This is a genomic window from Actinomycetospora lutea, assembly GCF_028737205.1.
Lineage (GTDB): Bacteria > Actinomycetota > Actinomycetes > Mycobacteriales > Pseudonocardiaceae > Actinomycetospora > Actinomycetospora lutea.
This window is the reverse complement of sequence record NZ_JAQZAL010000018.1, coordinates 1-56,824: the sequence shown is the minus strand read 5'-3', so window position 1 is coordinate 56,824 and position 56,824 is coordinate 1. Positions and strand designations below refer to the sequence as shown.

Genomic DNA, 56,824 nt, shown 5'->3' with positions numbered 1-56,824 from the left:
GTGCGTGTTCTCCAGGCACAGCAGCGAGGTGCGCAGCCCGAAGTACGGGCCCGCCGTCCCCGCGGCCGCCAGCACCGCCGCCGGCGTCGGCCGCCCCGGGCCGGCGTCGTGGGTCAGCGGCGCGGGCAGCCCGCCCGCGAGCCACGCGGCCGTGCCCAGCTCCGCCTCGAGCACGTGCGCGCCCACGGGCGCGAGGAACCGGTCACCGCGTGTCAGGTGGTGCATCAGGGCGATGGTGTTGGCCATGCACCCCGTCGGCGTCCAGAGCGCGGCCTCGACGCCGAGGATGTCGGCGACGCGGTCCTGCAGTGCCGCGAGGGTGGGGTCGCCGTCGAGGACGTCGTCGCCGACGTCGGCGCTCGCCATGGCCTCGCGCATCGCCGGCGAGGGCCGGGTGACGGTGTCGGAGCGCAGGTCGATGGACTCGCTCACCGCGGCAGCTTCACCACCGAGACGAAGAAGTCGTCGATCTGGCGGATGACCTCGATGAACCGCTCGAAGTCGACCGGCTTGGCGACGTAGGCGTTGGCGTGGAGGTTGTAGCTGCGCAGGATGTCCTCCTCGGCCTGCGAGGTGGTCAGCACGACCACCGGGATGCTGCGCAGCGACTCGTCGTTCTTGACCTCCTCGAGCACCTCGCGGCCGTCCTTCCGCGGCAGGTTGAGGTCGAGCAGGATCAGCCCGGGGCGTGGGGCGTCGGCGTACTCGCCCTCGCCGCGCAGGAACGCCAGCGCCTCGACGCCGTCGGCGGCGACGTGCAGCTGGTTGCGCAGCTTGTGGTGCTCGAACGCCTCCTGGGTCATGAGCACGTCGCCGGGGTCGTCCTCGACGAGCAGGACGTGGATCTCGGAGATCGGGTCGGTCACGGTGCGGCCTCCGGTTCGGCGGTGCTGCTCGGGGTGCTGCTCGGGGTGCTGCTCGGGGTGCTGCTCGGGGTGCTGCTCGGGGTCGTGCTGACGGGGCTGGACGTGATGGACAGGACCGGCAGGGCCACGACGAACGTGGTCCCGGGGCCGCGGTCGCCGTCGGCGGGGGGTTCGAGCCAGATCGTGCCCTCGTGGTGCTCGACGATCTTGCGGCACATCGCCAGTCCGATCCCGGTGCCGGGGTAGGCGTCCTTGGCGTGCAGCCGCTGGAAGATCACGAAGATCCTCTCGGCGTACTCGGCGTCGATCCCGATGCCGTTGTCGCGGAAGCGGATCAGCCAGCGCCCGGGGTCGTCGGGATCGAGCTCGGCGTCCACCCGCAGCCGCGGCGGGTCCTCGCCGCGGAACTTCAGGGAGTTGCCCAGCAGGTTCTGGAACACGGTGGTGAGCAGGGCGGGCTCGCCGAGGACGGTCGGCAGCTCCCCGTGCTCGACGCGGCCGTCGGCGTCCTCGAGGGCGCGCGCCACGTTCTCGGTGGCCCGGTCGACCAGCTCGCCGAGGTCCACCGGCCGCATCGGCTCGCCCTGGCGCCCGACGCGCGAGAACGCGAGCAGGTCGTTGATCAGCACCTGCATGCGCTTGGCGCCGTCGGCGGCGAACTCGATGTACTGGTCGGCGCGCTCGTCGAGCTGGCCCTGGTACCGCCGCTGGAGGAGCTGACAGAAGCTGGCCACCTTGCGCAGCGGTTCCTGCAGGTCGTGCGACGCGACGTAGGCGAACTGCTCGAGGTCGGAGTTGGACCGCGCCAGCTCGCGGCTGCGCGCGTCGAGCTCCTGGCGCGCCTGCTCGGTGTCGGCCAGCTCGCGCACGATCAGCACGCGCATGGCCTCGACGTCCTCGCCGAGCTCGGCGATCTCGCGGGGGCCGGCGGCACCGACCGAGTGGTCGAGGTCGCCGTTGACCACCTCGCGGACCTCCCGGGCGAGCCGGTGCGTCGGCGCCACGACCACGCGGCGCAGCCACAGCAGCAGCCCGGCGATGCCGAGCGCGAGCCCGAGCAGGGTGACCGCGCCGACGACCCTGAGCGTGCGCGCGGCGCCGTCGAGGTTGTCGCGGGCGTCGTCGCGCTGCTCGAGCAGGCGGGCGCGCTCGACGGCGAGCGCCGCGCGGACGTCGTCGAACGCGGCGCGCCCGACCTCCGGCGAGGGGGCGGGCGTGCCGGCCGCGACGGCGGCGAGCGTGGGGTCGGCGTAGACGGCGCGCCACCGGGCGGTCGCGGCCTCGACCGCCGCGAGGTCGCCGAGGACGGCGGGCTGCTCGGCCGCCAGCCGGCGCAGCTCGCCGATCAGCCGGGCCTCGTCCGCGCGCCCCCGCTCGTAGGGGACGAGGAACTCCGGGCTGGGCGCCAGCACGTAGCCGCGGACGCCGGTCTCCTGGTCGACGGTGGCGGCGTCGAGCTGCTGGGCGGTGGTGAGCGCGGGGTCGAGCCGGTCGACGAGCTCGATCCGCCGGTCGCTGAGCACGGCGAGACCGGTGGCGCCGATGATCCCGGCGACCACGAGCAGCACCGCCACGACCGCCCCGGTGACGCCGAGGATGCGGCCCAGCGACCAGCGGCTCAGGCCCGCGCGCACGGCGCGGCTCGGGCGCGGCAGGGTGCGCCGTCCCCGGCGCGGGGGCGCGGCTCCGGCGGCGGCCGCGGACTCGGGGGCGGTGTCGGTCGAGGTCGCCGTCACCGGTCGGACACCAGCAGGACCGCCGCGACGTCGTCGGTCCGCGCCATCGACAGGGTCCGCACGCGCTCCATCACGGCGTCCAGCATCGCCCCCGGGTCGTCGCGCCACGGCGCCGGTCCCGTGGTGACCTCCCGCAGCAGCGCCTGCAGGCCGTCGGTCCAGAGCACCTCGCCCGACTCCTGGCGGCCCTCGATGAGCCCGTCGGTGTAGAGCAGCAGGGCCCACTTGGGCGGGAGCTCGACCTCGAGCGGCGGCCACGTCCGGCCGGCGCCGATGCCGAGGGGCACGCCGAGGCGCTCGGTGGACAGCAGGTGGGTGTCGTCGCCCTCGCCGACGAGCGCGGGCGGCGGGTGCCCGGCGAGCCGCAGCGTGAGGCGCTCGCGGGTCTCGTCGACGGTCGCGGTGGCGAGCGTGGTGAACAGGGTCGGGTGACTGCGCTCGCTGACGAGCAGCTCGTGCATCGTCGGCAGGACGCGGTCGGGGTCGATGCCCGAGAGCACCAGGGTGCGCCAGGCGATGCGCAGGCTCACCCCGAGCGCCGCCTCGTCCGGGCCGTGGCCGCAGACGTCGCCGATCACCACGTGCAGGCGGCCGTCGGGGCCTTCCACGACGTCGTAGAAGTCGCCGCCCAACAGCGTCTGCTCGGTGCCGGGCTCGTAGCGGGCGAGGATGTGCACGGCCGGGTCGTCGAGCAGCGGCGTCGGGAGCAGGCCGCGCTCGAGGCGGGCGTTCTCGTCGGCGCGCAGCTGGGCGTCGCGCAGGGCCCGGCGCACCCGGTCGCTGCGCCGGCGCTCGACGGCGTAGCGCACGGCGCGCGCCAGCGTCGGGCCGTCGACGGCGTCCTTGACCAGGTAGTCCTGCGCACCGACACCCACCGCGTCGGCCCCGAGCGACTCGTCGCGGCGGCCGGTGAGCACGAGGACCGCCGGGCCGTCGACGTGCAGCAGGCGGCGCAGACCCTCGAAGCCGTGCGCGTCGGGCAGGGCGAGGTCGAGCAGGATGCAGTCCGGGGTGCCCTCGGCCTCGCCGTCGAGCAGCGTCTCGGCCTGCGCCAGTGAGGTGGCGCGCGCGAGGTCCACGGTGAGGTCGGCGTCGGCGAAGTGCTCGGTGACGAGGACGGCGTCGGCGTCGTCGTCCTCGACGAGCAGCACCCGCAGCGGCGCGGACGCGTCCGGTTCGACCGGCTCCATGCGTCCTCCTCCCTGCTCCGGGACTGCTCCGGGTCCGCTCCGGGCCTGCTCGGTGACCTGCTCGGCGACCTGTTCGGGACCTGCTCGCGGGCCCCGACCGTAGTAGGCCCGGGTGCCCGGTCCGGGCGCGGCCGCGGTCACGTGCGCCGACCGGCCCGTAGGCTCGGCCGAGTGAGTGGTCCGACGATCCCGAACGTGCTCGCCGCGCGCTACGCGTCCCCGGAGCTCACCGGGCTGTGGTCGCCCGAGCGCAAGATCGTCCTCGAGCGCGAGCTGTGGATCGCGGTGCTCACCGCCCAGCGCGAGCTCGGCGTGGACGTGCCCGACGGTGTGCTCGAGGACTACCGCGCCGTGACCGACCGCGTGGACCTGGCGTCGATCGCGGCCCGCGAGCGGGTGACCCGCCACGACGTCAAGGCGCGCATCGAGGAGTTCGACGAGCTCGCCGGCCACCAGCACGCCCACAAGGGCATGACCAGCCGCGACCTCACCGAGAACGTCGAGCAGCTGCAGATCCGCGACTCCCTGCGCCTCGTCGCCGACAAGACCGTCGCGGTGCTCGCCCGCCTGGCCCGCCGCGCGTCCGAGCACGCCGAGCTCGTCATGGCCGGGCGCAGCCACAACGTCGCCGCGCAGGCCACGACGCTGGGCAAGCGCTTCGCGAGCGCCGCCGACGAGACGCTCGTGGCGTACCGGCGCGTCACCGAGCTGATCGAGCGCTACCCGCTGCGCGGGATCAAGGGCCCCGTGGGCACGGCGCAGGACATGCTGGGGCTGCTCGGCGGCGGTGCTGACGGGGCGGACAAGCTCGCCGAGCTCGAGCGCCGCGTCGCCGCGCACCTCGGGTTCGGCGAGGTCCTCACCAGCGTCGGCCAGGTCTACCCGCGCTCGCTCGACCAGGACGTGGTCTCCGCGCTGGTCCAGCTGGCCGCCGGCCCGTCCTCGCTGGCGACCACCATCCGGCTCATGGCCGGCCAGGAGCTGGTCACCGAGGGCTTCCGCGCCGGCCAGGTCGGCTCGTCGGCGATGCCGCACAAGATGAACACCCGCTCGTGCGAGCGCGTCAACGGGCTCGCGGTGGTGCTGCGCGGCAACGCCGCGATGGTCGGCGAGCTCGCCGGCGCGCAGTGGAACGAGGGCGACGTGTCCGACTCGGTCGTGCGCCGCGTCGCGCTGCCCGACGCGTTCTTCGCCGTCGACGGGCTGCTCGAGACCATCCTCACGGTGCTCGACGAGTTCGGCGCCTACCCGGCGGTGATCGCCCGCGAGCTGGACCGCTACCTGCCGTTCCTCGCGACCACGGCGGTGCTCATGGGCGCCGTGCGCGCCGGGGTCGGCCGCGAGACCGGGCACGAGATCATCTCCGAGCACGCCCGCGCGGTGGCCCTCGACATGCGCGAGAAGGGCGCCGAGGGCAACGACCTCCTCGCCCGCCTCGGTGCCGACGCGCGGCTCGGGCTCTCGTCGGCCGACCTCGACGCCGCCGTCGGCGATCCGCGCGCCTTCGTCGGCGCCGCCGAGGCCCAGATCGCCGAGGTCGTCCGCCGGGTCGACGCGATCGTCGCCGAGCACCCCGACGCGGCGGCGTACACACCCGCCCCGATCCTCTAGCCTCCGCGCCCGTGCCCCGCCTCGCCGACTACCACCACCTGGCCTCCGGCAAGGTCCGGGACCTCTACGAGGTCGACGACGAGACCCTGCTGCTCGTCGCGTCCGACCGGATCTCGGCGTTCGACCACGTGCTCTCGACGCCCATCCCGGACAAGGGCCGGGTGCTGACGGCGATGAGCGTGTTCTGGTTCGAGCTGCTCGGCGGGGCGGACGTCGCCGCGCCGCCGGTGGCGCACCACCTGCTCGCGGCGCGCGACGAGCGCATCCCCGAGGAGGTCCGCGGGCGCGCGCTGCTCGTGCGCCGCCTCGAGATGATCCCGGTGGAGTGCGTGGCGCGGGGCTACCTCGCGGGCTCGGGCACGACCGACTACCGCCGCGACGGCGCCGTCTGCGGCGTCCCGCTCCCCGACGGGCTCACCGAGGCGAGCATGCTCCCCTCGCCGATCTTCACGCCGGCGACGAAGGCCGCCCGGGGCGAGCACGACGAGAACGTCGACTTCGAGACCGTCGCGGCCACGATCGGGCGCGAGCTCGCCGGGACGTTGCGCGACCAGACCCTGGCGATCTACGCCCGGGGCGCCGCCTACGCCGCCTCGCGGGGCCTGATCCTCGCCGACACCAAGCTCGAGTTCGGGCTCTCGCCCGACGGGACGCTGGTGCTCGGCGACGAGGTGCTCACCCCGGACTCGTCGCGGTTCTGGCCCGCCGAGGGGTACGCGCCGGGCGCCGTGCAGCCGAGCTTCGACAAGCAGTACGTCCGGGAGTGGCTCACCTCGCCCGCGTCCGGGTGGGACCGCCACTCCGGCGAGGCGCCGCCCCCGCTGCCCGACGACGTGATCATGGCCACGCGCGAGCGCTACATCGAGGCCTACACGCGCCTGACCGGCCGGGAGTGGCCCCCCGCTGTGTGATCCGTGCGCTGCGCGTTCGGCCGTCGCCGACCCGAGCGGCGGCGTTCACCCCCCGGACGCATCGACGGCACCTCCGGCTGGCCTCATGGGGGCATGACCCGGCGCCCGGCGGCAGCTCCCCCTCTCGGCGTGCTCCCCCGAACGCTCCGTGCCGCACGCCTGCTCGTGTCGGTGTCGGGCCTGGCGCCCGGCGCGCCGCTGGACGGCGCCGTCGCGCTCGCCGACGCCCTCGACGCCCGCCGCGTGCCGGCGACCTGGCTGGTCGGGCCGCGCCCGCACCCCGAGGTCGCCGCCTGGGCGACCGCCCGCCGCCGGGTCGGTGACGTGGTCCTGCTGCACGGCACCCGCCCGGAGACGGGGGGCGGCGCGAAGCGATCAGGGGAGCACACCGATCGGGGAGCTGCCGCGCCGGAGGCGCGTGACCGGAGGCCCTACCGGCGCCTCCCGGCCCACGAGGCGGGCCTGCGCCTCACCGCCGCACTGCGCTCCCGCGACGCCCTGGGCCTCGCCGTCGACGGGTTCGCCGCCCCGGGCTGGGCGGTCTCGGCCGGCACGCGGGCCGCGCTCGCCGCCGCCGACCTGGGCCTGCTCGTCGACGACGCCGGCGTGCACCGTCTCGGTGCCGACGGCGCGCCGGTGCGGTCGTGGCGGGGGCCGGTTTGCGGGGCGGAGCCGCGGCGCCGGCGCGGGGACCCGCAGCTCGTGCACCTCGCCCTGCCCGTGGGTGCCCCGCTCGCCGCCGCCGGCGCGCTGGTCGACGCGGCCCTCGCCGACGGCGCCACCCCGCTCGGGGCGGGCGAGCTCGTGCCCCGCCGCGGCCCCCGCCGCCCCCGCGTCGCCGGCGACCCCGAGCACTGGTCCATCACCGCCTAGCCATGTCCGTGCTCACAGGGGAAGGGCCTCCCCGCGCGGGGGGACGCGGAGGTCGGTGCCCTGCGGGGCGAGGGTGCGGAACATGCCGTAGTGCAGCTCGGGGTTCGCCAGCACGGCCTCGTGGATCGGCACCGCGAGCGGCGGGGCGACGGCGCGCAGGTAGTCCACGGCCTCGGAGACCTTGAGCCACGGCGCCGCGGTCGGCAGCAGCAGCACGTCGGGCGTGCGCTCGGGGACGGTGAAGGCGTCGCCCGGGTGCAGCACCGAGCCGTCGACCAGGTAGCCGTTGTTGCGGATGCGCGGGATGTCGGGGTGGATCACGGCGTGGTCGTGGCCGACGACCTCGACGCCCGCGCCGCCGACGGTGAACGTCTCGCCGGGCTCGCGGACGGTGTGGGCGATGCCGTGCTCGCGGAGCTGCTCGGCGGTGCCGGGGTCGACGACGAGCTCCGCGCCCGGGTTGCGCTCGAGCAGCGCCGGCAGCTTCTCCGTGTCGAGGTGGTCGAAGTGCTGGTGGGTGATCAGCACCGCGTCGAGGCCCTCGAGGGTCTCGTAGCCCTCCGAGAAGGCGCCGGGATCGACCAGGAGACGGGCCGAGCCGGTGTCGAGGACGACGCACGCGTGACCCAGGTGTACGAGTTCCACGCCACCGGAGTTCCCCCGCCGCGCCCCGGTAACCTGAACGGCGTGGCACGCGTGATCGTCGACGTCCTCCCGAAGGCCGAGATCCTCGACCCGCAGGGCCAGGCCGTGGCCCGTGCGATGGGTCGCCTGGGGGTCGACGGCGTGGCCGACGTGCGCCAGGGCAAGCACTTCGAGCTCGAGGTCGACGACACCGTCGGCGACGCCGAGCTCGAGCACATCGCCGGCACGCTGCTCGCCAACCCGGTGATCGAGGAGTGGGTCGTGCGGAGGGTGTCGTCGTGACGAGCCGGATCGGGGTCATCACGTTTCCCGGGACGCTCGACGACGTCGACGCCGCCCGCGCCGTGCGCTACGCCGGCGCCGAGGCCGTGAGCCTGTGGCACGACGACGCCGACCTGCGCGGGGTCGACGCGGTGGTCGTGCCCGGCGGGTTCTCGTACGGCGACTACCTGCGCGCCGGCGCGATCGCCGCCCGCTCGCCGGTGATGGGCCCGGTCGTGGAGGCCGGGCGCGCCGGGATGCCGGTGCTCGGCATCTGCAACGGGTTCCAGATCCTCTGCGAGGCGGGCCTGCTGCCCGGAGCGCTGGTGCGCAACCACGGCCTGCGGTTCGTCTGCCGCGAGGTGGGGCTGCGCGTGGAGGCCGACACCGCCTGGACCTCGGCGTTCAGGGTGGGCCAGGAGATCACCGTGCCGCTGAAGTCGGGCGAGGGGCGCTACGTCGCCGACGCCGCCACCCTCGACGCGCTCGAGGCCGAGGGCCGCGTGGTGTTCCGCTACACCCGGCCCGCGCCCAATGGCGCGCTGCGCGACATCGCCGGGATCAGCTCCGCCGACGGCCGCGTGGTCGGGCTCATGCCGCACCCCGAGCACGCGATCGACGCGCTGACCGGCCCGGGCACCGACGGTCTGGGGCTGTTCACCTCCGTGCTCCAGCAGCTCACGGCAGCAGCGTGACGCGCAGCTCCCACAGGTCGGCGTAGACCAGCAGCATCCGCCCGCCGAGGTGCAGCACGAGCCCGCGCATCTCATCGGGGTGCTCGACGTGGGTGAGCAGGCGCGACACGTCCTCGATCGCCTCGCCGACGATCTCGTCGAACGGCCCGTCCGTCGAGACGTCGCGGCCGCCCGGCTCGGTCGGCTGGGCGGCGGGGAGCAGGGGCACCACCGTGTCGCCGCGCGCGCCGGGCGCGAGCGCGAGGACGACCACGCCGCCGGAGCCGTCGTCGACGAGGAACTCGAGCATCCCGGCGGCCGCGTCGACGTGCGGGCGCACGCTCTCGGGGACACGTCCGGCGAGCTCGAGGTCGTGACGCCGGACGCCGAGGAGCTCGCGGTCGAGGACGAGGTGGAGCCGGGCGAGGGCGTCGCCGGCTCCCGGCGTGCCGGCCGCGTCACCGGAGGCCGATCCGGTCGCCGAGGAGACGGAGGCGGTGGTCATGGCTCCATGATGTATCGAGGGTCCGACACCCCCGGGATTTGGCCGACACGCCCCGCCGTGTCGCGGTGAAACGTCGGCGGCGGACAGCGAGCGGCCATCCGATCGAGCGAAGGGGTGCGAAAGTTGGGCTGAGTGGCGGTGCACACGGTGGGCGTGTGGTGGATGTCGGTCGATGGTGCCGGTGAGATGAGCCCGGCGGCGTTTACCGACCGCACATCGTGGGTAACGGCGCGTTCGGCGTACACGGGTCGAGTGACACAGCTCTCACCCTGCCGTGACCGCCGGTCCGCGGTGGCCGTCACGGCCCCGCCGGCCCCGGGAGGCCGGACGCCTACCCTCGACGGTGTGACCGTCCCCCAGGGTCCGGCCGCTGCCGCCGCCCCCCTGCAGTCCTCCCCGCCCGCCCCGTCGTCGGTCGCGCCCGTCGACACGGTGGAGCACGCCGCCGCCACCCCCGGCGAGCCCCAGCCGCACGCCGCGCTCGGCCTGCGCGACGAGGAGTACGCCCGCATCCGGGACATCCTCGGCCGGCGGCCCACCGAGGCCGAGCTGGCCATGTACTCGGTGATGTGGTCGGAGCACTGCTCCTACAAGTCCTCGAAGGTCCACCTGCGCCGCTTCGGCGACACCACCACCGAGGCCATGCGGGCGCGCCTGCTCGCCGGGATCGGCGAGAACGCGGGCGTGGTGGACGTCGGTGACGGGTGGGCGGTCACCTTCAAGATCGAATCGCACAACCACCCGTCGTACGTCGAGCCGCACCAGGGTGCCGCGACGGGCGTCGGCGGGATCGTCCGCGACATCATGGCGATGGGCGCCCGCCCGGTGGCGGTGATGGACGGGCTGCGGGTCGGCCCGCTCGACGCCCCCGACACCGCGCGCGTGCTGCCCGGCGTCGTCTCCGGCGTCGGCTTCTACGGCAACTGCCTCGGCCTGCCCAACATCGGCGGCGAGGTCGTGTTCGACCCGAGCTACTCCGGCAACCCCCTGGTCAACGCCCTCTGCGTCGGCGTGCTGCGCCACGAGGGCCTGCACCTGGCCTTCGCCTCGGGCGCCGGCAACAAGATCGTGCTGTTCGGCGCCCGCACGGGGCTCGACGGCATCGGCGGGGTGTCCGTGCTCGCGAGCGAGACGTTCGAGGACGGGACCGGCCGCAAGAAGCTGCCCAGCGTCCAGGTCGGCGACCCGTTCGCCGAGAAGGTGCTCATCGAGTGCTGCCTGGACCTGTTCCGCGACGGCCTCGTGGTCGGCATCCAGGACCTCGGCGGCGCCGGGCTGTCCTGCGCGACCAGCGAGCTCGCCAGCGCCGGCGACGGCGGCATGCACGTCGACCTCGACGCCGTCCCGCTGCGCGCCGCCGACATGACCGCGGCCGAGATCCTCTCCAGCGAGTCGCAGGAGCGGATGTGCGCGGTGGTCACGCCCGAGAACGTCGACGCGTTCATGGCGGTCTGCCGGCGCTGGGACGTCACGGCCACCGTCATCGGCGAGGTCACCGACGGCGAGCGCCTGCGCATCACCCACCACGGCCGGACCGTGGTCGACGTGCCGCCGCGCACCGTCGCCCACGACGGCCCGGTCTACGACCGTCCCTACGCCCGCCCGGAGTGGCAGGACGCGCTGCAGGCCGACTCGGTCGCCGGGCGCCCGCGGCCGTCGGCCCCCGGCGAGATCGCGGCGCAGATCCGCGCCCTCGTCGCCTCGCCGGCCCTCGCGCCGCGGACCTGGGTGACCGAGCAGTACGACCGCTACGTCCGCGGCAACACCACGGCGGCGACCCCGGCCGACGCCGGCGTCGTGCGCGTCGACGAGGCGAGCGGGCGCGGCGTGGCGGTGTCGATCGACGCCAACGCCCGCTTCTGCCAGCTCGACCCCCGGGTCGGCGCGCAGCTGGCGCTGGCCGAGTCGGTGCGCAACGTCGCGTCGTCGGGGGCGGTGCCGGTGGCGGTCACCGACTGCCTGAACTTCGGCTCGCCCGAGGACCCGGCCGTGATGTGGCAGTTCGCCGAGGCCGTCGCGGGTCTCGCCGACGCCTGCGCGGCGCTGGGCCTGCCCGTCACCGGTGGCAACGTGAGCTTCTACAACCAGACGGGCAGCGCGGCGATCCTGCCGACGCCCGTGGTCGGCGTGCTCGGGATCCTCGAGGACGTGGCCCGCGCCGTCCCGCACGGCCTCGGTGAGGCCGGCGACGCGGTGTGGCTGCTCGGCGAGACCCGCGACGAGCTCGACGGCTCCACGTGGGCGGGCGTCGTGCACGAGCACCTCGGCGGGCGGCCACCGCGGGCCGACCTGGCGGCGGAGGCGGAGCTCGCCGCGCTCGTCGCCGGTGCCGCGGCCGACGGCCTGCTCTCGGGTTCCCACGACCTCTCCGACGGCGGCCTGGCCCAGGCGCTCGTCGAGGCGGCGCTCGCCGCCGGCCGGGGGGCGACGGTGACCCTGCCGCCGGCGCCGGGCCTCGACCCCGCCACCGTGCTCTTCTCCGAGACCGGGGCGCGCATGCTCGTCACCGTGGCCCCGGGCGACGAGGCGGAGCTCGCCCGCCGCTGCGCCGAGGCGGGTCAGGCCGCGGCGCGTCTCGGCGAGGTCGGCGGGGACGCCCTGCGCATCGAGGGTGTCGACGACCTCCCGCTCGCCGACCTCCGCGCGCTCGGCGAGGCCACCCTGCCCGCCGTCCTGGGCTGAGCGCTCACTGCTTCAGCGGACGGGGCGCTGCCTCCGGGCGCGCGACCTCCCCGTCCGCGCGGGGAGCGCGCCGTCCAGGGCCTCGACGAACGCGCGCCCGTAGCGCCGGTAGCCCCGGCCGTTCGGGTGCGCGAGGTCGGGCCCGACCTCCCAGAGCCGCATCCGGTGCGTCGCGGCCTCGAGCGCGACGGGCCGCAGGGCCGGGTGGGCGGCGATCACCTCGCGCGCGACGGCCGCCAGCCGCGCCGCGTGCCGCTGCGGGGCCCCGCGCTGCAGGTCGGGGACGTCGGCGACGAGCGCGCCGGCGGGCAGGGCCGCGCACACGGCGTCGAGGTCGCGCCGGAACTCCTCGGGCGCGACGTCCTGCGCGGCGTCGTTGGTGCCGACGGCGAGCGCGACGACGGTCGCCGGGCCGTCGAGCGGCGCGGCCGGCACCTGCGCGGCGAGGACGTCGGCGACGGTCGCGCCGACGACGCCCAGGTTCACGATGCGCACGCGGACGCCGGCGCGGGCCTCCAGCGCGTCGGCGAGCCGCCCCGCCCAGGACCGCTCCGGGTGCACGGCGCCCAGGCCCTGGGCGAGCGAGTCGCCGAGCGCGACGAGCAGCACGTCGCCGGGGCTGCGCCGGCGCCGCCGCCAGTAGGCCGCGTGGTCGTCCTCCATGGTCGTGGCCAGGTGCAGCCGGCGGGCCTGCACGACCACGAGACCCAGGACGGCGGCGGAGGCGACGAGGGAGACGAGGGAGCGGGCGCGCGGCACCCGCCTATCCTGGACGACCGTGCCCCGCCGAGCCCCCGACCCCGCACAGGTGCGCGAGGACCTGCTCGCGGTCGCGCCCTGGGTCCGCGACCCCGAGGCCCACGAGCGTCCGGCGCGCCCCCTGCTGGCCGCGGCCGTCCGCTCGTCGCTGCGCACCCTCGAGCACAGCGCGCCCGGCCATTCGGTCGAGGTGCGGGTGCCGCCGTTCGGTGCTGTGCAGTGCGTCGAGGGGCCGCGCCACACCCGCGGCACGCCGCCCAACGTCGTCGAGACCGACGCGGCCACGTGGCTCGCGCTCGCGCTCGGACTGCTGAGCTGGGAGGCGGCGGCGGATCGGGTATCCGCCTCGGGGCACCGTGCGGCGGAGATCGCACGATGGCTCCCGGTGGTGGACGTGCACCGACGGTGTGAGAACGGCTGAGCCGTCCCGGTTGCGCCCGTACGATGCCCATCACCGGACCGTGACGGACCGGACCAGGAACGGGGAGGGAGGCCTGGTGCAGCGGCCGAGCTGGGCTCCCGACGAGGTGGACATCGACCGGCCCAGTGCCGCCCGGGTGTACGACTACTACCTCGGCGGGCTGCACAACTTCGCGGTCGACCGGGCCATGGCGGCCCGCGCGGTCGCCGACTGGCCCGAGCTCCCGCGCATCATGCAGGCCAACCGCGCCTTCCTGCGCAGGGCCGTGCGCCACCTGGCCGAGCAGGGCATCGACCAGTTCCTCGACATCGGCTCGGGCATCCCGACGGTCGGCAACGTCCACGAGGTGGCCCAGACCGTGCGGCCCGACGCCCGGGTGGTGTACGTCGACATCGACCCGGTGGCCGTCGCCCACTCCCGGGCCCTGCTGGCCGACGACCCGCGCACCGGCGTCGTCCAGGGCGACTTCACCGAGGTCGCGGCCGTCCTCGACGACCCGATCACCCGCTCGCTGATCGACTTCTCCCGCCCGGTCGGGGTGCTCGTCGTCGCGCTGCTGCACTTCGTCGACGACGAGCGCCGGCCCGCCGAGGTGCTCGCCCGCTACCGCGAGGCGATGCCGCCGGGCAGCTTCCTGGTGATCAGCCACGCCAGCGCCGACGGGGCCCCCGAGCGCGCGGGCGACCACCAGGCGCTCTACCGGCGCACGGCCACGCCGATGCGGATGCGGACCCGCGACGAGGTCGCCGCCCTCCTCGACGGCTTCACCCTCGTCGACCCGGGGCTGGTGTTCCTCCCGGAGTGGCGGCCCGACGACCCCGTCGCCGCCGGCGACCACCCCGAGCGCTTCACCGGCTACGCCGCCGTGGGACGTCGTGACTGAGCCCCCCGGATGCGGCGACACGCCCGACCCCGTCGACGCCCTCGCCTCCGCCTGGGCCGACGAGGTCGAGGGGACCAGCTACGTCCCGATGGCCGCCGACGAGCTGCAGGCGCACCTGCGCGAGCTCGCCGGGCTGGTGGTCGACGCCGTCCTCGCCGACCCCCCGCGCCCGGACGCGGGCGCCGAGGTCGGCCGGCGGCTCGTCTCGGCGCACTTCACCGGGCCCGCGACCCTCGAGCGCACTGTGCTGCTCCTCGTCGAGGCGCTGCCCGCCCTCCTCGGCCCCGGCGTGACCCCGGCGGCCCACGCCCTGTCCGGCACGCTCGCCGGCGGCTACGCGGCCGCCCTGCGCGACCGCACCCTCGACGAGCAGGAGGCCATCCGCCGGGCGGTGCTCGCGGCGCGCCACCACACCGAGCAGGCGCTGCACGCCAGCGAGGCCCGGTTCCGCGCGATGTTCCACGAGGCGGCCATCGGCATCGGGCTCGGCGACATGGACGGCCGGATCCTCGAGGTCAACCCGGCCATGACGCGGATGTTCGGGCACTCCGCCGACGAGTTCCGCCGCCTGACCGTCGGCGACCTCACGCACCCCGACGACGCGCCCTCGGTGTGGCGGCTCTACGAGCGCCTGCTGCGCGGCGAGATCGACAACTTCCGCGTCGAGAAGCGGTTCTTCCGGCGCAGCGGCAAGGAGATCGTCGGGCACCTGACCCTGTCGCTGGTGCGCGACGAGGAGGGCAGGCCCACCTACCAGCTCGCCATGCTCGAGGACGTCAGCGAGCGCCACCGGCTCCAGGAGAACCTCGAGTACCAGGCCTACCACGACCCGCTCACCGAGCTGGCCAACCGCGCGAAGTTCACCGAGCGCCTCGAGCGCGTCTTCACCCGCGAGGGCCCGGACTCCACGCGCCGGGTCGGGGTCTGCTTCCTCGACCTCGACGGGTTCAAGACGATCAACGACAGCCTCGGGCACGGCGTCGGCGACCGGATGCTCCAGGAGGTGGCCCGCCGACTCGGCGCCTGCGCCACCGGGGGCGAGCTGGTCGCGCGCACGGGCGGCGACGAGTTCGTCGTGCTCGTGGAGGACTCCCACGGCGTCGACCGCCTCGTCGCCCTCGCCGAGCGCGTGCTCGCCGCGCTGGCCCCGCCGCTGCCGCTCGCCGGCCAGGAGCTGGTGGTCGGCGCGAGCATCGGGGTCGTCGAGCAGGCGGTCCGCGAGACCACCGCCTCCGAGCTGATGCGCGCCGCCGACATCACCCTCTACACCGCGAAGGCCGAGGGGCGCGGGCGCTGGGCCGTCCACGACCCGGGGCGCGACGAGGCCGAGACCGCGCGGTTCACCCTGTCGGCGGCCCTGCCCTCGGCGGTCGCGCACGACGAGTTCTTCGTGCTCTACCAGCCGCTGGTCTCCCTGGCCGACCACCGCGTGCGCGGCGTCGAGGCCCTGGTCCGCTGGCAGCACCCGCGCCTCGGGGTGCTCTCGCCGTCGCTGTTCATCGGGCCGGCCGAGGAGACGGGCATCGTCGTCGAGCTCGGGCGCCGGGTCCTCGAGTACGCCTGCCGCGACGCCCGCGCCTGGCACGACGAGTTCGGCGACGCCGCGCCGTTCGTCAGCGTCAACGTCGCCCAGCGCCAGCTCGCCGAGCCGGGGCTGGTCGCCGAGGTGTCCGCGCTGCTCGACCGCACCGGGCTCCCGCCCGACCGGCTGCAGGTCGAGCTCACCGAGCGCGCGCTGACCATCGACGAGGGCGCGCCGCTCAAGGCTCTCGACGGGCTGCGGGCGATGGGCGTGCGGATCGCCGTCGACGACTTCGGCACCGGCTACTCGAACCTGTCCTACCTGCGCAAACTGCCCGTCGACGTGATCAAGCTGGACGGCTCGTTCGGCGAGGGGCTGCGCGAGGAGGACCTCTCCGACCCCGTCGACGAGCGCATCGTCGGCACCCTGGTCGCCCTCGGGCACGCCCTCGACCTCACGGTCACCGCCGAGGGCGTGGAGACCGAACCCCAGGCCGCCCGGCTGCGCGCGCTGGGCTGCGACGAGGGTCAGGGCTGGCTCTTCGCGCCGGCGCTGCCCGCCACCGACATCGCCCGGATGCTGCGCCGCGGGGCCCCGCTCGGCGACCCGCCGGTCCGGCCGGGCGGGGATCTCCTGGGGGCGTGAGCCCGCCCGCTGAGACGCGGATCGCGGCGTGCCCCGCCCACGGGCTCTCCGCCCCGCGTAGGCTGGGCGCGGCACGACTCGTGGCACCTCGTCGACAAGGAGCCGGCCCGGTGGATGCAGCCGGAAACGATCCGCGGCCCACGTCACCCACCTCCGAGAGCCCTCCCGAGCAGCCCGCGTTCGACGACGGGCCGAAGGAGGAGTGCGGCGTCTTCGGTGTGTGGGCGCCCGGCGAGGAGGTCTCGAAGCTCACCTACTTCGGGCTGTTCGCGCTGCAGCACCGCGGCCAGGAGGCCGCCGGGATGGCGGTCAGCGACGGGCGCCAGATCGTGGTCTTCAAGGACCTCGGGCTGGTGAGCCAGGTCTTCGACGAGCAGTCGCTGTCGTCGCTGCGCGGCCACCTCGCGGTCGGCCACACCCGCTACTCGACCACCGGCTCGCCCACCTGGGAGAACGCCCAGCCGACGTTCCGCACCACCGCGGCCGGCACGGGCCTCGCGCTGGGCCACAACGGCAACCTGGTCAACACCGCCGAGCTCGTCCGGCGCCGTGACGCGCTGGCCGCCGTCGGTACGGGCAACGGCAACGGCGGCGGCAACCGCCGCCCGCGCTCGGCCCTCGACGGTGCGACCACCGACTCGGACGTCGTCACCGGCCTGCTCGCCGACGCCGCGGCCGACCTCGGGGTCGAGGAGGCGGCGGTCCGCCTGCTGCCCGACCTCCAGGGCGCCTTCAGCCTCGTGTTCTCCGACGAGACCACGCTCTACGCCGCCCGCGACCGGCACGGGGTCCGCCCGCTGGTGCTCGGCCGGCTCGACCGCGGCTGGGTCGTGGCCTCCGAGACCGCCGCGCTCGACATCGTCGGCGCCTCGTTCGTGCGCGAGGTCGAGCCCGGCGAGCTCATCGCGATCGACGCCGAGGGCCTGCGCAGCTCGCGCTTCGCCGCCCCCGAGCCCAAGGGCTGCATCTTCGAGTACGTCTACCTCGCGCGTCCCGACACCTCGATCGCCGGCCGCGGCGTGCACTCCGCCCGGGTCGAGATCGGGCGCCGCCTGGCCGACGAGCACCCGGCCGAGGCCGACCTCGTCATCCCCGTCCCGGAGTCGGGCACCCCGGCGGCCATCGGCTACGCCGAGCGCTCCGGCATCCCCTACGGCCAGGGGCTGGTGAAGAACGCCTACGTCGGGCGCACCTTCATCCAGCCCTCGCAGACGATCCGCCAGCTGGGCATCCGGCTGAAGCTCAACCCGCTGCGCGAGATCATCCGCGGCAAGCGCCTGGTCGTGGTGGACGACTCGATCGTCCGCGGCAACACCCAGCGCTCGCTGGTGCGCATGCTGCGCGAGGCCGGCGCCGTCGAGGTGCACGTGCGCATCGCCAGCCCGCCCGTGCGCTGGCCGTGCTTCTACGGCATCGACTTCGCCTCCCGCGCCGAGCTCATCGCCAACGGGCTCGAGGACGAGGGCGTCCGCCGCTCGGTCGGGGCCGACAGCCTCGGCTACATCTCGGAGGACGGCCTCGTCGCCGCCACCGACCAGCCGCGCTCGCGGCTGTGCACCGCCTGCTTCTCCGGCGAGTACCCCATCCCGCTGCCCTCGGACGCGATGGTGGGCAAGCACCTGCTGGAGGACGTCACCGGCGCCAGCTGCGGCGACGGCGGCTCCGGCGGGCCGGTCGTGCACAGCGGGCACGCCGCCACCGGGGCGGGGATGCCGCCGGAGACGAAGCGCAGCGGAGGTCGACCCGAGTTGCTGGGGACGCCGGGTTACGGTGCCGAGGACGCCCTGAGCCGTCCCTGACGGCGTCGGCGACGAGCCGTCTCCCGCCGCCCCGTCTCCCGCCCGCCCCCGACCCAGCCCCTGCGAGGACCCGCACCGATGACCCACGCCCCCGAGGACCCCGACGGACCGAAGGCCAGCTACGCGGCGGCCGGGGTGGACGTCGAGGCCGGTGAGCGGGCCGTCGACCGGCTCAAGCCGCTCGCGGCGTCGACGTCGCGGCCGGAGGTCCTCGGCGGCATCGGCGGGTTCGCGGGGCTCTTCGCGCTGCGCAGCGGCAAGTACCGCGAGCCGGTGCTGGCCGCGTCCACCGACGGCGTCGGCACCAAGCTGGCCGTCGCCCAGGCGGCCGACAAGCACGACACCGTGGGCCGCGACCTCGTGGCCATGGTCGTCGACGACCTCGTGGTGTGCGGCGCCGAGCCGCTGTTCCTGCAGGACTACCTGGCCATCGGCAAGCTCGTCCCGGAGAAGGTCGAGAAGATCGTCTCGGGGATCGCCGAGGGCTGCCGGCTCGCCGGCTGCGCGCTGCTCGGCGGCGAGACCGCCGAGCACCCCGGGGTGATGGAGCCCCACCACTACGACCTCTCGGCCACCGGCGTGGGGATCGTCGAGGCCGACGGCATGCTCGGCCCCGACCGCGTACGCCCCGGCGACACCGTCGTCGCGATGGCCTCGTCGGGCCTGCACTCCAACGGCTTCTCGCTGGCGCGCCAGGTGCTGCTCGAGATCGGGCGGATGTCGCTCGACGGCCATGTCGAGGAGTTCGGGCGCACGCTGGGCGACGAGCTCCTCGAGCCCACCCGCATCTACGCCCGCGACTGCCTCGCCGTGGCCGCCGAGACCGACGTCCGCACGTTCGCGCACGTCACCGGCGGGGGGCTGTGTGCCAACCTCGCCCGCGTCCTGCCCGCCGGCCTCACCGCCGAGCTGGACCGCACGACGTGGACGCCCGCACCGGTCTTCAAGCTGATCGCCGCCCGCGGCCGGGTGACCCGCGAGGAGATGGAGCGCACCTTCAACATGGGCGTCGGCATGGTCGTCGTCCTGCCGCCCGACGACGTCGATCGCGCGATGGCGGTGCTGACCGCCAAGCACGTGCCGTCATGGGTGCTCGGCGAGGTGCGGGCCACCACCGACGCGGACAGCGTGCCCGGCGAGGCGCCGGCCCGTGCCGGCCACGCCGTCATGCGCGGCGATCACCCGAGGTTCTGACCCGCAGCCACGGAGACGCCTGCTCAGTCGTCGGGCATGAGCTCCGAGTGGAGCTTGAGCACCCGCTGGCCGTCGGACTGCTCCAGCACGTAGGCGGGGTTGTCGTCCGACCCGTTGCGGGTCTTCTTCTTGCCGTCGATGGTGCGTTCGACGCGCTCGGTGTGGACTTCCTTGACGGTGGCCTCGGCCTGACCGGGACCCCAGTTCCACTTCACGTCGTCGCCCTTGCTGAACGCCTTGGTCACGCGTCACTCCTCGCCCGTTCGGCCGCTCGTCGTGAACGGCGGACGGGCGCGGTTACCCGGCCGGATCGCGGCGAAGCACGTCGCGACCCGGACGGGCGGACCTTGCGGCTCCCGCGAGCGGTGTCACCGCTCGTCGTAGCTGTACTCACCCCAGCGTGCGTCGGCCTGCTCGTCGTCGTCGGAGCGTCGCGTGAACGGGTCGTCGCCGCTGGCCAGCTCCTGCTGCAGCTTGTCGAAGTCCGTGTTCGGGGAGCTGTACTTGAGCTCTCGGGCCACCTTCGTCTGCTTGGCCTTGGCTCGTCCGCGTCCCATGGGTGGACCCCCTCGCACAGGGCGGGGGCGGCCGGAGCGTCTCCGGCGGCCCCCTGAAATCTGAGGTAACTCTCGTACTCACGACAATACCGTGTGTCCGATCGGGGTCGCGACGTGACATGGCACGATCGGCGCCCGTGCCCGCCCCCTTCGTCTGCTACCTGCGCGTCTACGAGCCGCTGGGTGCGCTGCGCGGACCGTTGGCCCAGCGGGTGCGGGCCGGACTGGCGCGCGGGGCGGTCCCGGTGGTCGACGCGGGGCGCCGCGATCGCGAGGTGTGTCTTCGCGCACAGTTGGGCGTCCCGCCCCGCCTGCTGCCCGGCGAGCGGATCGACGGCACCGCGATCGACGCCCCCGCCGACGTCCTGCTCGCCGAGGGACCCGGCGGCGCCGCGGGCCGGGAGCCGATCGGCCCGCAGACCCTCGTGTGTCCCCTCGAGACGCGCCCGCGGGCCGCGGCGGCGCTGGTCGGCTTCCTGTCGAGCGAGACCCCGGTGCTGCGCACGGCCGCGCTGACCGCCGAGGAGTCGGTGGTCCGGTCGCGGGCGGAGGCCGTGGTCGCCGAGCTCGGCGACTCCGCGACCCACATCGTCTCGGCGACCTGGACGGTCCCGCTGCCGTGGTTCGCGCTCGTGGAGCCCGCCGAGCGGATCCTCGTGCTGCCCAGCGACGACGCGGTGACCGCGCCGGAGGCCCCGGCGCGGCGCTGCTACTGGCGGGTGCCGATGGCCGACGCGCTCTCCCGCGCCGACGCGGCCGCCGACCTCCTCGCCGACACCCTCGGTGACGACGGCCCCTCCGACGTCCTGCGCGACACCGCCCGCTGGCTGCGCCACTTCGACCCGGGCGCGCTGGTCGAGCTCGACTACGGCGGGCTCGTCGGGCTCATGGACGACGAGACGCTGTCCGCCGACACGTCCGCGGAGGACGTCGCCGAGGCCCTCGCGGCGCTGCGCGAAGGTGACGCGGAGCGGGCGATGGCGTGCTACCGGCGGCTGCGGGACTTCTGGGCGGGCCGGGCGGCCCACCAGCGCGCCAACTGACTCACGCGCCCTCGCGCTCCCGGCGCAGCAGGTCGTCCACCGACGCCGAGCCGTCGCGGTAGCGCCGGCCCATCTCGTCGTTGCAGGCGTCCATCACCTGCTGCACGCGGCCGCGGTGCTCCGACACGGAGCCCTCCTCGGCGGCGTAGGCGGTGGCGGCGGCGGCGAGGTCGTCGTCGGTGAGCGTCGCGACGTCGGACAGGCCCGTGTCGGCGAGCAGGGCCTCGACGTGGCGGCGGTGCGACTCGGCCCGCGAGGGCTGGACGGTGTGGTGACGGCCGCGACCCGCCGACGGGCCGAGGGCGTTGTCGGCCAGGATGCGCGGCAGCTCGTCGACCAGCGACGGCTCGTCCTCGCCGCGGGCGGTGGCGACCCGCCTGCGCTGCTCGAACCGGACGATGTCCATCCGCGCGTGCAGGAGACGCCGCAGGTAGGACAGGTCGGTCTCCTCCTGGGCCGCGTCGTCGCGCTTGGCGCGGACGTCGTCCAGCGGGCAGGTGGACAGGTCGGTGAGGAAGGCGGGGTCGAGCACGCGGTCGAGGCGCCGACGACCGCCCTGACGGAACTCGATCATGTGGTCATCGTCGCGCGCGCGGGCGGGCGTGTCATCCCGCGACCGGGTCGGCGCGTCGAGAGGTGCGTGTCGCGCGCGCGCCGGTCGGGGCCGTCGGACGGGTGTCACCCGAACGTCGGCGCGCCCGACGGACCGGCCCGGCCGTCGAGCACGCCGGCGAGCCACTGCGGGTCGACGTTGCCGCCGCTGACGACGGCGACCGTGCGCCGCGCGCGCTCGGCGGTCGGGAGCGCGAGCCACCCCGCCGTGGCCACGGCGCCGCTCGCCTCGCACGGCACGCCCGCGGCGTGCAGGCGCCGCGTGGCGTCGGCGATCGCGTCCTCGTCGACGGTGACGACGTCGGCGACGAGGTCGCGCACGTGCGGCCAGGTCAGCTCGCCGAGCACGGTGGCGCGCAGGCCGTCGGCGGCGGTGGCGGCGACCTGCTCGCGCGGGAGGCGCACCCGCTCGCCGGCGCGCTTGCTGGCGGCGGCGTCACCGGCCAGCGCCGGCTCGGCGCCGAGGACCCGGACGCCGGACCCGCGCAGCGCCGCGGCGATGCCGCTGATCAGCCCGCCGCCGCCGACCGGGACGACCACCTGCTCGACGTCGGGCCGGTCGGCGAGGATCTCGGCGCCGACCGTGCCCTGCCCGGCGATGACGTCGGGGTGGTCGTAGGGCGGGATCAGCGTCCCGCCGGTCTCGTCGACCACGGCGGCCGCGGCGGACTCGCGCTCGTCGGCGGGGACCCGCACGAGGCGGGCGCCGAGGTCGGCCATCGCCGCGACCTTCGCCGCCACCGCGTCGTCGGGCACCACGACCGTGCAGGGCACGCCGAGGCGCCGCGCGACCCAGGCGAGCGCCCGCCCGTGGTTGCCCGAGGAGTGCGTGACCAGGCCGGCCGCCCGCTGCTCGGGGGCGAGCCTGCTCGCGGCGTGGAAGGCGCCGCGCAGCTTGAACGCGCCGACCGGCTGCCGGTCCTCGCGCTTCACCGCGAAGCCGGGTGCGAGATCGGTCAGCGGGGTGCGCACGGCCACACCGTCGAGCGCCGTGGCCGCCGCCGCGACGTCGGACGGCCCGAGCAGGGTGCCGGGTCGAGTCATCGGGTCGAGCTCCGCTCCGCTCCGTCTCCCGGTCTCATCCCTTCAGGCGGCGCATGGCCGCACGGCCCGGGGGCTCGCCGGTGTCGGGCGGGATCGAGTCGGGGTCGACGGCCGCCGGGCCGGGCACGACGTCGCTCTCGTCGGACTCCGCGGCGACCCACAGCGGGTCGCCGCCGGGTGCCGAGGCCACCGCCGAGCGCTTGAGCAGCGCGAGCGCGATCGTGCCGAGCTCGTGGTGGCGCACCGCGGTGCCGATGCGGCCCACGGACCGCCCGCCCTCGCCGGTGAGCACCGGGGTGCCCGGCGGGGGCAGCGGGTCGTCGCCGGCCTGCAGGTGCAGCAGCACCAGCTGGCGCGGGGGCCGGCCCAGGTTGGCCACGCGCGACACCGTCTCCTGGCCGCGGTAGCAGCCCTTCTGCAGGTGCACCGCCGCGCCGATCCAGCCCATCTCGTGGGGGATCGCGCGCTCGTCGGTGTCCACGCCGAGGCGGGGTCGCAGCGCGGTGACCCGCAGGGCCTCGAAGGCGTCGTGGCCCGCGGGCCGGGCGCCGGCGCCGCGCAGCCGCGACCACCAGGTCGCCAGCTCGCCGCGGGGCACGACGAGGTCGACGGCGGCCTCGGGGTCGGGCCCGGGCCACGACATGCGGCGCACGATGCCTGCGTCCTGGGTCGAGCCGTCTCCGCCGCCCGGGAGCGCGAGCGCGGCGTGGTCGCCATGGGGGGCCGGCACGCCCGCGGCCGTGAGCACCTCGTCGACCGCGGGGCCGACGATCGACAGCACGGCCCAGTCGTCGGAGGCGTCGGTGACCTCGACCTGCGACCAGAAGCGCATCTTGTCGAGGTAGTCGGCGAGGCCCGCCGCGCGGCCGGGCTCGACGTCCAGCCACACCGTCCCGTCGACGTGTGCCAGGACGGCGTGGTGCTCGACGCGGCCCTGCGCGTCGAGGACGAGCGCCTCGGTGCCCGCGCCCTCGGAGAGGTCCGCGACCTGCTGGGACAGCAGCAGGTGCAGCCAACTCAGCCGCTCGGGGCCGGTGACGCGCACGACGCCGCGGTGGGATCGGTCGACGACGCCGGCGCAGCGGCTCAGCGCGCGCTGCTCGCCGAACGGGTCGCCGTAGTGGGCGGGGACGGCGGCGTCGCGCAGGTCGTCGCCGGCCTCGTCGGCCGCGGGCTGCGGGGCGACGGCGCCGGGTTCGTCGAAGGACGGGGTGGTCACGGGGCCTCCTCCGCGAGCGCGGCGTCGGCGCTGGCATCGACACCGGCGGCACAGTCGCGACACGCGCCGGAGAGGGCGACGTGGGTGGCGTCGAGCCGGAAGCCGTGGGACGCCCGCAGCGCGCCCGCCAGGTCGTCGAGCGCGTCGGCGTCGATCTCGTCGACCCGGCCGCAGTGGTGGCACACGAGGTGGACGTGCTCGTGCTCGGACGTGGCGTACGTCGGCGCGCCGTGCCCGAGGTGGGTGTGCTTGACGACGCCGAGCTGCTCGAGCAGGTCGAGCGTCCGGTAGACCGTGGTGATGTTCACGGCCGGGGCCGTGGCCTGCACGCGTGTACAGACCGCCTCCGGCGTCGCGTGCCCGAGCTCCGAGACCGCGTCCAGCACCAGCTGGCGCTGCGGGGTCATGCGCAGCCCGCGGCGGTGCAGGGTCTGCCGCAGTTCGGTGTCCACCCCCTCGATGGTAGGCGTCCTGACCATCCGTGCGAGGCCGGGCGCCGGTCCCTACGATCGGGAGTCCGCGCCGGAGTCCACGGTCGCGGAGAGCCCCGGCTGCAGGCAGGTGACGATGACGACCGGTGAGCAGGGACGCACACCGCCCGACGCCGAGCACTACCTGGATCTCTCAGGTGTCGAGGAGGAGGCTCCCGGCCCGCACTTCGACGTCGTCCTGCGGGGATACGACCGCCGCCAGGTCGACGAGCACGTGGCCGGCCTGCGCCGGATGAACGCGCAGCTGCGGGCCCAGCTCGCGGTGCGGGAGCGCCGGCGCAACGGGCCCGGCGCCGCGGACGCGTCCGCCCTCGAGGGCCGCGTGTCCGACACCCTGCCCGAGGCCCGGCGGTCGGCCTCCGCCGACGACCCGGGTGCCGGCAACCCCGACATGGTCGGCGCCTTCAACGACCGCCTGCGCGGCATCCTCCAGGCCGCCGAGCAGGAGGCGCAGCTGGTCCGCAGCAAGGCCGCCGAGTCGCTGCTGGCCGAGCACGCCGAGTCGCGCGCGGCGCTGGCGGACCTGCGCGCGCAGCGCGACGCCGTCGTCGATGAGCTGGTGCGGCTGCGCGGGCGTCTCGACGACATCGTGTCCGGCCCGGTGCGCCCGTCCGCGGTGCCGCCCGGCCCGCCGCGCCCGTCCGGGCCCCCCGGTCCCGGCGGTCCCTGGCGCGGGCCCGGTCGTCCGCCCGGGCCGCCCGGGCCCCGCCCGCCGGCGCCGTACGGCGCCGCCCCGCCCGTCGGGCCGCCCGGGGTCGGTGGCGACCCCGGGGCCGAGGACACCGTGACCGTGGCGGCCGCCGACGCGCCCGCCGACGCCGCCGACACGGCCGGCACCGCGGCCGACACCGCGGCCGACACCGCCGACGCCGTCCCGGCCGTCGCCCCCGGGACCGGCGCCCAGACCCCCGCGGAGCCCCGGACCGAGGCCGACGTCACCGAGGGCGCCGACCCGGCGTCCGGACCCACGCAGGTCACCCCGTCTGCCCCGGAGCGTGCGGCAGACGGGTGACCCGATCGACGGTCCGTGACCGGCGACGCCCGCGAGGTGACTCCGGACGGCGTACTGTGCTCCGACATGGGCGTGCTCGAGTCCCCGATCACCTGGATCGTCGTGGCCGCCGTCCTCGTGGTCGTCGCGATCCTGCTGCTGGTGCTCGCCGCGGCCCGGCGCCGCCGTGCCCGCCGGGCGGCGGCCGCCGCGGCGTGGCCGCCGCCGGCGCTCGAGGCGAGCCGCCCGAACCCGGACGCGCCGTGGACCGGCCCGACCCCGGTCGAGGAGCTCGTCCGGGTCTCGACGCGGCGGGCGGTGTCGACGGTGCCGGGGCGCCCCGAGGCCGACGCGGCGACGCGGTACGCCCAGCCCGACACCGCGCCGCTCGACGTCGACACCATCCGCGCCCGCCTCGCGGCGGAGCCGACGCACGACGCGGAGCCGGCCGCCGAGCAGGTCGCCGCCGCCGGCGGGACGGACCGCCCCGAGCCCGCCGAGCCGGGCCGGCCCGCGGCGCTCCACCGGCCGTACGCGCCGTCGGTCCCCTCCGGCGCGTCCGCCACCCCTGACCCCGGGCCCCACCGGCCCCGCCACGCCGCCGCGGGCACCCCGGACAGCACCGCCGACACGACCACCGCCGACACCACCGCCGACCCGAGGCCGGACGCGGCGGAGTCCGCCAAGGACCGGCTGCTCGGTGTGCTGCTCCGCGACCCGCAGGCCGCGATCGCCGCGCTCGACGCCGCGGGCCGCGACGACACCGCGCCCGGCGAGGGCGACGTCACGGCCCTGCTGCGCGCGGGCCTCAGCCCGGCGCAGGTGGCCCGGCTCGTCGGCCGGGACGAGGGCGACCTCGCGACGGCCGTGGCGCGCAGCCTCGGCCTGCTCCCCGGGGTGACTCAGGCGGGCGGCGGCGTGGCCACCGGCGAGAACCGCACCGACGACCCCGGGCGCAGCTGCGCGAACGCCGCGAGCTCGGCCGGGTCGACCACGCCGACCACGGGGTAGCCGCCGGTCGTCGGGTGGTCGGCGAGGAACACCACCGGCTGCCCGTCGGGCGGGACCTGCACCGCGCCGCCGACCAGGCCCTCGCTGCGCAGCTCCTCGCCCCGCCGGGCGTCGGCCCGCTCGAGGGCCGGGCCCTCGAGCCGCACGCCCACCCGGTCGCCGGTCGGCGCGACGGTCCAGGTCCCGGTGCGCAGCCGGTCGGCGGCGTCGTCGATCCAGTCCGCCCGCGGCCCCAGGTGCAGGCGGACCCGCACGGCGTCGGGCGCGACGGAGACCCCGACCGCTCCCGTCCCGTGGGGCGGGATCGCGGTCGGCGGGCCGACGGGCAGGCGCGTCCCGACCTCGAGCGGTGCCGGCCCGAGCCCGGAGAGGGTGTCGGCGCTGCGGCTGCCGAGCACGGCGGCGACGGCGACCCCGCCGCCCACCGCGAGGTAGCCGCGCAGGCCGGTGGCAGGCGCGGGCACGACGACGACGTCCCCGGCGGCGACGTGCACGGCCTGGTGCGAGGCGGCGACGCGCTCGGGGGCACCGGCGCGACGGACCCGCAGCCCGCCGGGCGGCCCGGTCAGCGCGAGGGTGGCCGCCCCGGTGACGCGCAGGGCGAGCCCGCCGAGGAGGATCTCCAGGCCGGCGGCCTCGGGCGGGTTGCCGACCAGGCGCTGCGCCAGCGCATGCGCCGGGCCGTCGAGCGCGCCGGCGGGCGGGACGCCGATGTGCGCCCACCCGGGTCGGCCGCGGTCGACCACCAGGGCCTGCGGGCCGACCTCCTCGACGACGAGCTCGCGGGTCACGGGCGCCCCGCGTCGCGGAAGCGGACCGTGGTCCCCGGCACGAGCAGCGCCGGCGGGTCGCGGTCGGGGTCGAAGAGGACCGGCGCGTCGTCGGTCAGGCGCCCGATCAGACGCCAGCCGCCGGGGGACGTGCGGGGGTACACGCCGCCGAACTCGCCGGCCACGCCCACCGACCCCGCCGGGATGCGCGGGCGCGGGGTGTCGAGCCGCGGCTGCCGGAGGGCCTCGGGCAGCCCGGAGAGGTAGGCGAAGCCCGGCGCGAAGCCGCCGAACGCCACCGTGAGCTCGGCGCCGGTGTGGGCGGCGACCACGTCGTCGGTCGACCAGCCGGCGTCGCGGGCGACGAGCTCGAGGTCCTCGCCGTCGTAGACGACCGGCAGCTCCACGGTGCCCGCGGCATCCCGGTCGGGGACGGCGGTCGGGTCGACGTGCTCGAGCAGCGTCCGGACCGCGCGCAGCGAGTCCCGCGCGCCCGGCGCCGTCACCAGCACCGTGCGCGCGGCGGGCACGACGTCGACGACCCCCGGCAGCTCGCCCCGGTCGAGCGCGTCGCGCAGGGCGGCGCCGACGGCGGCGACCTCGTCGAGCCCGTCGAGGTCGATCAGCAGCGCCTCCGGCCCGGCCGGGACGACGTCCAACTCAACCGACGATGCGGCGCAGGCGGGCGGAGGTGTGCGGCTGCATCGGCTGGCCCTCCATGGCGCGCTCCTCGACGTAGGCGAGGTCGCCGTTGTCGACGATGCCGTAGAGGCGGGTCGCGCCGACGACGTCCTTCGCGGTGGACGTCCGGGCGATCGCGTCGGTCTGCAGCTCCCACGACGTCTGCGTCCGGCTCGCGCCGTAGTAGAGCTCGACGATCCCGGTGTGGTGGGTCAGCAGGAGCTCGATCGTGCCGTCGTCCTGGGCGCGCCAGAAGCCGGACTCGCGGGCGGCGGGGCGCACCACGGCGCCGCCGGGACCGTCGAGGATCCAGGCGCGGGCCTCCCACGTCAGGAACGGGCGGCCGTCGTGGGCGACGGTGATCTGCTGGCCGAAGTGGAACGGGCCGTCGATCGTCGGGTAGACGACCTCGCCCTCGCCGCGCCACACCCCGACGAGCGGCAGCAGGCCCAGCAGGGCGTCGTTGAGGTCGGGACCGAGCCGCAGGTTCGCGGTGTCGTTCTCGACCGGCAGGTCGGGCCACGCCGGGAGGTTCGCGTCGCGGGTGTGCTGCGCGCGCTCCTCGGCGGCCCGGATCGCCTCGTTGCCGCTGGTGCCCTCGGGCAGGTCCGCGGCGTTCTCCGTCGGCTCGGTCATCGCGTCTCCTGGGCGTCGGGGGAGACGGAGCGTCCAGAGGAGCACGCCGATAGGGGAGCTCGACCGTTCTCGTCGGAGCCGGTGATGAGCTCGTCGCGGAACAGTCGGCGCGTCAGCGCCACGCCGGCGCCGAGGATGCCGGCGCTGCACGCGGCGAGCACCACGGTGAAGAACCACGCCACGCCGACCACCCTAACGACACCGCCCGCCCCACCCGTGCGGGGTGGGACGGGCGGCGGGTCGCCGGAGGGCTCAGGCCACCCGGACCTCGTTGGTGAACAGGCCCGGGCCGCCGACGGCGACCTCGGTCTGCCCGTTGCCCGAGCGCGAGAGCGCGCGGACGGTCCAGGTGCCCGGGGCCGCGTAGAAGCGGTAGTCGCCGGTGGCGGACGCGACGACCTCGGCGGTGAACTCGCCGGTGCGGTCGAGGAGCCGGACGTAGGCCCCGCCGACGGGCGAGCCGTCGGCGGTCACCTTGCCGACGAGCACCGACTCCTTGGAGAGGTCGGTGCCCTCGGGCAGCTCGGCGGTCTGCTCAGGAGCGCTGCACATCAGGCCTTACCGTCCCCGGTCTCGATCGGCACGCCGATCAGCGAGCCGTACTCGGTCCAGCTGCCGTCGTAGTTCTTGACGTCGGTCTCGCCGAGCAGCTCGTGCAGGGCGAACCACGAGTGCGAGCTGCGCTCGCCGATGCGGCAGTAGGCGATGGTCGGGCGCGAGGAGTCGAGGCCCTCGGCCTCGTAGAGCTTGCGCAGCTCGTCGTCCGACTTGAAGGTGCCGTCCTCGTTCGCGGCCTTCGACCACGGCACGTTGAGCGCCGAGGGGATGTGGCCGCCGCGCTGCGCCTGCTCCTGCGGGAGGTGCGCCGGGGCGAGGAGCTTGCCGGAGAACTCGTCGGGCGAGCGGACGTCGACGAGGTTCTTGGAGCCGATCGCGTTGACGACCTCGTCGCGGAACGCGCGGATCGAGGTGTCCTGCTCCTGGGCGGTGTAGCTGGTCTGCGAGCGCTGCGGGATCTCGGTGTCCAGCTTGCGCCCGTCGAGCTCCCACTTCTTGCGGCCGCCGTCGAGCAGCTTCACGGCCTGGTGGCCGTAGAGCTTGAAGTACCAGTACGCGTACGCGGCGAACCAGTTGTTGTTGCCGCCGTAGAGGATGACGGTGTCGTCGTTGGCGATGCCCTTCGACGACAGCAGCTTCTCGAAGCCGGCCTTGTCGACGAAGTCGCGACGCACCGGGTCCTGGAGCTCGGTCCTCCAGTCGAGCTTGACCGCGCCGGGGATGTGCCCCCCGTCGTAGGCGGTGGTGTCTTCGTCGACCTCGACGAAGACCGTGTTCGGGGCGTCGAGGTTCTGCTCGGCCCAGTCGGCGTCGACCAGGGCGTCCTGGCGGCTCATGTGCGGTACTCCTCGGATGGGTTCTCGGGTTCTCGGGACCGTGCCTGCGTCGTCGGCAACGCTCGCGACCGGGACCTGCGGAGACGCGCGGAGACGCGATCAGGTGAACGGTCCGGCGCGACGTCGGCCGGGAGGGGTCAGCGACAGAGGCTGGCGTCGAGGCGGCACAGGTCGACCGTGCGCCGCTGGGTGAGCCCTCCGTTCACGGCCGCCACGCTACCGAAGATTCGGGCGTCGACCGAGGGTGATGTCACCTCGGGTCGTCCGTCCCGGTCACCCGGTCCGCCGGTACGGGGCGAGGGCCTCCAGCAGATCCGCCCGACGGGGCACCCCGACGATGCGGGCGAGCTCGACCCCGGACGGGTCCGCGACCAGCGTGGTCGGCGTGCGCCGGATGCCCAGCAGCCGCACGAGCTCGGGGCGCATCGCGACGTCGACCTCCCGCACCGTGACCCCGTGGTGCTCGGAGGCGACGTCGGTGAGCACGGCGCGCGAGGCGCGGCAGTCGGCGCAGAACTGCGAGGAGAGCTGCAGCAGCGCGAGGCCGCCGGGCGGGGCGGCGAGGTCGCGGGGGAGGACACCGCTGACCGCGGTGCCGGGGCGCGGGGCCACGGCCCGCAGGTCGCGGCGCGTGCCCTCGGGCCCGGCGTCGCCGGCGGGCGCCGCGGCCGGGTCCGGGCGGCGACGCCGCCGGGCGACCACGACCGCGAGGCCGGCGAGGAGCACCACCGCCACGACCGCCACCACGGCCACGACCATCCAGCCCGTCACCCGACCCCCTCCCGCGTTCCCGCAGCGTAGCCCGCGGATCGTGGGGTGCCCGTCGGTGGTCGGCAGCAGTGGTCGGCAGCAGCGGTCAGCACGCGCGGGTGGACCGAGTGACGTCGACCGCGCGCGCGGGTGACGGCGCGGTGAACTGGTCTATCGTTCTCCCCACGATCGCGGAGGGAGACAAGCGTGGAGCTGCTGCTGCTCACCGCCGACCCCGAGCCGACGTCAGTGTTGCCGTCGCTGGCCCTGCTACCCCACGGACTCCGGACCGCGGCCCCCGAGGTCGCGGCCCTGCTCGATGCCGGCCCGCACGACGCCGTGCTGGTCGACGCCCGTCACGACCTCGCCGCCGCCCGCAGCCTCTGCCGCCTGCTGGGCTCCACCGGCCTGGACGTCCCGGTCATCGCCGTGCTCACCGAGGGCGGGCTCGTCGCCGTGTCCCTCGAGTGGGGCGTCGACGAGGTGCTGCTGCCCGGTGCCGGGCCGGCCGAGGTCGACGCCCGCCTGCGTCTCCTGCGGGCCCGGCGCGCCTCGGACGGCGCCGGCGTCGAGGGCGCGCTGGTGCTGGGCGAGCTCGTCATCGACGAGTCCACCTACACCGCGCGCCTGCGCGGGCGCCCGCTCGACCTCACCTACAAGGAGTTCGAGCTCCTCAAGTACCTCGCCCAGCACGCCGGCCGGGTGTTCACCCGCGCGCAGCTGCTGCAGGAGGTCTGGGGCTACGACTTCTTCGGCGGCACGCGCACCGTCGACGTCCACGTGCGGCGCCTGCGCGCGAAGCTCGGCCCCGAGCACGAGCAGCTCATCGGCACCGTGCGCAACGTCGGGTACAAGTTCGTGCGCCCGGTGCGCGGCGTGCTCGGCACGACCCGGCACGGCGACGACACCGGCGACGAGCGCGCCGGCGACCGCGCCGGGGCGGACGAGGAGGACGCGTCCGGACGAGCCCGGGTGCCGGCCACGCCCGTACCCCGCCCGTCCGGGACCCGGGACGACCCGCGGGTGGTCCGGCCGGCCGCGTGGGCCCGGGGCGTCTGACCCCGCCCCGTGGCCCCGGGACGCGCTACGGTCCCGTCCGTGCTCACCAGCCGGTGGTCGTCGACGCCGACGCCGCAGGAGGCCGACCGGGTCCGCGCGCTCGTGTCCGCCGTCGCCGCCGCGGACGGGGTCGACGCGTTCGCCGAGCCCGCGCGGCGCGACATCGCCGCCCTCGGGGGGGCCGGCGGACGGCCCCGCTCGCGGCACCTGCTCGTGCACGACGGAACCGACCTCGTCGGCTACGCGCTGCTCGACGCCGAGGACCTCGACGACCCGGTCGCCGAGCTGGCCGTGCTCCCGGAGCGCCGCCGCCGGGGCGTCGGCGCCGCCGTGGTCGACGCGGTCCTGCAGGAGTCGCCCGGTGCCCGCTTCTGGGCCCACGGCGACCACCCGGGCGCCGCGCGCCTGGCCGAGCGCGTCGGGCGCCGGCGCGTTCGCGAGCTCTGGCGGATGCGCCGCCCGGCGCCGGGCCACGAGGCGCCGCCGCTGCCCGAGCTCGTCGTGCCCGAGGGCGTCACGATCGACCCGTTGCGGGTCGGCCGCGACGAGGACGCCGTCGTCGCCGTCAACAACCGCGCCTTCTCCTGGCACCCGGAGCAGAGCGGGTGGACGCGCGCCGACGTCGCCGAGATCGAGGCCGAGTCGTGGTTCGACGCCGCGGGCGTCCTGCTGGCGTGGGACACGGCCACCGGGGACCTGCTCGGCTTCCACTTCACGAAGGTCCACGAGGTCTCCGCGACCGTCCCCGAGCCCCTCGGCGAGGTCTACGTCGTGGGTGTCGACCCGGCCGCGCAGGGGCGCGGTCTGGGGCGCGCGCTCACCCTCGCGGGCCTCCACCACCTGGCCGGTCGCGGACTGCGCACCACCCTCCTGTACGTGGAGGGCGACAACGCCCCGGCGATCGCGACGTACCGCCGTCTCGGCTTCGAACGTGACGCGGTCGACGTCTCCTACCAGCGATGATCACTAGATGTGACCGGCGTCGCAGCTGATCCCCGATCGGTTGTCCGTCACCGGTCGCGTTCATCCTGCGTTCACCTTGCCAGCTCCGGTCGTCCATCCCGCCTGCCTAGCCTGCCGTGCGGTGGTGCGGGACCTCGCGCCGCGACGCGCCCGCATCGAGGTGGGCACAACGGACTCGGAGGACTCTCTGTGAGGTATCAGCGGCGCGTGGCGGCGGTCGGTCTGATCGCCGCGTCGGCGCTCGTGCTCGGCGCGTGCGGCAGCGACGAGAACGCTGGTGGCGGCGGGGTCACCGCGGTCCAGGGCGTGCAGTGCGGCGGCAAGCCGGACCTGCGCTCGAGCGGCTCGTCGGCCCAGAACAACGCCATGACCCGTTTCGTGGCGACGTACCAGCAGACCTGCCAGGGGCAGACGCTGAACTACACCCCCAGCGGCTCCGGTGCGGGCCGCAACGAGTTCCTCGGCGGCCAGACCGACTTCGCCGGCTCGGACTCCGCGCTCAAGGACGGCGACGAGACCACCCGCGCCCAGCAGCGCTGCGCCTCGCCGGCGTGGAACCTGCCGCTGGTCTTCGGGCCGGTCGCGGTGGCCTACAACGTCGCGGGCGTCACCGACCTCGTGCTCGACGGCCCCACCACCGCCCGCATCTTCAACGGGCAGATCACCACCTGGAACGACCCGGCCGTCGCCGCGCTCAACCCGGGCAAGGCGCTCCCGGCCGCGCCGATCGTCGTGAACTTCCGCTCCGACGAGTCGGGCACCACCGAGAACTTCCAGAAGTACCTGGTGGCCGCCTCGAACGGCGCCTACGGCAAGGAGGCCGCGCAGACCTTCAACGGCGGCGTGGGCGCCGGCGCCCGCGGCAGCCAGGGTGTCGCGGACGCCACCAAGAACACCCCGAACTCGATCACCTACGTCGAGGCGTCGTTCGCCCAGCGCGGCGGTCTGGCGATGGCGCAGATCGTCAACTCGGGCGGCGGCGCCCCGGTCGCCCTCACCCCCGAGTCGGTCGGCGCGGCGATCGACAACGTCCAGGTCTCCGGTCAGGGCAACGACCTCAAGCTGAACCTGGACAGCCTCTACCAGGCGAGCGCCCCGGGCGCGTACCCGATCGCGCTGGCGACCTACGAGATCGTCTGCTCGAACTACGCGGACGACCAGACCGCCCTCGCGGTCCGGGCGTTCCTGTCGACCGCGCTCTCGCCGAACGCGCAGCAGGCCCTGCCGGAGGCCGGCTACGTGCCGCTGCCCGACCAGTTCAAGCAGCGGCTGACCACCGCGGTCAATGCGATCCAGTAGGGCCATCCGGTAAGGACCGGCGAGACCGATCGACAGCGACGACGAGGCGGACGGAACCCCGGCTGTGACCGAACGCACCACGGAGCAGGCCCCGTCGCGGAGCTCTCAGGACGAGACCTCCGCGGCCGGGTCGGCCACCATCGACACCGTGACCGCACCCGACCCTGCTCGTGAGCGGTCCCAGGGGTCGCCCATCCGAGGACGCGGTGAGCGGATCTTCCGGGGGCTGACCTCGGGGTCCGGCCTCCTCGTCGTCGCGGCCGTCGCCGCGATCGGGCTCTTCCTGCTCGTGCAGGCGGTGCCCTCGCTGCTGGCCAACAACGCCAACTTCTTCACGTCGCCGGTGTTCGACACCCGCGACGCGGCGAACCTCAACTTCGGCATCCGCGACCTGCTCGTGGTCACGCTGCTGTCGTCGCTGTTCGCCCTGCTGATCGCGATGCCCGTCGCCATGGGCATCGCGCTCTTCCTGACCCAGTACACGCCGCGGCGGATCTCGCGTCCGTTCGCCTACATCATCGACCTGCTCGCGGCGGTGCCGTCGATCATCTACGGCCTGTGGGGCATCGCGGTCCTCGCTCCCGCACTGCTGCCGATCGCCGAGTGGCTCCAGGGCAACCTCGGGTGGTTCTTCCTGTTCGCCCCGGGCAACCTGCCGGTGCTCACCGGGACGATCTTCACCGGCGGGGTCGTGCTGGCGGTGATGATCCTGCCGATCATCACGGCGGTCACCCGCGAGGTGTTCTCCCAGACCCCGCGCTTCCACATCGAGGCGGCGCAGGCGCTCGGGGCCACCCGCTGGGAGGTCATCCGCATGGCCGTGCTGCCCTACGGGCGCAGCGGTTACATCGCGGGCTCGATGCTCGGCCTCGGGCGCGCGCTCGGCGAGACCATCGCGGTCCTCATCGTCATCCGGGCCGCGACGACGCCCTCGAACTTCAGCCTGTTCGACGGCGGCTACACGTTCGCCTCGCTGATCGCCTCGGCGGCCTCGGAGTTCAGCCAGCCGCTGCCCACCGGCGCGTACATCGCCGCCGGCCTCGTCCTGTTCGTCCTGACCTTCGTGGTCAACGCGATCGCCCGCGTGGTCGCCGGCGGGAAGGTGAACGGCTGATGAGCGCGGACGCGCAGCGCAGCGGAGCCGGACCATCGGGCACCGCGACCGGCCTCGACGCCCCGGACCGGCCCGCGAACGGGCCCACCTTCCAGGCCCTCAGCACGGGCCGGAAGATCAAGAACCACGCCGCGACCGTGCTGGTCACGCTCGCGTTCCTCATCGCCCTCGTGCCCCTGGTGTGGGTGCTCGTGACGGTCGTCGGGCGCGGCGTCGGCGCGATCCTGTCCGCGGACTGGTGGGGCCGCTCGCTCAACGGCGTGCTGCCGGAGTCCTACGCGGGCGGCGTCTACCACGCGATCTACGGCACGCTGATCCAGGCGCTGCTCGCCGCGGTGATCGCGGTCCCGATCGGCATCGCCGCCGCGGTCTACCTCGTCGAGTACGGCCGCGGGCGCCTGGCGAGGACGACCAGCTTCATGGTCGACATCCTCGCCGGCGTCCCGTCGATCGTCGCCGCGCTGTTCGTCTTCGCGGCCTTCATCTCGATCATGGGCGGCGTCCAGAGCGCCTTCATGGTGTCGCTGGCCCTGGTGCTGCTCATGCTCCCGGTGGTCATCCGCAACACCGAGGAGATGCTGCGGCTGGTGCCCGACGAGCTCCGCGAGGCGTCCTACGCCCTCGGCATCCCGAAGTGGAAGACGATCATCCGCATCGTCCTGCCGACCGCGCTGTCGGGCACCGTCACCGGCGTCATGCTGGCGCTCGCGCGCGTCATGGGCGAGACCGCGCCGGTGCTGGTGCTGGTCGGCTACTCGCAGTCGATCAACTTCGACCCGTTCTCCGGCAACATGGCCTCGCTGCCGCTGCTGATGTTCTCGGAGCTGTCGAACCCGGAGCCCGCCGGCCAGTACCGCATCTGGGGCGCCGCGCTCACGCTGATCCTCATCATCATGATCCTGCAGCTCGGGGCGAGCGTCGTGTCGCGCTTCTCCGCCATCTCGAAGTAGAGGGAACCCCGTGGCCAAGCGTCTCGACCTGAAGGACGTCGACATCTACTACGGCGACTTCCACGCCGTGGCGGGCGTGAACCTGTCCGTGGCCCCGCGCAGCGTGACGTCGTTCATCGGCCCCTCGGGCTGTGGCAAGTCCACGGTGCTGCGCACGCTCAACCGCATGCACGAGGAGATCCCCGGCGCCCGCGTCGACGGCGAGGTGCTCCTCGACGGCGAGGACATCTACGACCGCGGCGCCGACGCGGTCGCCGTCCGCCGCACGATCGGCATGGTGTTCCAGCGCCCCAACCCGTTCCCGACGATGTCCATCCGCGACAACGTCGTGGCCGGGCTCAAGCTCGCGGGCGTGCGGGACAAGAAGAAGCTCGACGAGGTCTGCGAGGCCTCGCTGCGCGGAGCGAACCTCTGGAAGGAGGTGTCTGGCCGGCTCGACAAGCCCGGCGGCGGCCTCTCCGGCGGTCAGCAGCAGCGCCTGTGCATCGCCCGCGCGATCGCGGTGGCGCCCGACGTGCTGCTGATGGACGAGCCCTGCTCGGCGCTCGACCCGATCTCGACGCTGGCGATCGAGGACCTCATCGCGGACCTCAAGAAGGACTACACGATCGTCATCGTCACCCACAACATGCAGCAGGCGGCCCGGGTGAGCGACCAGACGGCCTTCTTCAACCTCGAGGCCACCGGCAAGCCCGGCAAGCTCGTGGAGATCGACGACACCGAGAAGATCTTCTCGAACCCGAAGGAGCAGGCCACCGAGGACTACATCTCGGGCCGCTTCGGATAGTCGCCTGGTGCGCGCCGACCGGAGCGTGGCGCCGCAGCCGACACGCTGCGCGACGAAGGAGCGCAACGGGTCGTGACCGGCTCGGCACGACGACAGAGCCCCTCCCGCACCGCGCGGGAGGGGCTCTCGTCGTTCCGGGGTGGGTCGGGCGCTCAGGCCTCGGGGGTGTTGGGCATCTTGCCGGTGACCATGAAGACGACGCGGCGGGCCACGGCGACGGCGTGGTCGGCGAACCGCTCGTAGAAGCGGCCCAGCAGGGTCACGTCGATGGCCGGCGCGACGCCGCTCGGCCACTCCTTGCTCAGCAGCAGGGTGAACAGGTGGCGGTGCAGGTCGTCCATGGCGTCGTCGTCGGACTCCATGGTGAACGCGAGCTCGATGTCGCGGGTCAGGATGACCTGGCGGGCGTCCTGGGCGAGGTCGAGGGCGACCCGGCCCATCTCGGCGAAGTAGGGGGTGACGTCCTCGGGCAGGACCTTGGCGGGGTGCCGCCGGCGGGCCGCCTTGGCGACGTGGAGGGCGAGGTCGCCCATCCGCTCGAGGTCGCCCGCGGAGTGGATGGCCGCGATGACCGACCGGAGGTCACCGGCGACGGGCGCCTGCAGGGCGAGGAGCCCGAACGCCTGCTCCTCGGCCTGGCTGCGCAGGGCATCGATCTTGCTGTCCTCCGAGATGACCTCTTCGGCGAGGTCGAGGTCGCCCTCGAGGAGGGCGCTCGTCGCCTTCTTCATGGCCTCACCGGCCATGAGGGACATCTCGGCCAGCTCGCCGGACAGGGCGTCGAGCTTCTCGTGGTAGGCCGCGCGCATGCGCCGCAACCTACGCGGATCCGCGGACGCGCATCCGACCGTGGCGTGAACCGGGGATGAACGAGACCGGGGAAACCCCTCGTCAGGGGCGTGACGGTCGTCGCTCGGGTCTACGCGCAGGAGGCGTCGGCCGCGGTGATCGTCGGGTTCACCGGCGCGGCGGGGGCGCCGTCCGCGCTCCCGGGCCCGGAGCGCACGCGCCCGTCGAAGTCGTCCCCGAGGACGAGGGTCAGCGTGCCGTTGCCCGACGCCGTCGGCTCGAGGATCGCGCCCGGGACCGCGGCGGCGAGGACCTGCGCGGCGACCGACTGGTCGGGGGAGTACCGGATCGACGTCCCGCGCCCGTCCGGCGACGAGCCGCTGTCGTCGGTGACGACCCCGAAGCCCGCGCCGCGCAGCCGTTCCGCGATCGAGGCGGCGGACGGATCCGACGACGAGCCGCCGTCCTCGGACTCCTCATCGCCGTCCCCGCCGTCACCGCCGTCCCCGTCGGCCGGGGACCGACCGTCGACCAGGCGGACGTCGACGGGCGCGGGCGCCGGCGCGGCGGGGGCGCCCGGAGCCCCGGGCAGCGGGCGGCCCTCGATGATCGCGGTGAACATCGCGCGCTCCTCGGCCGGGCGCAGGACCTCGTTGCCGCGGTCGTTGGCGATGCCCGTGGTGGGGACGGTGACGAAGGCGACCGAGTTCGGGTCGAGGCTGCCGAGCGACTGCGTGAGCGTGAGCAGCTGGTCGGACCCGATGTTCTCGCCGAACGTCGACCGCGAGACCGCCTCGACCAGCCCGTTCAACCGTCCCGGGTCGAGCACCGTGCCCGCCGACAGCACCGAGCGCAGCAGGGCGCCGAGGAAGCGCTGCTGGCGCTGGATGCGGCCGTAGTCGCTGGACGGATCGCCCTCGACGTGGCGGGCGCGCACGTAGTCCAGGGCCTGCTGGCCGGTGAGGACCGTGGGGCCGGCCTGGGTGATGATCGGACCGAGCACCGAGTCCCGCACCGGGCGCTCGACGCAGATCGGCACCCCGCGCACCGAGTCGACCATGCCCTGGAAGCCCTGGAAGTCGACGCCCAGGAAGCGGTTGATCGCCAGCCCCGACAGCTCCTGGACGGCGCGCGTGACGCAGCGCGGGCCACCCGCCGCGTACGCGGAGTTGAGCTTGACCCGCGGCGCGCGCGGGAGCATCTGGGGCGAGTACGCGCCGGTCACCGGGTCCCAGCGCTCGCAGGCCGGTCGGGTGATCTCCAGGTCGCGGGGGAACGAGACGACCGTGACGCCCGAGCGGTCCTCGGGGACGTGCACGATCATGATCGTGTCGGTGCGCGCGCCCGGGACCTCGGCGGTGTCGCCGGCGTCCTCCGAGGGCGGCGCCCCCGCCCGGCTGTCCGAGCCGACGACCAGGAAGTTCTGGTCGCCGGCCTGCGCGGCGGCGTTCTGGATGGCCGGCGAGTTCGGGTCGAGCGCGCCGATCTGCCGCACCGCCGCCTCGACCCACGACGCGGCGCCCCAGCCGAGCCCGCACACCACGACCACGAGCACCGCGCACGTCGCGGTCATCAGCCGCAGCACCCGCGGCCCGGTCCAGCCGCGGCGCCAGGTCGCCAGGCGCGCGCCCGCCGATGCGAGCACGGCCGACGTCGCCGCGTAGTCGGCCTCGCCCACCCGCGCCTCGGCGGCCGGGTGGCGGCGTTCCTCCGCGGGCGGCGACGGGCTGCTCGCGGGTACCGACGCCGGCGGGTCGTCGGGGGTCGCCGGGTCCGGGGGCGTCGGGTCCGGGGGCGTCGGGTCGGGGGTCGCCGGGCCCGGGGGCGTCGGGTCCGGGGGTGTCGAGGTCACCGTCAGGGGCAGCACCGCGCGCGGGGCGGGCGGCTCGGCCGCCGGGGGCTCGGGGACGGCGTCGGTCGGGGGCTCCGCGGGCTCCACGAGCTCCACGGCGGCGGGCCGGGCGGGCTCACCGGGCACCGCCCGCGCGGGCACGCGCCCCGCGGGCAGGGTGACGGCGTCCACGGGCGCGCGGGTCGACGGTGCCGGCGCGGCCGCCGGCGACGGGATGCCCGACGACGGTGTCGCCGGCGGGGTGCGCCCCGCCGGGGCCGGGGTCGGCGCGGTCACCAGCGCCGCGCCGGGCGGGCGCAGGCCGAGACGCGGACCGCTGCGCCGCGTCAGCCGGACCATCGTCGGGCGGCGGTCCGCGACCGGTGTCGCGACGGGGATGCGGAAGGGTGCCGAGGCCGTCCCCGAGAGGGCGGAGGAACGGGCCGCGTCGGATCCGGTCGTCGCGGGGCGAGAGCCCCGGACCGGGTCACCGGCGCGGTCGTCGGTCACGCAACTCCTCGAGGGTCCACGGCCGTGGAGGTCAGCAGCGAGATACTACGGCGCGATCACGTCCCGGCGGCGCGGGGTCCACTACGCCACGCTGACACCCGGACACAACGGGCACCACTCGACCGGGCGACACGCGACCCCCGGAAACGTTCAGCTTCGGCTCAGGCCGTCACGCGGACGGGAACGCGCGGCGCACGGCGGCCCCGATCCCGCGTCGCCCGCCCGCGGCGCCCGCGAGGCGCACCTCGCCGTCGGCGCCGTCGCGGTAGGCCACGGCGTTGCGCCCGGCGCGCTTGGCGACGTAGAGCAGGGCGTCCGCGGCGTCCAGGCCCGGCGACCCGGGGCAGCCGCCGTCGCCGAGGCACGCGACCCCGACGCTGACGGTGACCCGCAGGTCCTCGGCGATCTCGTGCCAGGGGTGGGCGTCCACGCGGGCGCGCGCCTCCTCGCAGACCCGGACGGCCTCGGCGGGCTCGAGCCCGGGCAGCACGAGCGCGAACTCCTCCCCGCCGTAGCGGGCGCAGAACCCGTCCTCGGGGAGCCCCTCGCTCATGAGGTCGACCAGCCGGCGCAGCACCTCGTCGCCGAGCGCGTGGCCGTGGGTGTCGTTGACCTGCTTGAAGTGATCGACGTCGGCCAGTGCCACGCAGACCTGCTCGGCCGCCTCGCCGGTCGGCTCGCCACGCAGCGTGCCCAGACGCTCGTCGAGGTAGCGCCGGTTCCAGGTGGCCGTGAGGCTGTCGCGGCGGCTCTGCTCGCGGGCCTCGGCGCGCTCGCGCCGGAGACGATCGACCTCGATACGTAACTGATCGGGCACGCTGGCCGGAAGTGTCTGCTCGTCGCGCACGAGCGAGACGGCGGCCTTGAGGTGGTGGTAGGCCCGGCGCCAGTCGCCGCGGTCGGCGAGGACCTCGGCGGCGGCCTCGTGGGCCCGCGCCTGGTCGGCCCGACCGTCGGGGGTCGTCTCCGCGGACGGCACGGCGTCGAGGCCGACGATCGGCGAGGTGGGGAACCCGCAGGTGACGGCCGTGCCCGGTGGAGTCGTCGGCGTGGCCGGCCTCGCGGCCTCCTCGCTGCGCGCCGGCTCGGCGGCCGTCACCGCCGCGCTCCCGCGTCCGTGGAGCAGCCCGGCCAGCCGCACACACACCACCTCCGTCCCGCCTCCAGTGTCGCCCCGGATCACCGTGTTGTAACGCTCGTTCGCCGCGTCGCCGACAACTTCAGTCGTCCGGCGCAGGTGACGCTGCGTAGACGAACCGGCGGCCGACCCGTTCGGCCCACCTTGAGTCGCCCGCGCCGGTGGTCCTGCCGGGACGGCGGGACCTGCCCGTGACGTGACCCGCGTCGCTGAGTACGAAGCGTAGCGCCGAGGGGGGTCAGCCGCCGCTATGCATGACGTCGGCGGCGGCCGGGACGGTGTCGTCCTCGGGGTCGTCGAGCCAGCCCTCGGGCAGGGTGACGTGGGCCGGCGAACCCTGGCGTCCGCGCGGCCCGTCGGCGTCGGCGGGGAACGGGAGGCCGTGATCGAGCTCGGCGAGCAGCTCGTCCAGCCGCTCCAGCCCGTCGATCATGCCGAGCTCGCGGCGCAGCTCCGAGCCGACCGCGAACCCGTGCAGGTACCAGCTCATGTGCTTGCGTGCGTCGCGCACGCCCTTGTGGTGGCCGTGGTGGGCGATGAGCAGCTCCACGTGCCGGCGCATGACCCCGGCGACCTCGCCGAGGGTCGGCGGCGTCGGGATCGGGCGCCCGGCGAGCGCCGCCTCGAGCTCGCCGAACAGCCACGGCCGCCCGAGGCACCCGCGACCGACGACCACGCCGTCGCAGCCGGTCTTCTCCATCATCGCCACCGCGTCGGACGCCGCGAAGATGTCGCCGTTGCCCAGCACCGGCGTGCTCGCGGGCAGCGCGTCGCGCAGCTCGGCGATGCGGTCCCAGTCGGCGTGCCCGGAGTAGCGCTGCGAGGCCGTGCGGGCGTGCAGCGCGACGGACGCCGCCCCGGCGTCGGCGGCGATGCGCCCGGCGTCGAGGAACGTCAGGTGGTCGTCGTCGATCCCCACGCGCATCTTCACGGTCAGCGGCAGCCCGCCGCGCGAGGCGGCCTCCACGGCCGTGCGCACGATCGAGCCGAACAGCCGCCGCTTGAACGGCAGCGCGGCCCCGCCGCCGCGACGCGTCACCTTGGGCACCGGGCAGCCGAAGTTGAGGTCGACGTGGTCGGCGAGGTCCTCGTCGACGATCCGGTCGACGGCCCGCCCGATCGTCACCGGGTCGACGCCGTAGAGCTGCATCGAGCGCGGCTTCTCGTCGGCGTCGAAGGCGATCATCTCGGCGGTGCCCGGGTGCTTCTCCACCAGCGCCCGCGCAGTGATCATCTCGCAGACGTAGAGCCCGGCGCCCTGCTCGCGGCAGAGCCGGCGGAAGGCGACGTTGGTGATGCCCGCCATCGGCGCGAGCACGACCGGCGTCGGCAGCTCGAGGGGACCGATGCGCAGCACGACCTCTACTCTCCCAGCTTCTCCGCGCGGATCTCGTGTCCCGCCGAGGTCAGGCACCGGCCGGTGCGCAGGTTGAACTTCCAGTTGTGCAGCGAGCAGGTGAGCACCTCGCCGTCGACCGAGCCGAACTTCGACAGGTCCGCCGACAGGTGCGGGCAGCGCGCCTGCACCTTCCAGCCGTCGAGCTCGATGTCGCGGCCGTCGTCGTTCTGCGCGTCGTACCAGTTCTCCACATAGTCCATCCGCTCCTCGGACAGACACTTGAAGAACGTGTAGAGGTACTCGTTGTACTGGCCCACGCGGGTGGCGGTGAAGCGCACCGAGAGGAACAGCGAGTTCGACCAGTCGACCTCGCCGGTGTCGATGTTCGTCTGCACCAGCGTCGCGGGGACGCCCCAGCGGTAGCGGGCCGACTCGCCGTTCCAGACGCGGATCTCGCGGCCGGTGAAGTCGAACGCGAGCGGCAGCGTGCCGTCCTCGTCGACGCCGGGCGTGTCGGCGGGCACGCCGTGCAGGTCCATGCGCACGACGCCGCCGATGCCGTCGCACATGTGGTCGGCGCGCTTCATCAGCGGCTCGATCCACTCCTTGAGCTGGCGCAGGATGTCGGCCTGCGGCGCCGACCATCCCGCCTTCTGCGACTCGATGGCCGGCCGGACCCGCTCGGCGAAGTCGCGCAGGTAGCGCTCCTTGTCTCCGAAGATCGTCTCGATCTCGGCGTCCGGGATCGGGTGCGTGAGGTCGTCGACGGTCCCGTGGCCGATCTCGGCGGTCGTGCCCGGCAGCAGCAGGTGGCCCTGTTGACCTGATCCGGCCGAGTGGCCCAGCTCCCGCATCCGGCCCAGGAACTCCCACTGGTCCGTGAAGATCGACTCGCCCTCGACGCCCTCGTAGCCCAGCGCGTTCCAGCGAAAGAGCTCGTCGTCGAGGAAGCACGGCGGGCCCGCGGTCGGGAAGACGTGCGACGCCCCGACCTCGCGGATGTAGCGCATGGCCCGGTCCTCCTGGCCGATGCGCTTGCGGCGCGCGAACTCGCGCTTCGCGGGCTTGGGCAGGTCGTAGACCATCGGCCACCAGATGGCGCCGGAGAACTGCGTGAAGTGCGCGTCGTAGGCGCCGAACTCCAGCAGCTTGGGGATGTCGAGCGGGTGCGCGTCGTTCTGGTTGACGATGCGCGCGGTGCCGTCGTCGAGCGACAGCGCCGAGTCGCCGATGGGCCCGTCGCCGGGGCCCTTCAGCGAGGTGATCATGAAACGCAGGCCGCCGTCGAGCTCCTGCGGGACGCCCGACTCGGTGCGCACGAAGTGCCGGAACCCCAGCTCGCGCAGCTCGTTCTCGAGCTCGTCGGTGGGGTAGTCGGGCAGCAGGACGCGCGCGTCCTTCGACACGTGCTCGCGCAGGTTCTCCGCGTCGAAGTGGTCGCGGTGCAGGTGGGAGACGTAGAGGTAGTCGCAGTCCCCCAGCGCGTCCCAGTCCAGCTGCGTGTTGTCGGGGAACGGCACCCACGACGCGAAGAACGTCGGGTTCATCCACGGATCGCACAGCACGCTGCCGCCCGTGGTCTCGAAACGCATTCCCGCGTGCCCGACTCCGGTCACCCGCACGAGCAGACCACCTCCATCGCCTCTCTCGTCACCGATTGTCCGTGGTGGCGCAGCCCACGTCGGTCCCGGGTGGGGTATCCCTGGACACGTGACCGCCCTGCCCGTCGACGGTGACCCGATCGCCGCCCTGCGCGCCGTCGCCTTCTACCTCGAGCGTGAACGGGCCGAGACCTACCGGGTGAAGGCCTACCGCTCGGCGGCCGAACGGCTGGCCGAGCTCGACCCCGCCGAGGTTGCCACGCGAGCCAGCGCCGGAACCCTCACCGACCTCAAGGGCGTCGGGAAGAAGACCGCCGCCGTCGTCACCGAGGTCCTCGACGGCGGGACGTCGACGACGCTCGCGGAGCTCGAGGCGCGCCACACCGGGCCCGTCGGCGGCGGCGCCGCGATCCGCGCCGCCCTGCGGGGCGACTGCCACACCCACTCGACCTGGTCCGACGGCGGCAGCGACATCCTCGAGATGGCCCGCACGGCCCGCGACCTCGGGCACGAGTGGATGGTGCTCACCGACCACTCGGAGAACCTCACCGTCGCGAACGGCCTCACCCCCGAGCGTCGGCGGCGGCAGTTCGACGTGATCGCTCAGGTGAACGAGGAGCTGGCCCCGTTCCGCCTGCTGCGCGGCATCGAGGTCGACATCCTCGAGGACGGCGACATCGACGCCCCCGACGACCTCCTCGAAGAGCTGGACTTCGTCGTCGCGAGCGTGCACTCCAAGCTGCGCGCACCGAGCGAGCTGATGACCGCCCGCATGATCGCCGGGGTGTCGCACCCGCTGGTCGACGTGCTCGGCCACTGCACCGGCCGGCTCGTCACTGGCGGGCGGGGGACGCGCCCGCCGTCTGCGTTCGACGCCGAGGCCGTCTTCGACGCGTGCATCGAGAACGGCGTGGCCGTCGAGATCAACTCGCGGCCCGAGCGGCTCGACCCTCCGCGGGACCTGCTGCGCCAGGCCCTGGCCGCGGGGTGCGAGTTCGTCGTCGACACCGACGCGCACGCCCCCGGCCAGCTCGACTGGCAGCCCTTCGGCTGCGAGCGCGCGCAGGAGTGCGAGGTGCCGGTGGACCGGATCGTCAACACCCGCTCCGCCGACGACCTCGCCGCCTGGCGGCACGTCAACCGGTGACGGCGATCTCGCCGGTCTCCAGGTAGGACTTCAGGTTCGACAGGATCGCCGGCCAGCCCTGCGCGACGCCCGCGCGCATCTCGCTGTCGGGCGCGAAGTCGTCGTGGGTGACCGTGAGCTTGACCGACGTGCCCGCCGGCTCGATGTCGAAGGTGACCTTCGAGATCTTCTCCTGCTGCAGCTCGGCGAGGCGCTCGTCGCTCCACCCGAACATCTCGGCCATCTCGGGCTGGTAGTTGTGCCAGCTGTAGGACAGGCGCCGCGGCGGGTCGGCCTCGAGCACGTGCTGGTCCCAGTCGTGGTGGTCCTCGCCCTGCATCGACCACAGCACCTTCGAGCCCACGCGCCAGTCCGACTGCGGGCCGCCGCCCTCGAAGTAACGCGCGATGAAGGCCGGCTCGGTGAGCGCCTGCCAGAGCTTCTCGGGCGTCGTGCGGATGTAGGTGACGTAGACGAAGTCGTCGGACATCTCGGTCTCCTCGTGGTCCTGCAGGACCGTCCTCAGGTCGGCGAGGGCCTCCGCCCGCGCCCGGTCGTACCGCCGGATCCACCGGTCGGCGACGTCGTTGATCGGCGCGGCGTTGAGGTGGTGGTGCTTCTCCCGCCCGTGCCACGAGGTGACGACGAGACCTGCGTCCTCGAGCACGCCCAGGTGCTTCGCGACGGCCTGGCGGGACATCTCCAGACCCTCGCCGAGCTCGCGCAGCGACTGGCCGCCGCGGTCGTGCAGGGCATCGAGCAGCGCCCGCCGACTGGGGTCGGCGAGGGCGCGGAACACCTCGTCCATCACCACTCCGATCAGGCAACCTCCAGGTTGCCCATCCAACGATAGGGAACCGATCGGTTGCCTGTCAACGACGGGCTCCGGAAGCCGTTTGCGGGGTGATCGCGACGCGCCTACGTTGGGCTGCACACGGGAGAGGAGGTGGTCCAGCGTTGAAGAACGACAGGACTCGTGAGGTGTCCGTCAGCTAGTCGCTCGAAGGCCGTGGAATGGCCGGTCCGCGGGCAGTGGTGACCACTGATCCCGTGGCAGGGCGGCCAGCGAATCCAGGCAGGACACCAGCCCCCGGAGCCCCCGACCCCAGTCCAGTCGGGGCCCGATCGCCCGGCCACGCCGGGGCGACGGGAAATCGCTCCGGGGGCCTGCCTGTCTCCGGGGGCCTGCCTGTCTCCGGGGGCCGAACCGCTACCAGCGCGAGGCGTGCAGCCGGTCGTCGACGCCGAAGGACGAGCCGTAGGGCGCATCGAAGGTCGACCCGTAGGGACGCTCGCCGGTCGAGCTCGAGGTCTCGCCGAGCGGGTCGCCGGCCAGCGGGCGGTCGTCGAGGGCCCAGCCACCCGTCGTGGGGGCGGGCTCCAGCGGGTCGCCGTGACGGCCCCGGGGCCCGGAGGGCGACGCGTCGAGCTGCGGCTCCGGCGGGGTGATCCTGGTGCGGCTCGGCCCCGGGCCGTGCGGGCCCGTCCCGGGCAGGCCGCCCTCGGCGACCCACTTCGCCTCCTGGGCGATCCGGTAGGTCTGGCACGGCCAGCTCGCGCGGGACCCGCCCTGGAAGCACTCGTGGCAGTTCTGCTGGGCGTCGGGCACGTGCTCGGTGAGCACCTTGCGCCAGACGTCGGGCATCTCGGACATGACCACGGCCATCGACATGTCGGTGGCTCCTCTCCGTGCGGCCGGCGCGCCTGAGGCGTCAAGCGCTCCGTCGGGGCCCGCGGGCAACCGTCGCGGCGGTGAGGCGTCGAGTGTCGGGGAATGCTCGACCAACCGCATCGGTCGTGCGTCCCGGAGGCGGGACCTCCGGTACCGCTGTTCGTACTCGTTTCCTCACCGCGGCACGACAGTGACCTCACGGTGACCATCGGTGACGCTGCGTCGGACGATCACCCGGCGGCCCGTCCCGGCGCGTCGCAGCGTGCGTCGGCGCCCGATCTCGGGGCAACGCGCTGACCAGCGAGAACAGAGCGAGGTGTGCTCCGGGCGTCGCGCCGGGCTCACCTGAACGGGAGCGGCCGACTGCACCGAGTGGGGCTCCGCGTACGCAGCGCTCCCGTCTACCGACGGCCACAGGCGTTCGCCGAACGCCACGATGGATGCGCCGAACGGCCCAACGCGACCGGCTCCGGCCCCCGCGTGTGGCTGGTCGACGGGGCTGCCCGGCTACGCTCTCCCTGCGGCTCACCGCGGTCGCGGGCCTCTAGCTCAATGGGTCAGAGCTACGGACTTTTAATCCGTTGGTTGTGGGTTCGAGTCCCACGGGGCCCACCAACTTCGACCGGGGTTACGCTGCTCTACCCGTCCGTGCCTTCCGTCGTGCCCTGCGACTTCGGTAGGTGGGGCGTGAGCGCGGTTGCGAGAGCGCGCAGGTCTCGGGTCTGGAGGAGCAGGTCGGCGGGGCCGGTGAATTCTGCGACCAGGCCCGCGCCCGACGTCACCGATCGGAACAAGCTCCGTGTCGCCTTACGCACGGTGTAGTGGGAGTCGGCGGGCCAGGCGATGAGGTGTCCGGTGTCGACGAGGTGACGCTCGCCGGGAGCGAGAGTGCGGTGTGCGAGAGCGCCGAAGGCGGACAGCAGCACGACGCCGATGCCGGAGGCCTGGAGTACGAACGCGCTCTGGGAAGCGAAGAATGACTTCGCGCCGCCCCACCCGGTGTCGATCTCGACACCGTCGGAGGAGGCGAGGTAGCCGTGCGCGGCGATCGCGTAGGGCCGCCCGGTGAGCTCGACGGGGACGACGTCGCCGGGCGCGGGCGGGGCGAGCGCGAGCTCGCCGGGACCGGTGAAGCGCGAGACGAACCCGGACCGCCCGCCCGCGCTGCGTTTGACGGCGCCCCAGAGTCCGCCCTCCATCGAGGAGTCCAGGGTGACGTCCCCGCCCATGGAGACCATGGCCCCGGACTCGGCGCGCACGGTGTAGCCCGGCGGCAGTGTGAGCGTGGCGAGGGCGGCCGTGGGGCGGAAATCGATGCGGTAGTCCATCCCGTGGGCGTGGGCGTGGCCGTGGTCGGGAAGCATCGTGACTGCGCTATCCATCCGCCCACCTTCCCGCCCCGCGGCTCAACCTCGTGAGTGAACCTCAGAGCCACGGGCACGAAAGGGCACCCCGCCGTCGGGTAAACCGGCTCCGCGCTCGACGGCCTACGGGCTCGGGTAGCGGGGGTGGAGGCGCCAAACGCTGGAGTGGATCATCGAAGCCCCACGCGCGCCGATAACCCGGTTCTATGACACGCTCGGTCGGCCGAGCAGCGCGATTGGTCGCCACTCGACCGAGATCCCGCTTATGGGGCTCTTCCGGATATTGAGTGCACGGGAGGCCGTGAGCGACGGGGCCGGTGAGGCCGTGTCGGTGCAGTGAGGCGGGCCCCGAGAAGTTGATGATGAAGGTTCCTAGGCCACGGACCGGCGAGGTGCCCGGGCTGTGGAGTCGCCGGTAGCTATCGGGACGCCGTGGAGCGGCGGCTGACCGACCTGCCGTTGGCCGGGCACCCGACCCAGCTGCGGGTCCGCGTCCCGCGCTACCGGTGCGCTCGCTCTGGCTGTGACCGCGAGGTGTTCACCGCCGACACCTCGACCGTGGCCCGGCCGGGGTCGACGATCACGCGGCGCTGCGCGGGTTCGTGCTGCGCCGCCTGGCGGTGGATCGGATGACGGTGGCGGCGGTCGCGCGGGAGCTCGGGCGGTCGTGGGACACCGTCAACGGCCTCGCCGTCGCCGCCACCCGCACCCTGCTCACCGGTGACCGCGCTCGGCTCGACGGCGTCCGCGTGATCGGGGTCGACGAGCACCGGTGGGCCCACCCCCGCCACACCGAGGGCGATGGGTTCGTCACCGTGATCGTCGACCTCACCGACGTCGTGGCCGGTCAGGGGCCTGCGCGGTTGCTCGACCTGGTCCCCGGACGCTCCGCCGCGGCGATGCGCGACTGGCTCGCCGCCCGCGACCAGGGCTTCCGCAACCGGGTCGAGGTCGTCGCGATGGACGGGTTCGGCGGCTACAAGACCGCCGCCAGCGAGCAGTTGCCCGACGCGACCACGGTGATGGATCCGTTCCACACCGTCGCCTTGGCCGGCGCGAAGCTCGACCTGTGCCGCCAGCGGGTGCAGCAGGACACCCTGGGGCACCGCGGCCGCGCCGGCGACCCGCTCTACCGGGTCCGCCGCGTGCTGCGCACCCGGCTCGCGCTGCTCACCGACAGGCAGAAGACCCGGCTGGCCGCGGTGTTCGCCGCCGAGCAGCACGCCGCGGTCGAGGTCACGTGGTGGGCCTACCAGCGGATCATCGACGCCTACGCCCAGCCCGACCCCCAGCACGGCCGCCGTCTGCTCACCGCGGTCATCGACAGCCTGCGCCGCGACCTGCCGGGCGGCCTGGAGGAGCTCGCCCAGCTCGGCCGGACCCTGCAGCGGCGCCGCGACGATGTGCTGGCCTACTTCGATCGCCGCGCCTCCAACGGCCCAACCGAGGCCATCAATGGCCGGCTCGAGGCGCTACGCCGCAGCGCCCTGGGCTTCCGCAATCCCATCAACTACTGGATCAGATCTTTGCTGCACTGCGGGCGGCTCGCACTCTAGTTCCGGAAGAGCCGCTTATGGACGACCGGGACACAGTGGTCAAGCAAGGTCTTTGACCCGGTCTGGTCGAGGGTGACTACCACGATCTCGAGCAACGTGATCGCCAGTCTCGCTTGTCCTGAATCAGGCTTCGGGCTCCGATTCCCGCATAAGGTATCGATGGGGGAACATGATTTCGTATCTTTCCTCGATGCGTCGGATCGTCTGGCGCAGGTCGTCGTAAGTTTGGTGCGTTGCGGCGCTAGGCCGTCCGTAGCGGGGGTCTTTGCTGGGGACACGACCGGCATCGGTGGAGATGGTTCGCCCATCCTCGAGCAGCCAGTGATCGCGTTGGTGGAAGTTGCCCGAGCCGTCGCCCGTGTCCCTGTCGAGTCTCTCGACTTCCTGCTCCCGCACGACGATGGTGCTCAGGCGACGAGCAAGAAGCCCCTGGTTGTACTTCTTGACCTCGGGGATGCCGAGTGCCTTCGTCCAGGCGAAAAACAGACGTGACAGCTCATGGTCCGTAGCTTGACGTCGCCGACGAGAGCTCGCTGCCCGGTTAGCGTCAGCCATCGCCCGAGCGGTCTCCGCGGCTCGCCGCTCAGCAAGCTGTGTCGCGTCGGCTTGATCCTCGTGTAACCGTTGACGGACCCGGCGTCGCTGTTCCGCAAGATCCTCCGCCACCAAGCCTCCTCAACGAGCTGACCAGCTTGCTCGCCACCATCTTCGCAGTAGCGCGAAGCGTGGTCGAAGTGCGGGGGATGATGCGGGGCCGACACCGCCTTCGACCAATGGCGGGTGGCGCCACGCCTCCCGTCTTCTGCCCGTCCACCACGACCTCTCCGTTGCCGACGTCACGCCGATTCGGCCTGAGCCACCGCCAGCCAGCACTGCTATTCACGGTCATGAGCGATGCTTCGTGGCGCGAAGAGAGAGGATCAGTGGACGTCGCTGCGCTGCCGCATTCCGCCGGGCGTCGAATCGATCGGGCCGCGAACGTGGCCCTTGTCAAATTGAACGGTAGGCGAGCTAACGGCCCGCGAACGGCGAACATTCAGCAGGGAACCCCAACGATGGCGAACTTGCTGTTGTCGACACTCATGACACCGTCCGGCCGGGGATTCCCGACGAAGCCGATCTCGGTAGTGAAGGTTGCTGAACTCGGTCCTCCGCACGTTCCGCCGGAGCGCCGTGGCTCCGTATCGTACTGCACGAGATAGTCTTCGTCCCGAGGACCAGCGAAGCTGTCAGTGCCGATCGGTGCTCCCGAGCCGCCGCCGGTCGTGCCCAGTCGAACTGTCGTTCGCGCAGTTACGTTCGGTGGAGCCAGCACATACCCGGCTTGGCGAAGGGAAGCCGCCCAGGACCATCCGGTCGGGGTCTGCACAGTGAGCGTGACTCGACAACTGCTCTTTCGTGCACTGTCCGAAACGGCCGACCCCGCTCTTACCAGGAATTGGTCGTAGATGATCTCTGCAGACTGCAGGTCCTCGCGGATCGCCGTGCCGGCTGTTCCGGCGGGACACCCGTCGCCCTGATAGGTGATCGAGCTGATCGTTACGGGGTCCGATGGCAGCGCGGCCTGTGCGTCCTCAGCAGCGGCCGGCGCCGCACCGAGGGCGCAGAGCGCGAGGCCAACCAGCAACACCCGCAGCACTCGAGATCCACAAAGCTCGCGGACATCCATGCTCTCCCCCTTCGTCGGTCAGGGGAATCGGTGGGAGGTCGCCTGCCGTTACACCCGGCCCACTAACGAGCAACTGTAGTCACGGTATGCGTTGCGATCACTGTCGTGCGAAGCATCGCCAGGACGATCTGAGTGGGTTGGGAATGGCTCAAGCATTTGGGGACGGCCTTGTGGTCGAGGCTGGACTTGCGGTGGTGCGGTGCGCAGCGCTCGGCCAGGGGCGTTGATGCTCCTATAGATCACAAGCCTCCGGGCGGCTCGAGGAAGCGCTCCGTCGACCTTCCCGGCCCGGGTCGGGAGCCCCGTTGGATCCTCCCGCGCGCGAGCACTGGGCCGGCCATGCACGTGGACCTTCGCTGGGCTTGTGCGAGCGATACCTGAGCGTGCGACGACGACCTGTCAGAGGTCGATCAGCCGCGCCGGTCGTCGCCGCGCCCGTTGCGGGTTTTTTGCGATAGGCCAGTGAGCGTTCTGAGGAGGGTCGCGTGGACGTCCGCAAGCTTGCCGTGCAGGTGGTCGAGTCCGTGTTGTCGATAGGAGGAGTCCGGGTCGGTACGGAGGAACCGCACTTCCTGCGTCGGCCATTGAGCGGGAGGGTCGAGCTCCGGCGGTACGGGCCGCGGATCGCGGCGGAGACGGTGGTCACGGGGGAGGAGGACCAGGCCCGGAACCTCGGGTTCCGGCGCCTGGCGCGCTACATCTTCGGCGCGAACCACCGCGGCGACGAGATCGCGATGACGGCGCCAGTGGCGCAGCAGCCGGCCGGTGGCGACGAGATCGCCATGACCGCCCCGGTCGCGCAGTCCGGGGCGGACGGCGGTGGGTGGCGGGTCCGGTTCTTCATGCCGTCGAAGTGGACGCTGGAGACCCTGCCCGTTCCCGACGACGACGACGACGAGGTCAGGCTCGTGACGGTGCCCGGGGAGACTGTCGCCGTGCTGCGTTACGCACGGTCGAACATCGTCGAGGGCGTCGGCGGTGAGCATCCGGTTCGTGATGCCGCCCGCCGCGTCGAGGAGCGCGTAGGCCTCGGGCGGCGACACCGGCAGCGCGAGATCGGCAACAGCGTGGCGGTACCTCAAGACTTGGTACACTTACCATGATCAGCGCGCTCGCGTACTTGTGACAGCTTCGCCTTCGTTGGAACAGTGCGAATACGAGATGCACGTTGCTATATATGCCGTGCAGACGCCCACGGATCATTGGTAGCGGAACTCTCGAGATCGAGAGGAAGTGGAGCCTGACGTGGGGGACTACTGGGAGGCCAAGCTCCACGAAGCCTCAACCGCAATCCATGACTTCCGGAAGGCAGTCCGTCGGGAGTACCCATGGCTTGCGTCCGACAACTCATCAACCAGGAGATGGGCTCTAAGTCGACGCGCCACCAGGCGTCCAGCATCGGGGTGCGAGTAGCTCTGCTGCTTTCAGCGGACGCAACACCGGCAGCCACGTGCCCGGAGCGGCCGTCCGGGGCCAAAGGCCGGCAAGGGCAGCTCTGCCGCGGTGGGTGGGGGGTCGGAGGGCGCTTAGACCGCTGGTGGTCTCCTTCAAGACCAAGTCGTCGATCGGCCCTACGACGTGACCAAGCGCACCGAGGCGGGTCAACCGTCGGCGGCGGTGATCGACCGGGCGCACAAAGCCGCGGCCCTGCCCGAACTACTGGCCGCATTGCCTCGTGGTCAGCGGCTGGTGGTGGAAGTGATGAACCTTGACGGGCTGACGGTCGAGGAGGCCGCCGAGCTGTTCGGCGTTGCCGTGAGCACGATCAAGTCCGGCACCTTGCGCACTCAGGCGGCCGTGCGCGCCCACGTGGCCGCCCGGGCGGATGTTCGCCGCCGCACTTGACGGCGACACCCGCGCCGCAGCCCGCCCTGCACCTACTCGGCGGGCTCGACGACACCAACGACACCGCCCCTCCTTCGCCCTGGTGCGCGCCGGCCGCGCCTGCACTGGCCACCTTCCATCCGGCCAGGATTCGGGCGGAGACGATCCTGCTGAGCCGATCCCGCCGGACGTACCCGCCGGCATCGACCAATCTCTGGCCGCCGCCGGCGACCACCACGCCCATCAGGCCCATCACGCCAGGTCACAGCGACCCTGCTGATCTCGCACTAGGCACAGTTTGTGCCTCGCCTCGTGCGACCGCGGGTGCTTGTGCCTGGGGCGGGGAGCCACGAACGGTGATGTGGGGTCCTCTGGCCCGCGTCTCCGCGCCGCGTTGCGCCGGGGGCAGCCCGCTGAGCCGGACCCTGGCCGGCTGAGGGCTGGACCTGTTGGCTGTTCCGGCACACACCAGGCACCCACGTCCCCCCGCACCTCAGGTACCGGCTAGTGAATACGTGGAGTCCCTAGCCTGATCACCTATGGCACGCTCCACCCCGTGCCGACGGGTGGAGGACGAGGGTGACGCGAGCAACCGAACGGACCGAGGTCGAAAACCTGCTGGTCGGCATCGACCTACAAGATTGGCCATACCTCAATCAAATTTCGCGGCAAAGTTCCAACTTAGACCACCTCCATCTGCGTGTATGGACGATCCAGGCTGAGTTTGCAGAACTAGAGGGTCGATTCGCGATGCACTTGGACCAATACCCCCGCCTGCGGGTGAAGCGAATGTCCCTGGCAAGTCCCTGGGACTTGGTCCTTCATCAAGCAGTCGCAGGGACCCCGTACGCGACTGCCGGAGCCCTCGGCTATGGCGTCCTGCGGGGACTCAAGTATCTGCTTGAACTGAAGAAGGAGTGGGACACGCAGCAAAGAGATACAGCATTTGAGACACTAGAACTGCAACAACTCCAACTGGACCACGCTATGGACTCTCTGCGCAAGTATCGCGAGGTGCTCGCGAGCGAAATAGGTGTAAGAACACCCGACTTTGACCCATCGGAGGAGTTCCCTGCGGCTCAAGCGCTAAGCGAAATTGGACCGCTTACCGAGGTCGAGTCCATCCCCGACGACGATCCTCGCGCATAGCCCAAGTATGGTGACAGAATGCTTGCTCCCTGACACGAGCGTTGGCTACTGGCAAGCCTGGGACCAGTGGTGGATTGGCTGCGACGTCAAACCCCTAAATCTGCACGGCTTCCCGATGATCGGGGTTGGCCGAATCGCTAAAGTCCTAGCTTTCGTAGGCGGACTCACGGTAATAGTCGACATAATAGGCCGTGTTCTATGACTTCCCTCTTTCCTTTCGTCTTCCGTGCTCTTGCGCTGATTCTTGACTTTCTCTCTTGCTTCTTCCTTCGTGTGCTATCGGCCGGATGCTGCGCTTAGATCTCATCTGCTCAAGTACTCAACAAGCGGGGTACCCTTTGCAGGGTGCGAGCGCGGTCCGCGGGGCGGGGCTCCTCGGGGTCCGTCAAGTTCAGAAAGCAGCGTCGGTAGGCCTCAGCGCTGCCGATGCCGTCGAAACGTTTTCCGCTCCTTGGGGATTAAGGAGAAACTCGCGGAAGCGATCATGCCGGAACTGGTAGATCATGCCAGATCGACGCAGTATCCCGCGTTCGTAGGCATCGTCGAGAAAACGCAGCGGCCGACGGGGCAACCGGCCTCCTCGGGACAGCATGAAGGAAGCTAGTGAGAAGTTCGCAGCTGAGCACTTCGACGGCAGCAGAGAAATTGCGGTAAGAAAGCCAACAAGTGCGCCGCCGCCCAAGTAGCCAGCAACGTCGGATTGAGTCGCGTTTCCGAGCACCACTGCCAAGGCCACTCCTGCCAGGACTATCACCACCGCGACGACGAGGCCGGCCCGAACATCCGACCGGAGGCTGTCTCGCGGAGTTACCGAACGTACCAACGGAGCCGAGAACATTCGAACTAGCCCGAAAGACAGCGAGGCGATCATCAAAACGACCGCCACGAGGCCCGTGATTTGGTCTGAGAGGGACGCCGAGGTGGCCACTACACCCCAGGCAATCGTCCCTACGGTTCCCGCCGAGATTGCGACCAGGCCGCTCCCAACAGAGCGGAAAGATGGCCGATGTTGATCCGCCGGTGCAGTCCGCACTGTTTTCGACACCAAGCCAGCGATAGCACAAAGTGAGGAAAGAACGATCACAAGTATGGAATCTTGAGATGTGAGTTGACCCTTGGGGGAGTTAGTCAATGCGATGACGGGGAAGCTGACCGCCAAAGCGAGCGTCGCGAGTAGCGTGCTAACCACAAATCGGAAGGTCCAGTGCGGTAAGCACGCCGGTAGCCGCCACCACCGAATACCGCCAGGTCCTAGCTCCGTCGAATGCAATAAGAAGAATGTGAGGTACCTCTGGGCGACTCCTGGTGACAAGTCTCCACGATCGCGGCCGTACACCGCCTTGAGGAGATTCCTTAGTAGGAAAGATTCGACCTCGTCGACCGACTTCATCTCAACCAGCATCGAAGGTTCTGAGGTGGACGCCTGAAACACGGTTCTCGCCAAGGAGAGCATCAACGGGCTAGTTAATGCGATCTGGCACGGGTTCTGCTCCGCGCGAGCGAGGGCGTCCAACACTCGGCTCCAACGCCGTGTGTCTGCGCTGCCGGAATGACGTAGATAATTGGCCGCGAGTTTGCGGTCAAGTGGCGCGACCGTGATGACCGCTGCCCTATCCATCACCTTCTCTTGGGTCGCGCGTGTGTACTGGAGGGTCCTGCAGGTTAGGACTAGGCGATCATTAAGCGTGTGTATGTCCGCAATGCATGCATTCAACAGGTTTTCGGGTACTTCGTCGAGTCCGTCAAGAATGGGCATAACGAGGCGGGCTCCGACCAGGGCTGAGCCGACGGCTGGTGGAACGCGATGCAACAGTGCCAGCTGGGCGGACATCCAACTTTCTATCGATGAACTTTCGGTCCACGCTGACAGCGGAAAGAGGACGGGAACGGGCTCGCCGGGCCTCCTGCGCTCGAGCAAGGCGAGGAGAAGCATTACTGCCGCAGCCGTTTTACCTCCGCCAGGAGGACCGACCACTACGAGGCGGCCGGTCCGTACTCTATCGTAGACATCGCCTATGTTTGACGTGTTTCCCAGTGTAGCCTCGCGTTCGAGCACCTGGACGTCACCCAGATTCCTCCATTGTGCTGGGTGCGCAGAGAGCGCCTCGTCAGCGAGTCGGAGTCTTACCGAGATTGGCATCGGAGACGTTAGACCGCGGTGCGCAGCTTCCTTCGTCCAGAAACTCTCAACCGCGCGCGCTAGCTGATCTGCGGCATCACTTACAGCTTTCGCATCATTGGTCGGGCTCCCAGCACGCCAACTGATGACTCCTTTAGCAAGCCACAGCAAGCACGCGGTGAAACCGACCCCTGTGACTGCTACCAGTGTCTTCAAAGTGTCCGTGCCCAACAGCCGCCAAATTAAGATGCCGGCGGCCAATAGGGCGGCTGACAGTGCGAGCCTTGCCCACGGAAACCCTGCCGGTGTCATAAGTGATAGCTTGCACGAGTGGATCCGGATAATCCAGGTCAGCAGTGTGCGCTTCGTGCCCGTCCCGCGCGCTGTGCCCTTGGGTTTGCACATTCTGATTCAGGTTGGTTACTCTATGTCAGCATTACGGCGGGCCCGGTCAAGGCGGGGAGGCTCTGGCCGCCCGTCCCTCGGTGAGTTGATCGAGATTCTCGCGGACTGCCCTGCACTGCTGGTCCACCTCTAGGGCGTGTCTCCTGAATCTTGAGCGTGATGTCGGCGAGCATGCTGGCCGTGG

56 protein-coding genes, 1 tRNA gene and 1 pseudogene (1 of these 58 cut by a window edge) are annotated in these 56,824 nt (G+C 73.1%); 27 read left to right on the top strand and 31 right to left on the bottom strand.

Annotation, left to right across the window (positions count from 1 at the left end; all coding sequences use genetic code 11):
• The 4 genes in view from PHK61_RS19825 to PHK61_RS19810 are tightly spaced (at most 59 nt apart) and all read right to left on the bottom strand, a layout consistent with a single transcriptional unit that may run on beyond the window.
• Window positions 1-378 carry the beginning of a threonine aldolase family protein gene (locus PHK61_RS19825; RefSeq protein WP_420791416.1) on the bottom strand. It extends 594 nt beyond the left edge of the window, so 378 of the gene's 972 nt are visible here — the first part of the coding sequence; its start codon is at window positions 376-378; its stop codon lies beyond the left edge, outside the window.
• Between the two features lie 50 nt (window positions 379-428).
• On the bottom strand, window positions 429-803 hold the full coding sequence (locus tag PHK61_RS19820) for a response regulator (protein WP_420791415.1): 375 nt from the start codon (window positions 801-803) through the stop codon (window positions 429-431).
• Window positions 804-862: 59 nt separating this feature from the next.
• Window positions 863-2,602: a sensor histidine kinase gene (locus PHK61_RS19815; protein ID WP_274282742.1), complete on the bottom strand. Its 1,740-nt coding sequence runs from the start codon at window positions 2,600-2,602 to the stop codon at window positions 863-865.
• Window positions 2,599-3,792: a PP2C family protein-serine/threonine phosphatase gene (locus PHK61_RS19810; RefSeq protein ID WP_274282741.1), complete on the bottom strand. Its 1,194-nt coding sequence runs from the start codon at window positions 3,790-3,792 to the stop codon at window positions 2,599-2,601. The genes PHK61_RS19815 and PHK61_RS19810 overlap by 4 nt, the downstream gene beginning before the upstream one ends.
• Before the next feature lie 171 nt (window positions 3,793-3,963).
• Here PHK61_RS19810 and purB point away from each other — a divergent pair, with 171 nt between their 5' ends.
• The 3 genes from purB to PHK61_RS19795 all read left to right on the top strand — a co-directional run bounded on the left by purB (window position 3,964) and on the right by PHK61_RS19795 (window position 7,187).
• Window positions 3,964-5,403, top strand: coding sequence for an adenylosuccinate lyase (gene purB / locus PHK61_RS19805; protein ID WP_274282740.1), 1,440 nt, complete (start codon window positions 3,964-3,966; stop codon window positions 5,401-5,403).
• Window positions 5,404-5,414: 11 nt separating this feature from the next.
• The gene (locus PHK61_RS19800; RefSeq protein WP_274282739.1) at window positions 5,415-6,314 is read left to right on the top strand and encodes a phosphoribosylaminoimidazolesuccinocarboxamide synthase; all 900 of its coding nucleotides are present in this window, start codon (window positions 5,415-5,417) and stop codon (window positions 6,312-6,314) included.
• A 129-nt stretch (window positions 6,315-6,443) separates the two neighbouring features.
• Window positions 6,444-7,187, top strand: a complete 744-nt coding sequence (locus PHK61_RS19795) for a DUF2334 domain-containing protein (protein WP_274282738.1) — start codon at window positions 6,444-6,446, stop codon at window positions 7,185-7,187.
• 12 nt (window positions 7,188-7,199) lie between these two features.
• Here the strand turns inward: PHK61_RS19795 and PHK61_RS19790 are convergent, their stop codons facing one another.
• Window positions 7,200-7,832 (bottom strand): MBL fold metallo-hydrolase, encoded by a 633-nt coding sequence (locus PHK61_RS19790; RefSeq protein WP_274282737.1) that lies wholly within the window; start codon window positions 7,830-7,832, stop codon window positions 7,200-7,202.
• A gap of 42 nt (window positions 7,833-7,874) precedes the next feature.
• Between PHK61_RS19790 and purS the strand changes: the two genes are divergently transcribed.
• Window positions 7,875-8,114 (top strand): phosphoribosylformylglycinamidine synthase subunit PurS, encoded by a 240-nt coding sequence (gene purS / locus PHK61_RS19785; protein ID WP_274282736.1) that lies wholly within the window; start codon window positions 7,875-7,877, stop codon window positions 8,112-8,114.
• Window positions 8,111-8,788, top strand: a complete 678-nt coding sequence (purQ, locus tag PHK61_RS19780; RefSeq protein ID WP_274282735.1) for a phosphoribosylformylglycinamidine synthase subunit PurQ — start codon at window positions 8,111-8,113, stop codon at window positions 8,786-8,788. The genes purS and purQ overlap by 4 nt, the downstream gene beginning before the upstream one ends.
• Here purQ and PHK61_RS19775 read toward each other — a convergent pair.
• A complete protein-coding gene (locus PHK61_RS19775) occupies window positions 8,772-9,272 on the bottom strand; it encodes a hypothetical protein (RefSeq protein ID WP_274282734.1) in 501 nt (166 codons plus the stop codon). The two genes, purQ and PHK61_RS19775, sit on opposite strands and share 17 nt — an antisense overlap.
• 384 nt (window positions 9,273-9,656) lie before the next feature.
• Between PHK61_RS19775 and purL the strand changes: the two genes are divergently transcribed.
• Window positions 9,657-11,954 (top strand): phosphoribosylformylglycinamidine synthase subunit PurL, encoded by a 2,298-nt coding sequence (gene purL / locus PHK61_RS19770; protein WP_420791414.1) that lies wholly within the window; start codon window positions 9,657-9,659, stop codon window positions 11,952-11,954.
• A gap of 12 nt (window positions 11,955-11,966) precedes the next feature.
• Here purL and PHK61_RS19765 read toward each other — a convergent pair whose 3' ends face one another.
• Window positions 11,967-12,713: an SGNH/GDSL hydrolase family protein gene (locus PHK61_RS19765; protein WP_274282733.1), complete on the bottom strand. Its 747-nt coding sequence runs from the start codon at window positions 12,711-12,713 to the stop codon at window positions 11,967-11,969.
• A gap of 19 nt (window positions 12,714-12,732) precedes the next feature.
• Here PHK61_RS19765 and PHK61_RS19760 point away from each other — a divergent pair, with 19 nt between their 5' ends.
• From PHK61_RS19760 to purM, 5 genes are all read left to right on the top strand, one after another.
• Window positions 12,733-13,134, top strand: coding sequence for a sterol carrier family protein (locus PHK61_RS19760; protein WP_274282732.1), 402 nt, complete (start codon window positions 12,733-12,735; stop codon window positions 13,132-13,134).
• Window positions 13,135-13,210: 76 nt separating this feature from the next.
• Window positions 13,211-14,017 (top strand): SAM-dependent methyltransferase, encoded by an 807-nt coding sequence (locus PHK61_RS19755; protein WP_274282731.1) that lies wholly within the window; start codon window positions 13,211-13,213, stop codon window positions 14,015-14,017.
• The gene (locus tag PHK61_RS19750; RefSeq protein WP_274282730.1) at window positions 14,010-16,184 is read left to right on the top strand and encodes a putative bifunctional diguanylate cyclase/phosphodiesterase; all 2,175 of its coding nucleotides are present in this window, start codon (window positions 14,010-14,012) and stop codon (window positions 16,182-16,184) included. The genes PHK61_RS19755 and PHK61_RS19750 overlap by 8 nt, the downstream gene beginning before the upstream one ends.
• A 218-nt stretch (window positions 16,185-16,402) precedes the next feature.
• Window positions 16,403-17,983, top strand: a complete 1,581-nt coding sequence (purF, locus tag PHK61_RS19745) for an amidophosphoribosyltransferase (RefSeq protein ID WP_420791413.1) — start codon at window positions 16,403-16,405, stop codon at window positions 17,981-17,983.
• A 78-nt stretch (window positions 17,984-18,061) separates the two neighbouring features.
• Window positions 18,062-19,177 carry a phosphoribosylformylglycinamidine cyclo-ligase gene (gene purM, locus PHK61_RS19740; protein ID WP_274282728.1) on the top strand — a complete coding sequence of 372 codons (1,116 nt, stop codon included), beginning with the start codon at window positions 18,062-18,064 and terminating at the stop codon, window positions 19,175-19,177.
• A gap of 23 nt (window positions 19,178-19,200) precedes the next feature.
• On the opposite strand, the gene PHK61_RS19735 is transcribed toward purM, so the two are convergent.
• Both PHK61_RS19735 and PHK61_RS19730 read right to left on the bottom strand, forming a co-directional pair.
• Window positions 19,201-19,422: a hypervirulence associated TUDOR domain-containing protein gene (locus PHK61_RS19735; RefSeq protein WP_274282727.1), complete on the bottom strand. Its 222-nt coding sequence runs from the start codon at window positions 19,420-19,422 to the stop codon at window positions 19,201-19,203.
• A 123-nt stretch (window positions 19,423-19,545) separates the two neighbouring features.
• The gene (locus PHK61_RS19730; RefSeq protein ID WP_274282726.1) at window positions 19,546-19,734 is read right to left on the bottom strand and encodes a DUF3073 domain-containing protein; all 189 of its coding nucleotides are present in this window, start codon (window positions 19,732-19,734) and stop codon (window positions 19,546-19,548) included.
• Between the two features lie 137 nt (window positions 19,735-19,871).
• Here PHK61_RS19730 and PHK61_RS19725 point away from each other — a divergent pair, with 137 nt between their 5' ends.
• Window positions 19,872-20,777 carry a DUF8083 family protein gene (locus PHK61_RS19725; RefSeq protein ID WP_274282725.1) on the top strand — a complete coding sequence of 302 codons (906 nt, stop codon included), beginning with the start codon at window positions 19,872-19,874 and terminating at the stop codon, window positions 20,775-20,777.
• 1 nt (window position 20,778) lies between these two features.
• On the opposite strand, the gene PHK61_RS19720 is transcribed toward PHK61_RS19725, so the two are convergent.
• The 4 genes from PHK61_RS19720 to PHK61_RS19705 all read right to left on the bottom strand — a co-directional run bounded on the left by PHK61_RS19720 (window position 20,779) and on the right by PHK61_RS19705 (window position 24,131).
• Window positions 20,779-21,351, bottom strand: a complete 573-nt coding sequence (locus PHK61_RS19720; protein ID WP_274282724.1) for an RsiG family protein — start codon at window positions 21,349-21,351, stop codon at window positions 20,779-20,781.
• 104 nt (window positions 21,352-21,455) lie between these two features.
• Complete coding sequence (locus PHK61_RS19715) at window positions 21,456-22,433, bottom strand: threonine ammonia-lyase (RefSeq protein ID WP_274282723.1); 978 nt, start codon at window positions 22,431-22,433, stop codon at window positions 21,456-21,458.
• 34 nt (window positions 22,434-22,467) lie between these two features.
• A complete protein-coding gene (gene ygfZ, locus PHK61_RS19710) occupies window positions 22,468-23,652 on the bottom strand; it encodes a CAF17-like 4Fe-4S cluster assembly/insertion protein YgfZ (protein WP_420791411.1) in 1,185 nt (394 codons plus the stop codon).
• Window positions 23,649-24,131, bottom strand: coding sequence for a Fur family transcriptional regulator (locus PHK61_RS19705; protein ID WP_274282722.1), 483 nt, complete (start codon window positions 24,129-24,131; stop codon window positions 23,649-23,651). Before PHK61_RS19705 ends, ygfZ begins: the two co-directional genes overlap by 4 nt.
• A gap of 88 nt (window positions 24,132-24,219) precedes the next feature.
• On the opposite strand from PHK61_RS19705, the gene PHK61_RS19700 reads away from it, so the two are divergent.
• Complete coding sequence (locus tag PHK61_RS19700; RefSeq protein ID WP_274282721.1) at window positions 24,220-25,155, top strand: hypothetical protein; 936 nt, start codon at window positions 24,220-24,222, stop codon at window positions 25,153-25,155.
• A gap of 66 nt (window positions 25,156-25,221) precedes the next feature.
• The gene (locus PHK61_RS19695; protein WP_274282720.1) at window positions 25,222-26,145 is read left to right on the top strand and encodes a hypothetical protein; all 924 of its coding nucleotides are present in this window, start codon (window positions 25,222-25,224) and stop codon (window positions 26,143-26,145) included.
• Here PHK61_RS19695 and PHK61_RS19690 read toward each other — a convergent pair.
• From PHK61_RS19690 to PHK61_RS19660, 7 genes are all read right to left on the bottom strand, one after another.
• Entirely contained in the window at window positions 26,037-26,936 is a 900-nt protein-coding gene (locus PHK61_RS19690; RefSeq protein WP_274282719.1) for a 5-oxoprolinase subunit C family protein, read from the bottom strand. The two genes, PHK61_RS19695 and PHK61_RS19690, sit on opposite strands and share 109 nt — an antisense overlap.
• Window positions 26,933-27,574, bottom strand: a complete 642-nt coding sequence (locus tag PHK61_RS19685) for a 5-oxoprolinase subunit B family protein (protein WP_274282718.1) — start codon at window positions 27,572-27,574, stop codon at window positions 26,933-26,935. The genes PHK61_RS19690 and PHK61_RS19685 overlap by 4 nt, the downstream gene beginning before the upstream one ends.
• A 1-nt stretch (window position 27,575) precedes the next feature.
• A complete protein-coding gene (locus PHK61_RS19680) occupies window positions 27,576-28,232 on the bottom strand; it encodes a heme-binding beta-barrel domain-containing protein (RefSeq protein WP_274282717.1) in 657 nt (218 codons plus the stop codon).
• Entirely contained in the window at window positions 28,229-28,414 is a 186-nt protein-coding gene (locus PHK61_RS19675) for a hypothetical protein (RefSeq protein ID WP_274282716.1), read from the bottom strand. Before PHK61_RS19675 ends, PHK61_RS19680 begins: the two co-directional genes overlap by 4 nt.
• Before the next feature lie 70 nt (window positions 28,415-28,484).
• Window positions 28,485-28,784 (bottom strand): DUF1416 domain-containing protein, encoded by a 300-nt coding sequence (locus PHK61_RS19670; protein WP_274282715.1) that lies wholly within the window; start codon window positions 28,782-28,784, stop codon window positions 28,485-28,487.
• The gene (locus PHK61_RS19665; protein WP_274282714.1) at window positions 28,784-29,626 is read right to left on the bottom strand and encodes a sulfurtransferase; all 843 of its coding nucleotides are present in this window, start codon (window positions 29,624-29,626) and stop codon (window positions 28,784-28,786) included. The genes PHK61_RS19670 and PHK61_RS19665 overlap by 1 nt, the downstream gene beginning before the upstream one ends.
• Before the next feature lie 273 nt (window positions 29,627-29,899).
• Complete coding sequence (locus PHK61_RS19660; RefSeq protein ID WP_274282713.1) at window positions 29,900-30,397, bottom strand: TlpA family protein disulfide reductase; 498 nt, start codon at window positions 30,395-30,397, stop codon at window positions 29,900-29,902.
• A 186-nt stretch (window positions 30,398-30,583) separates the two neighbouring features.
• Here PHK61_RS19660 and PHK61_RS19655 point away from each other — a divergent pair, with 186 nt between their 5' ends.
• From PHK61_RS19655 to pstB, 6 genes are all read left to right on the top strand, one after another.
• On the top strand, window positions 30,584-31,435 hold the full coding sequence (locus tag PHK61_RS19655; RefSeq protein WP_274282712.1) for a winged helix-turn-helix transcriptional regulator: 852 nt from the start codon (window positions 30,584-30,586) through the stop codon (window positions 31,433-31,435).
• A 39-nt stretch (window positions 31,436-31,474) separates the two neighbouring features.
• Window positions 31,475-32,398, top strand: coding sequence for a mycothiol synthase (gene mshD / locus PHK61_RS19650; RefSeq protein WP_274282711.1), 924 nt, complete (start codon window positions 31,475-31,477; stop codon window positions 32,396-32,398).
• A 189-nt stretch (window positions 32,399-32,587) separates the two neighbouring features.
• Window positions 32,588-33,697, top strand: coding sequence for a phosphate ABC transporter substrate-binding protein PstS (gene pstS, locus PHK61_RS19645; protein ID WP_274282710.1), 1,110 nt, complete (start codon window positions 32,588-32,590; stop codon window positions 33,695-33,697).
• Window positions 33,698-33,845: 148 nt separating this feature from the next.
• Window positions 33,846-34,811, top strand: a complete 966-nt coding sequence (pstC, locus tag PHK61_RS19640) for a phosphate ABC transporter permease subunit PstC (RefSeq protein ID WP_274282709.1) — start codon at window positions 33,846-33,848, stop codon at window positions 34,809-34,811.
• Window positions 34,811-35,761, top strand: a complete 951-nt coding sequence (pstA, locus tag PHK61_RS19635; protein WP_274282708.1) for a phosphate ABC transporter permease PstA — start codon at window positions 34,811-34,813, stop codon at window positions 35,759-35,761. Before pstC ends, pstA begins: the two co-directional genes overlap by 1 nt.
• A gap of 10 nt (window positions 35,762-35,771) precedes the next feature.
• Window positions 35,772-36,548, top strand: coding sequence for a phosphate ABC transporter ATP-binding protein PstB (gene pstB / locus PHK61_RS19630; protein WP_274282707.1), 777 nt, complete (start codon window positions 35,772-35,774; stop codon window positions 36,546-36,548).
• A 152-nt stretch (window positions 36,549-36,700) separates the two neighbouring features.
• Here the strand turns inward: pstB and phoU are convergent, their stop codons facing one another.
• From phoU to PHK61_RS19605, 5 genes are all read right to left on the bottom strand, one after another.
• On the bottom strand, window positions 36,701-37,357 hold the full coding sequence (phoU, locus tag PHK61_RS19625; RefSeq protein WP_274282706.1) for a phosphate signaling complex protein PhoU: 657 nt from the start codon (window positions 37,355-37,357) through the stop codon (window positions 36,701-36,703).
• Window positions 37,358-37,467: 110 nt separating this feature from the next.
• A complete protein-coding gene (locus PHK61_RS19620) occupies window positions 37,468-39,678 on the bottom strand; it encodes an LCP family glycopolymer transferase (RefSeq protein WP_274282705.1) in 2,211 nt (736 codons plus the stop codon).
• Between the two features lie 169 nt (window positions 39,679-39,847).
• Window positions 39,848-40,819, bottom strand: a complete 972-nt coding sequence (locus PHK61_RS19615; protein ID WP_274282704.1) for a GGDEF domain-containing protein — start codon at window positions 40,817-40,819, stop codon at window positions 39,848-39,850.
• 235 nt (window positions 40,820-41,054) lie between these two features.
• Entirely contained in the window at window positions 41,055-42,173 is a 1,119-nt protein-coding gene (dusB, locus tag PHK61_RS19610; protein WP_274282703.1) for a tRNA dihydrouridine synthase DusB, read from the bottom strand.
• 5 nt (window positions 42,174-42,178) lie between these two features.
• Window positions 42,179-43,777 (bottom strand): Rieske 2Fe-2S domain-containing protein, encoded by a 1,599-nt coding sequence (locus tag PHK61_RS19605; protein WP_274282702.1) that lies wholly within the window; start codon window positions 43,775-43,777, stop codon window positions 42,179-42,181.
• 88 nt (window positions 43,778-43,865) lie between these two features.
• Here PHK61_RS19605 and PHK61_RS19600 point away from each other — a divergent pair, with 88 nt between their 5' ends.
• A complete protein-coding gene (locus tag PHK61_RS19600) occupies window positions 43,866-44,903 on the top strand; it encodes a PHP domain-containing protein (protein WP_274282701.1) in 1,038 nt (345 codons plus the stop codon).
• Here the strand turns inward: PHK61_RS19600 and PHK61_RS19595 are convergent.
• Entirely contained in the window at window positions 44,893-45,690 is a 798-nt protein-coding gene (locus PHK61_RS19595) for an ArsR/SmtB family transcription factor (protein WP_274282700.1), read from the bottom strand. The genes PHK61_RS19600 and PHK61_RS19595 overlap by 11 nt on opposite strands.
• Before the next feature lie 402 nt (window positions 45,691-46,092).
• Window positions 46,093-46,554, bottom strand: a complete 462-nt coding sequence (locus tag PHK61_RS19590; protein ID WP_274282699.1) for a hypothetical protein — start codon at window positions 46,552-46,554, stop codon at window positions 46,093-46,095.
• 538 nt (window positions 46,555-47,092) lie between these two features.
• On the opposite strand from PHK61_RS19590, the gene PHK61_RS19585 reads away from it, so the two are divergent.
• A tRNA-Lys gene (locus PHK61_RS19585) sits at window positions 47,093-47,169 on the top strand.
• Between the two features lie 23 nt (window positions 47,170-47,192).
• Here PHK61_RS19585 and PHK61_RS19580 read toward each other — a convergent pair.
• Window positions 47,193-47,936: a TIGR00266 family protein gene (locus PHK61_RS19580; protein ID WP_274282698.1), complete on the bottom strand. Its 744-nt coding sequence runs from the start codon at window positions 47,934-47,936 to the stop codon at window positions 47,193-47,195.
• Between the two features lie 378 nt (window positions 47,937-48,314).
• Between PHK61_RS19580 and PHK61_RS32105 the strand changes: the two are divergent.
• Window positions 48,315-48,551 (top strand): annotated as a pseudogene (locus PHK61_RS32105) (transposase family protein); the annotation flags it as partial.
• Window positions 48,521-49,474 (top strand): ISL3 family transposase, encoded by a 954-nt coding sequence (locus PHK61_RS19575; RefSeq protein ID WP_274282697.1) that lies wholly within the window; start codon window positions 48,521-48,523, stop codon window positions 49,472-49,474. The pseudogene PHK61_RS32105 and the gene PHK61_RS19575, both read left to right, overlap by 31 nt.
• A 123-nt stretch (window positions 49,475-49,597) precedes the next feature.
• Here PHK61_RS19575 and PHK61_RS19570 read toward each other — a convergent pair whose 3' ends face one another.
• Both PHK61_RS19570 and PHK61_RS19565 read right to left on the bottom strand, forming a co-directional pair.
• Window positions 49,598-50,140, bottom strand: coding sequence for a hypothetical protein (locus PHK61_RS19570; protein ID WP_274282696.1), 543 nt, complete (start codon window positions 50,138-50,140; stop codon window positions 49,598-49,600).
• Window positions 50,141-50,510: 370 nt separating this feature from the next.
• On the bottom strand, window positions 50,511-51,143 hold the full coding sequence (locus tag PHK61_RS19565) for a DUF4360 domain-containing protein (protein ID WP_274282695.1): 633 nt from the start codon (window positions 51,141-51,143) through the stop codon (window positions 50,511-50,513).
• A gap of 485 nt (window positions 51,144-51,628) precedes the next feature.
• Here PHK61_RS19565 and PHK61_RS19560 point away from each other — a divergent pair, with 485 nt between their 5' ends.
• The 3 genes from PHK61_RS19560 (at window position 51,629) to PHK61_RS19550 (ending at window position 54,116) form a co-directional block, all read left to right on the top strand.
• Complete coding sequence (locus PHK61_RS19560) at window positions 51,629-52,246, top strand: SOUL family heme-binding protein (RefSeq protein WP_274282694.1); 618 nt, start codon at window positions 51,629-51,631, stop codon at window positions 52,244-52,246.
• A gap of 475 nt (window positions 52,247-52,721) precedes the next feature.
• A complete protein-coding gene (locus PHK61_RS19555) occupies window positions 52,722-52,988 on the top strand; it encodes a sigma factor-like helix-turn-helix DNA-binding protein (RefSeq protein ID WP_274282693.1) in 267 nt (88 codons plus the stop codon).
• Window positions 52,989-53,546: 558 nt separating this feature from the next.
• The gene (locus tag PHK61_RS19550; protein WP_274282692.1) at window positions 53,547-54,116 is read left to right on the top strand and encodes a hypothetical protein; all 570 of its coding nucleotides are present in this window, start codon (window positions 53,547-53,549) and stop codon (window positions 54,114-54,116) included.
• 391 nt (window positions 54,117-54,507) lie between these two features.
• Here PHK61_RS19550 and PHK61_RS19545 read toward each other — a convergent pair whose 3' ends face one another.
• Window positions 54,508-54,846, bottom strand: coding sequence for a hypothetical protein (locus PHK61_RS19545; protein ID WP_274282691.1), 339 nt, complete (start codon window positions 54,844-54,846; stop codon window positions 54,508-54,510).
• Window positions 54,847-56,824: the final 1,978 nt, after the last annotated feature.

Bases quoted from the DNA above. Each gene is read 5' to 3' on its own strand.
- PHK61_RS19700 (WP_274282721.1), top strand. From the start codon at position 24,220: ATGACGACCGGTGAGCAGGGACGCACACCGCCCGACGCCGAGCACTAC.
- PHK61_RS19695 (WP_274282720.1), top strand. From the start codon at position 25,222: ATGGGCGTGCTCGAGTCCCCGATCACCTGGATCGTCGTGGCCGCCGTC.
- PHK61_RS19775 (WP_274282734.1), bottom strand. From the start codon at position 9,272: ATGACCACCGCCTCCGTCTCCTCGGCGACCGGATCGGCCTCCGGTGAC.
- PHK61_RS19595 (WP_274282700.1), bottom strand. From the start codon at position 45,690: ATGGACGAGGTGTTCCGCGCCCTCGCCGACCCCAGTCGGCGGGCGCTG.
- PHK61_RS19820 (WP_420791415.1), bottom strand. From the start codon at position 803: ATGACCCAGGAGGCGTTCGAGCACCACAAGCTGCGCAACCAGCTGCAC.
- PHK61_RS19580 (WP_274282698.1), bottom strand. From the start codon at position 47,936: ATGGATAGCGCAGTCACGATGCTTCCCGACCACGGCCACGCCCACGCC.
- PHK61_RS19665 (WP_274282714.1), bottom strand. From the start codon at position 29,626: ATGAGCCGCCAGGACGCCCTGGTCGACGCCGACTGGGCCGAGCAGAAC.
- PHK61_RS19720 (WP_274282724.1), bottom strand. From the start codon at position 21,351: ATGATCGAGTTCCGTCAGGGCGGTCGTCGGCGCCTCGACCGCGTGCTC.
- PHK61_RS19680 (WP_274282717.1), bottom strand. From the start codon at position 28,232: ATGACCGAGCCGACGGAGAACGCCGCGGACCTGCCCGAGGGCACCAGC.
- pstA (WP_274282708.1), top strand. From the start codon at position 34,811: ATGAGCGCGGACGCGCAGCGCAGCGGAGCCGGACCATCGGGCACCGCG.
- purM (WP_274282728.1), top strand. From the start codon at position 18,062: ATGACCCACGCCCCCGAGGACCCCGACGGACCGAAGGCCAGCTACGCG.
- PHK61_RS19705 (WP_274282722.1), bottom strand. From the start codon at position 24,131: ATGGTCAGGACGCCTACCATCGAGGGGGTGGACACCGAACTGCGGCAG.
- PHK61_RS19670 (WP_274282715.1), bottom strand. From the start codon at position 28,784: ATGTGCAGCGCTCCTGAGCAGACCGCCGAGCTGCCCGAGGGCACCGAC.
- phoU (WP_274282706.1), bottom strand. From the start codon at position 37,357: ATGCGCGCGGCCTACCACGAGAAGCTCGACGCCCTGTCCGGCGAGCTG.
- PHK61_RS19730 (WP_274282726.1), bottom strand. From the start codon at position 19,734: ATGGGACGCGGACGAGCCAAGGCCAAGCAGACGAAGGTGGCCCGAGAG.
- PHK61_RS19590 (WP_274282699.1), bottom strand. From the start codon at position 46,554: ATGTCGATGGCCGTGGTCATGTCCGAGATGCCCGACGTCTGGCGCAAG.
- PHK61_RS19810 (WP_274282741.1), bottom strand. From the start codon at position 3,792: ATGGAGCCGGTCGAACCGGACGCGTCCGCGCCGCTGCGGGTGCTGCTC.
- PHK61_RS19565 (WP_274282695.1), bottom strand. From the start codon at position 51,143: ATGGATGTCCGCGAGCTTTGTGGATCTCGAGTGCTGCGGGTGTTGCTG.
- PHK61_RS19715 (WP_274282723.1), bottom strand. From the start codon at position 22,433: ATGACTCGACCCGGCACCCTGCTCGGGCCGTCCGACGTCGCGGCGGCG.